The organism is Longimicrobium terrae, from assembly GCF_014202995.1.
In the GTDB taxonomy this organism is placed as follows: domain Bacteria; phylum Gemmatimonadota; class Gemmatimonadetes; order Longimicrobiales; family Longimicrobiaceae; genus Longimicrobium; species Longimicrobium terrae.
In genome coordinates this window covers 1-55,771 of record NZ_JACHIA010000023.1, presented here as the reverse complement: position 1 = coordinate 55,771, position 55,771 = coordinate 1, and the positions used below count along the sequence as shown (strand labels likewise).

The 55,771-nt window shown below is 69.6% G+C and carries 55 protein-coding genes (1 of these 55 cut by a window edge); 25 read left to right on the top strand and 30 right to left on the bottom strand.

Annotated features, from left to right (window positions below; genetic code table 11):
* Positions 1–346, bottom strand: partial view of an NmrA family NAD(P)-binding protein gene (locus HNQ61_RS24300; protein ID WP_170032977.1) — the 5' portion only. Its footprint begins 551 nt before the window's first position; the window shows 346 of its 897 coding nt (coding positions 1–346); it begins with the start codon at positions 344–346; its stop codon lies off the left edge, out of view.
* A 107-nt stretch (positions 347–453) separates the two neighbouring features.
* Here HNQ61_RS24300 and HNQ61_RS24295 point away from each other — a divergent pair, with 107 nt between their 5' ends.
* The 5 genes from HNQ61_RS24295 to HNQ61_RS24275 all read left to right on the top strand — a co-directional run bounded on the left by HNQ61_RS24295 (position 454) and on the right by HNQ61_RS24275 (position 6,019).
* A complete protein-coding gene (locus tag HNQ61_RS24295) occupies positions 454–1,170 on the top strand; it encodes a TetR/AcrR family transcriptional regulator (RefSeq protein WP_205761295.1) in 717 nt (238 codons plus the stop codon).
* Between the two features lie 344 nt (positions 1,171–1,514).
* Positions 1,515–2,975, top strand: a complete 1,461-nt coding sequence (locus HNQ61_RS24290) for a pyridoxal phosphate-dependent decarboxylase family protein (RefSeq protein ID WP_170032975.1) — start codon at positions 1,515–1,517, stop codon at positions 2,973–2,975.
* Positions 2,976–3,052: 77 nt separating this feature from the next.
* Positions 3,053–4,747 (top strand): methyl-accepting chemotaxis protein, encoded by a 1,695-nt coding sequence (locus tag HNQ61_RS24285; RefSeq protein WP_170032972.1) that lies wholly within the window; start codon positions 3,053–3,055, stop codon positions 4,745–4,747.
* 71 nt (positions 4,748–4,818) lie between these two features.
* Positions 4,819–5,484 carry a HAMP domain-containing histidine kinase gene (locus HNQ61_RS24280; protein ID WP_170032970.1) on the top strand — a complete coding sequence of 222 codons (666 nt, stop codon included), beginning with the start codon at positions 4,819–4,821 and terminating at the stop codon, positions 5,482–5,484.
* Positions 5,485–5,806: 322 nt separating this feature from the next.
* Positions 5,807–6,019 carry a cold shock domain-containing protein gene (locus HNQ61_RS24275; protein WP_170032968.1) on the top strand — a complete coding sequence of 71 codons (213 nt, stop codon included), beginning with the start codon at positions 5,807–5,809 and terminating at the stop codon, positions 6,017–6,019.
* Positions 6,020–6,411: 392 nt separating this feature from the next.
* Here HNQ61_RS24275 and HNQ61_RS24270 read toward each other — a convergent pair whose 3' ends face one another.
* The 10 genes from HNQ61_RS24270 to HNQ61_RS24225 form a co-directional block, all read right to left on the bottom strand.
* Positions 6,412–7,308, bottom strand: coding sequence for an RNA methyltransferase (locus HNQ61_RS24270; RefSeq protein WP_170032966.1), 897 nt, complete (start codon positions 7,306–7,308; stop codon positions 6,412–6,414).
* The gene (locus HNQ61_RS24265) at positions 7,305–7,676 is read right to left on the bottom strand and encodes a hypothetical protein (RefSeq protein WP_170032964.1); all 372 of its coding nucleotides are present in this window, start codon (positions 7,674–7,676) and stop codon (positions 7,305–7,307) included. Before HNQ61_RS24265 ends, HNQ61_RS24270 begins: the two co-directional genes overlap by 4 nt.
* A 90-nt stretch (positions 7,677–7,766) precedes the next feature.
* Positions 7,767–8,909, bottom strand: a complete 1,143-nt coding sequence (locus HNQ61_RS24260; RefSeq protein ID WP_170032962.1) for an ATP-binding protein — start codon at positions 8,907–8,909, stop codon at positions 7,767–7,769.
* Positions 8,906–10,249, bottom strand: a complete 1,344-nt coding sequence (locus HNQ61_RS24255) for an HD domain-containing protein (RefSeq protein ID WP_170032960.1) — start codon at positions 10,247–10,249, stop codon at positions 8,906–8,908. Before HNQ61_RS24255 ends, HNQ61_RS24260 begins: the two co-directional genes overlap by 4 nt.
* 787 nt (positions 10,250–11,036) lie before the next feature.
* Entirely contained in the window at positions 11,037–11,912 is an 876-nt protein-coding gene (locus HNQ61_RS24250; RefSeq protein WP_170032958.1) for a sulfurtransferase, read from the bottom strand.
* 274 nt (positions 11,913–12,186) lie between these two features.
* A complete protein-coding gene (locus HNQ61_RS24245) occupies positions 12,187–12,447 on the bottom strand; it encodes a CDGSH iron-sulfur domain-containing protein (protein ID WP_205761290.1) in 261 nt (86 codons plus the stop codon).
* A gap of 50 nt (positions 12,448–12,497) precedes the next feature.
* Positions 12,498–13,157, bottom strand: coding sequence for an urease accessory protein UreH domain-containing protein (locus HNQ61_RS24240; RefSeq protein ID WP_170032954.1), 660 nt, complete (start codon positions 13,155–13,157; stop codon positions 12,498–12,500).
* Between the two features lie 104 nt (positions 13,158–13,261).
* Entirely contained in the window at positions 13,262–13,876 is a 615-nt protein-coding gene (locus tag HNQ61_RS24235; RefSeq protein ID WP_170032952.1) for an outer membrane beta-barrel protein, read from the bottom strand.
* A 135-nt stretch (positions 13,877–14,011) separates the two neighbouring features.
* On the bottom strand, positions 14,012–14,713 hold the full coding sequence (locus HNQ61_RS29345; protein WP_170032950.1) for an energy transducer TonB family protein: 702 nt from the start codon (positions 14,711–14,713) through the stop codon (positions 14,012–14,014).
* Between the two features lie 357 nt (positions 14,714–15,070).
* Positions 15,071–16,675: a bifunctional metallophosphatase/5'-nucleotidase gene (locus tag HNQ61_RS24225; RefSeq protein ID WP_170032948.1), complete on the bottom strand. Its 1,605-nt coding sequence runs from the start codon at positions 16,673–16,675 to the stop codon at positions 15,071–15,073.
* Positions 16,676–16,854: 179 nt separating this feature from the next.
* On the opposite strand from HNQ61_RS24225, the gene HNQ61_RS24220 reads away from it, so the two are divergent.
* The 4 genes from HNQ61_RS24220 (at position 16,855) to HNQ61_RS24205 (ending at position 19,415) form a co-directional block, all read left to right on the top strand.
* Entirely contained in the window at positions 16,855–17,328 is a 474-nt protein-coding gene (locus tag HNQ61_RS24220) for a hypothetical protein (RefSeq protein ID WP_170032946.1), read from the top strand.
* Positions 17,325–18,107 (top strand): hypothetical protein, encoded by a 783-nt coding sequence (locus tag HNQ61_RS24215; RefSeq protein WP_170032944.1) that lies wholly within the window; start codon positions 17,325–17,327, stop codon positions 18,105–18,107. The genes HNQ61_RS24220 and HNQ61_RS24215 overlap by 4 nt, the downstream gene beginning before the upstream one ends.
* Before the next feature lie 117 nt (positions 18,108–18,224).
* Complete coding sequence (locus HNQ61_RS24210; RefSeq protein WP_170032942.1) at positions 18,225–18,632, top strand: hypothetical protein; 408 nt, start codon at positions 18,225–18,227, stop codon at positions 18,630–18,632.
* A gap of 12 nt (positions 18,633–18,644) precedes the next feature.
* Positions 18,645–19,415, top strand: coding sequence for a hypothetical protein (locus tag HNQ61_RS24205; RefSeq protein ID WP_170032940.1), 771 nt, complete (start codon positions 18,645–18,647; stop codon positions 19,413–19,415).
* Positions 19,416–19,809: 394 nt separating this feature from the next.
* Here HNQ61_RS24205 and HNQ61_RS24200 read toward each other — a convergent pair whose 3' ends face one another.
* Both HNQ61_RS24200 and HNQ61_RS24195 read right to left on the bottom strand, forming a co-directional pair.
* On the bottom strand, positions 19,810–20,529 hold the full coding sequence (locus HNQ61_RS24200; protein ID WP_170032938.1) for a hypothetical protein: 720 nt from the start codon (positions 20,527–20,529) through the stop codon (positions 19,810–19,812).
* Positions 20,526–21,461, bottom strand: coding sequence for an ABC transporter ATP-binding protein (locus tag HNQ61_RS24195; RefSeq protein WP_170032936.1), 936 nt, complete (start codon positions 21,459–21,461; stop codon positions 20,526–20,528). Before HNQ61_RS24195 ends, HNQ61_RS24200 begins: the two co-directional genes overlap by 4 nt.
* Before the next feature lie 95 nt (positions 21,462–21,556).
* Here HNQ61_RS24195 and HNQ61_RS24190 point away from each other — a divergent pair, with 95 nt between their 5' ends.
* Entirely contained in the window at positions 21,557–22,363 is an 807-nt protein-coding gene (locus HNQ61_RS24190) for a phosphatase PAP2 family protein (protein WP_170032934.1), read from the top strand.
* 91 nt (positions 22,364–22,454) lie between these two features.
* On the opposite strand, the gene can is transcribed toward HNQ61_RS24190, so the two are convergent.
* Positions 22,455–23,102: a carbonate dehydratase gene (gene can / locus HNQ61_RS24185; protein ID WP_170032932.1), complete on the bottom strand. Its 648-nt coding sequence runs from the start codon at positions 23,100–23,102 to the stop codon at positions 22,455–22,457.
* A 427-nt stretch (positions 23,103–23,529) separates the two neighbouring features.
* Between can and HNQ61_RS24180 the strand changes: the two genes are divergently transcribed.
* Both HNQ61_RS24180 and HNQ61_RS24175 read left to right on the top strand, forming a co-directional pair.
* Complete coding sequence (locus HNQ61_RS24180) at positions 23,530–24,354, top strand: amidohydrolase family protein (RefSeq protein WP_170032930.1); 825 nt, start codon at positions 23,530–23,532, stop codon at positions 24,352–24,354.
* On the top strand, positions 24,338–25,066 hold the full coding sequence (locus HNQ61_RS24175) for a GNAT family N-acetyltransferase (RefSeq protein WP_170032928.1): 729 nt from the start codon (positions 24,338–24,340) through the stop codon (positions 25,064–25,066). Before HNQ61_RS24180 ends, HNQ61_RS24175 begins: the two co-directional genes overlap by 17 nt.
* 250 nt (positions 25,067–25,316) lie before the next feature.
* Here HNQ61_RS24175 and HNQ61_RS24170 read toward each other — a convergent pair whose 3' ends face one another.
* The 5 genes from HNQ61_RS24170 to HNQ61_RS24150 all read right to left on the bottom strand — a co-directional run bounded on the left by HNQ61_RS24170 (position 25,317) and on the right by HNQ61_RS24150 (position 29,203).
* Positions 25,317–25,862, bottom strand: coding sequence for a DUF4142 domain-containing protein (locus tag HNQ61_RS24170; RefSeq protein WP_170032926.1), 546 nt, complete (start codon positions 25,860–25,862; stop codon positions 25,317–25,319).
* Positions 25,863–26,088: 226 nt separating this feature from the next.
* Entirely contained in the window at positions 26,089–26,748 is a 660-nt protein-coding gene (locus HNQ61_RS24165; RefSeq protein ID WP_170035883.1) for an alpha/beta hydrolase, read from the bottom strand.
* A gap of 255 nt (positions 26,749–27,003) precedes the next feature.
* Positions 27,004–27,981, bottom strand: coding sequence for a VOC family protein (locus HNQ61_RS24160; RefSeq protein ID WP_205761279.1), 978 nt, complete (start codon positions 27,979–27,981; stop codon positions 27,004–27,006).
* A 78-nt stretch (positions 27,982–28,059) separates the two neighbouring features.
* Positions 28,060–28,611, bottom strand: a complete 552-nt coding sequence (locus tag HNQ61_RS24155; protein WP_170032924.1) for a YceI family protein — start codon at positions 28,609–28,611, stop codon at positions 28,060–28,062.
* Positions 28,612–28,738: 127 nt separating this feature from the next.
* Positions 28,739–29,203, bottom strand: coding sequence for a MarR family winged helix-turn-helix transcriptional regulator (locus tag HNQ61_RS24150; protein ID WP_170032922.1), 465 nt, complete (start codon positions 29,201–29,203; stop codon positions 28,739–28,741).
* A gap of 278 nt (positions 29,204–29,481) precedes the next feature.
* On the opposite strand from HNQ61_RS24150, the gene HNQ61_RS24145 reads away from it, so the two are divergent.
* The 3 genes from HNQ61_RS24145 to HNQ61_RS24135 all read left to right on the top strand — a co-directional run bounded on the left by HNQ61_RS24145 (position 29,482) and on the right by HNQ61_RS24135 (position 32,389).
* On the top strand, positions 29,482–30,312 hold the full coding sequence (locus HNQ61_RS24145) for an alpha/beta fold hydrolase (protein ID WP_170032920.1): 831 nt from the start codon (positions 29,482–29,484) through the stop codon (positions 30,310–30,312).
* 620 nt (positions 30,313–30,932) lie between these two features.
* A complete protein-coding gene (locus tag HNQ61_RS24140) occupies positions 30,933–31,832 on the top strand; it encodes a pseudouridine-5'-phosphate glycosidase (RefSeq protein WP_170032918.1) in 900 nt (299 codons plus the stop codon).
* Positions 31,829–32,389, top strand: a complete 561-nt coding sequence (locus HNQ61_RS24135) for a 5-formyltetrahydrofolate cyclo-ligase (protein WP_170032916.1) — start codon at positions 31,829–31,831, stop codon at positions 32,387–32,389. The genes HNQ61_RS24140 and HNQ61_RS24135 overlap by 4 nt, the downstream gene beginning before the upstream one ends.
* A 180-nt stretch (positions 32,390–32,569) precedes the next feature.
* Here the strand turns inward: HNQ61_RS24135 and HNQ61_RS24130 are convergent, their stop codons facing one another.
* Positions 32,570–34,201, bottom strand: a complete 1,632-nt coding sequence (locus tag HNQ61_RS24130) for an ATP-dependent DNA ligase (RefSeq protein WP_170032914.1) — start codon at positions 34,199–34,201, stop codon at positions 32,570–32,572.
* Between the two features lie 178 nt (positions 34,202–34,379).
* Positions 34,380–35,036 (bottom strand): hypothetical protein, encoded by a 657-nt coding sequence (locus HNQ61_RS24125; protein ID WP_170032912.1) that lies wholly within the window; start codon positions 35,034–35,036, stop codon positions 34,380–34,382.
* 309 nt (positions 35,037–35,345) lie between these two features.
* On the opposite strand from HNQ61_RS24125, the gene HNQ61_RS24120 reads away from it, so the two are divergent.
* Positions 35,346–36,011, top strand: a complete 666-nt coding sequence (locus HNQ61_RS24120; protein ID WP_170032910.1) for a hypothetical protein — start codon at positions 35,346–35,348, stop codon at positions 36,009–36,011.
* Positions 36,012–36,228: 217 nt separating this feature from the next.
* Here the strand turns inward: HNQ61_RS24120 and HNQ61_RS24115 are convergent, their stop codons facing one another.
* The 3 genes from HNQ61_RS24115 to HNQ61_RS24105 form a co-directional block, all read right to left on the bottom strand.
* Positions 36,229–36,927: a TetR/AcrR family transcriptional regulator gene (locus HNQ61_RS24115; protein ID WP_170032908.1), complete on the bottom strand. Its 699-nt coding sequence runs from the start codon at positions 36,925–36,927 to the stop codon at positions 36,229–36,231.
* Between the two features lie 156 nt (positions 36,928–37,083).
* Entirely contained in the window at positions 37,084–37,587 is a 504-nt protein-coding gene (locus tag HNQ61_RS24110; RefSeq protein WP_170032906.1) for a hypothetical protein, read from the bottom strand.
* The gene (locus HNQ61_RS24105; protein ID WP_170032903.1) at positions 37,584–37,952 is read right to left on the bottom strand and encodes a hypothetical protein; all 369 of its coding nucleotides are present in this window, start codon (positions 37,950–37,952) and stop codon (positions 37,584–37,586) included. Before HNQ61_RS24105 ends, HNQ61_RS24110 begins: the two co-directional genes overlap by 4 nt.
* 481 nt (positions 37,953–38,433) lie before the next feature.
* Between HNQ61_RS24105 and HNQ61_RS24100 the strand changes: the two genes are divergently transcribed.
* The 4 genes from HNQ61_RS24100 to HNQ61_RS24085 all read left to right on the top strand — a co-directional run bounded on the left by HNQ61_RS24100 (position 38,434) and on the right by HNQ61_RS24085 (position 43,112).
* Positions 38,434–39,303 (top strand): serine hydrolase, encoded by an 870-nt coding sequence (locus HNQ61_RS24100; RefSeq protein WP_170032901.1) that lies wholly within the window; start codon positions 38,434–38,436, stop codon positions 39,301–39,303.
* Positions 39,303–39,983 (top strand): hypothetical protein, encoded by a 681-nt coding sequence (locus tag HNQ61_RS24095; protein WP_170032899.1) that lies wholly within the window; start codon positions 39,303–39,305, stop codon positions 39,981–39,983. The genes HNQ61_RS24100 and HNQ61_RS24095 overlap by 1 nt, the downstream gene beginning before the upstream one ends.
* 6 nt (positions 39,984–39,989) lie before the next feature.
* Complete coding sequence (locus HNQ61_RS24090) at positions 39,990–41,228, top strand: hypothetical protein (RefSeq protein WP_170032897.1); 1,239 nt, start codon at positions 39,990–39,992, stop codon at positions 41,226–41,228.
* 180 nt (positions 41,229–41,408) lie between these two features.
* Positions 41,409–43,112, top strand: a complete 1,704-nt coding sequence (locus HNQ61_RS24085; protein ID WP_170032895.1) for a M14 family metallopeptidase — start codon at positions 41,409–41,411, stop codon at positions 43,110–43,112.
* 633 nt (positions 43,113–43,745) lie between these two features.
* Here the strand turns inward: HNQ61_RS24085 and HNQ61_RS24080 are convergent.
* Entirely contained in the window at positions 43,746–45,347 is a 1,602-nt protein-coding gene (locus tag HNQ61_RS24080; protein ID WP_170032893.1) for a peptide MFS transporter, read from the bottom strand.
* A gap of 199 nt (positions 45,348–45,546) precedes the next feature.
* On the opposite strand from HNQ61_RS24080, the gene HNQ61_RS24075 reads away from it, so the two are divergent.
* Both HNQ61_RS24075 and HNQ61_RS24070 read left to right on the top strand, forming a co-directional pair.
* Positions 45,547–46,362 (top strand): inositol monophosphatase family protein, encoded by an 816-nt coding sequence (locus HNQ61_RS24075; RefSeq protein ID WP_170032891.1) that lies wholly within the window; start codon positions 45,547–45,549, stop codon positions 46,360–46,362.
* A complete protein-coding gene (locus HNQ61_RS24070; RefSeq protein ID WP_170032889.1) occupies positions 46,359–47,225 on the top strand; it encodes an SDR family NAD(P)-dependent oxidoreductase in 867 nt (288 codons plus the stop codon). Before HNQ61_RS24075 ends, HNQ61_RS24070 begins: the two co-directional genes overlap by 4 nt.
* A gap of 436 nt (positions 47,226–47,661) precedes the next feature.
* Here the strand turns inward: HNQ61_RS24070 and HNQ61_RS29730 are convergent, their stop codons facing one another.
* From HNQ61_RS29730 to HNQ61_RS24045, 5 genes are all read right to left on the bottom strand, one after another.
* Positions 47,662–48,294, bottom strand: a complete 633-nt coding sequence (locus tag HNQ61_RS29730; RefSeq protein WP_170032887.1) for a nucleotidyltransferase domain-containing protein — start codon at positions 48,292–48,294, stop codon at positions 47,662–47,664.
* 489 nt (positions 48,295–48,783) lie between these two features.
* Complete coding sequence (locus HNQ61_RS24060; RefSeq protein ID WP_170032885.1) at positions 48,784–50,193, bottom strand: amidase; 1,410 nt, start codon at positions 50,191–50,193, stop codon at positions 48,784–48,786.
* Positions 50,190–50,579, bottom strand: a complete 390-nt coding sequence (locus HNQ61_RS24055; RefSeq protein WP_170030546.1) for a hypothetical protein — start codon at positions 50,577–50,579, stop codon at positions 50,190–50,192. Before HNQ61_RS24055 ends, HNQ61_RS24060 begins: the two co-directional genes overlap by 4 nt.
* 135 nt (positions 50,580–50,714) lie before the next feature.
* Complete coding sequence (locus HNQ61_RS24050) at positions 50,715–52,088, bottom strand: sigma-54-dependent transcriptional regulator (protein ID WP_170032883.1); 1,374 nt, start codon at positions 52,086–52,088, stop codon at positions 50,715–50,717.
* A gap of 198 nt (positions 52,089–52,286) precedes the next feature.
* Positions 52,287–54,047, bottom strand: coding sequence for a sensor histidine kinase (locus HNQ61_RS24045; protein ID WP_170032881.1), 1,761 nt, complete (start codon positions 54,045–54,047; stop codon positions 52,287–52,289).
* Between the two features lie 276 nt (positions 54,048–54,323).
* On the opposite strand from HNQ61_RS24045, the gene HNQ61_RS24040 reads away from it, so the two are divergent.
* From HNQ61_RS24040 to HNQ61_RS24030, 3 genes are all read left to right on the top strand, one after another.
* Complete coding sequence (locus HNQ61_RS24040) at positions 54,324–54,605, top strand: hypothetical protein (protein WP_170032879.1); 282 nt, start codon at positions 54,324–54,326, stop codon at positions 54,603–54,605.
* A gap of 74 nt (positions 54,606–54,679) precedes the next feature.
* A complete protein-coding gene (locus HNQ61_RS24035; RefSeq protein WP_170032877.1) occupies positions 54,680–54,946 on the top strand; it encodes a hypothetical protein in 267 nt (88 codons plus the stop codon).
* A gap of 73 nt (positions 54,947–55,019) precedes the next feature.
* Entirely contained in the window at positions 55,020–55,277 is a 258-nt protein-coding gene (locus HNQ61_RS24030; protein ID WP_170032875.1) for a hypothetical protein, read from the top strand.
* Positions 55,278–55,771: the final 494 nt, after the last annotated feature.

Below are 55,771 nucleotides of genomic sequence, written 5' to 3'. Positions count from 1 at the left end.
CAGGCTGGTGCGAGCCGATGGACGAGAGCGCCACCACGCGCGGCGGGGGCACGTGCTCCAGCGCCTCCCGGAACGCGCGGATGATGGCGCGCGCCTCCGGAAAGCCGGGCCCGGGGACAAAGAAGGGCGGCAGCATGAGATACGCCCCGTCCACCCCCTGCAGCCCCGCGCTGACGGCGCCCGCGTCGTTCATGTCGCCCTGCAGGATTTCCACGCCGCTCCGCAGCCATCCCTCTGCCTTGAACGGATCGCGGACCAGGGCGCGCACCCCGTGCCCCTCGTCCAGCAGCCGCCGTGCGGCCGCCCCGCCCACCTTGCCGGTGATTCCCGTGATGAAGAACGTCATCGCCTGCTCTTGGTCTGGATTCGCCCGCCGCTGTTAACGTCGCTAACAATACACCGCTAACGCCGATTGTGCAACACCGATAACAGGATCGTGTTATATTGGCTTTCATGAGCGAGAAGATGATGGAGCCACGGGAGCGCATCGTGCGGGCGGCGGCGGAACTGCTGGCGCGCGGCGGGCGGGAGGCGGTGTCCACGCGGGCGGTGGGTGCCGCGGCCGGCGTGCAGGCGCCCACCATCTACCGACAGTTCGGCGACATGCGCGGGCTGCTGGCGGAAGTCGCCCGCGAGACGCTTGCCGCCTACGTGCGCGAAAAAGCCGGCCGCGTACCCACCGACGATCCGGTGGAGGACCTGCGGAAGGGGTGGGAGATGCACGTGGCGTTCGGCCTGGCGAACCCGGCCGCCTACGCCCTGCTGTACGTGGACCCGGTGACCGCGGCGGATGCGCCGGCGGTGCGGGACGGGCACGAGATTCTGCATGCGCAGATCGAGCGGATCGCGCGGGCGGGGCGGCTGCGGGTGAGCGTACCGCTGGCGGCGCGAATGGTGTCGGCCGCGGGCCACGGGTTGACGCTGTCGCTGATCGCCACGCCGCCCGAGGCACGCGACCCGCGGCTGCCGGACGCGGTGCGCGACGCTGTCCTTGCCGCCATCCTCGTCCCCGCGGCGGAGGCGGACGAGGCCGCCGGTGGCGGAGTGGCCGCCCGCGCCGTCGCGCTCCGCGCCGTGCTCCCCGAGGCGCCCGGCGTGCTTTCCCCCGCCGAACAGCACCTGATGTCCGAGTGGCTCGACCGGCTGGCCGGCGCCCCCGCGTCCACCTGACAAACAAGCCTCACGCAGAGCAGCAGAGCAGCAGAGAAAAACAGAAGAGAAAACTGCCGTTTCACACGGAGGACACGGAGGATGCACGGAGGTCACGGAGGAACGGACTTGACGCAGGTGCGGCGACCACGGAAGCCCGCGCAGCTGCTGAAGTCTGGTGACGATCTCGTTCCCTGACCACTAGATCCATGGAATGTTGAGAAGCACGGAAGGCACGGGAAAGCCCCTCCGTGACCTCCGTGCTCCCTCCGTGACCTCCGTGTGAAACGGCAGTTTTCTTTCTCTGCGCCTCTGCTGCTCTGCGTGAGATTTCAGTTCATCATCATTGCCGACCGCCCCCACACATGAGTGACACCCTAGAGATGCCGTCCGGCGACATGCCGCCCGAGGAGTTCCGCCGCCACGCACACCAGGTGGTGGACTGGATGGCGGACTATCTGGCCGGCGTGGGCGACTATCCGGTGATGGCGCAGGTGCGTCCCGGCGAGGTGGCCGCGCGCCTTCCCGCCTCCGCGCCGGACGCGGGAGAGCCGGTTGACGACATCCTGCGGGATTTCCGGGACGTCATCATCCCGGGAATCACGCACTGGAATCATCCGGACTTCTTTGCGTACTTCAGCATCACCGGCAGCGGCCCGGGCATCCTGGGCGAAATGCTGGCAGCCGCGCTGAACACCAACGCCATGCTGTGGCGCACCGGCCCCGCGCCCACGGAACTGGAAGCGCGCACGCTGGACTGGCTGCGGCAGATGATGGGGCTGCCGGAGGGATTCCACGGCACCATTCAGGACACCGCCAGCATGAGCACGCTCATCGCCATCGCCGCGGCGCGTGAGGCCGCCGGGCTGGACGTGCGCGAGCAGGGGATGAGCGGGCGCGAGCTTCCCAAGATGCGCGTCTACGCGTCGGAAGAAGTACACTCGTCCATCGACAAGGCGGGAATCACCCTGGGCCTGGGGCGCACGGGAACGCGCAAGATCGCCACGGATGACCGGTTCCGGATGGATCCCGCGGCGCTGGAGCAGGCCATCGTCGAAGACCGCGCGGCGGGCATCCTCCCCCTGTGCGTCGTCGCCACGACGGGGACCACGTCGACGAGCAGCATCGATCCGGTTGCCGCCATCGCCGTTGTGTGCGAGCGGCACGGCGTGTGGCTGCACGTGGACGCCGCGTACGGTGGATCGGCCGCGCTGGTGCCGGAACTCCGCGGCGTGCTGGACGGGGCGGAGCGCGCGGACTCTCTGGTCGTCAATCCGCACAAGTGGATGTTCGTTCCCATCGACTGCTCCGTCCTCTTCACCCGCCGTCCGGAGATCGTCCGTCGCGCGTTCTCCCTGGTCCCCGAGTACCTGGTGACGCCGGAGGGCGAGGGTGTCACCAACCTGATGGACTACGGCCCCGCGCTGGGCAAGCGCTTCCGCTCGCTGAAGCTGTGGATGACGCTGCGCTACTTCGGCGCGGAGGGGATGGCGTCGCGCATTCGCGAGCACTGCCGCCTGGCCACTCTTCTGGCGTCATGGATCGACGGGGAAAACGAGTGGGAGATGATGGCGCCCGTCCCGCTCAGCCTGGTCGTTTTCCGCCACGCGCCGCGCGGGATGGATGACGCCCGGACGGACGCGCACAACGAGCGCCTCCTGGCGGCGGTGAACGCCGGGGGACGCGCCTATCTGAGCCACACGCGGGTGCGCGGCCGGCTGGCGCTGCGCCTGGCCATCGGCAACCTGCGCACGACGGAAGAGCACGTGCGCGACGCATGGGCACTGCTTCGCCAGATGGCCGCAGAGGTGCGCGCGGACGCTTGACATCGTCCCTGCGCCCGCGCGAGAATGACGCTGCCCACCCTCCCCCGCCTCTCCGCCCGCCCCGCAGGATCGCACTCGTGCCCAGTTCATCCACCGACTTCGATCAGCTCTTTGCCCGCGAGCGCTGGACGGTCATGCGCGAGCGGCACCGGCAGGCCATCCGCATGCGCTGGATGCTCATCATCCTGGCCATGGGGATGGGCGCGGTGGGGCAGGCGACCGGCGTGCTTCCCATCACCCTCGCGGAAGCCGCCATCCTGGCGGGGGTGAACGCGGTCTTCAACGCGGCCGCCGCGTGGCTGGAACGGAGTGGACGGTTCGCGCCGTGGCAGTTCTGGACGGTGCAGGGGATGGACACGGTGATCCTGTCCATCTTTGCCGCGCTGCTGGGCGAACGGGGGTACCTGATCCTCCCCTACCTGGTCTTTGCCGTGGGGGGCTACGCGCTGGGAATGCCGCTGGCCGCCCGCGCGCAGCTGGCGGAGGGCGCGGTGGGCTACGGGATCGGGCGGTGGATGGGGCTGATGGGGACGGCGGGGTTCTCGCCGTGGATCATCGTGCTGGAACTGGTTTTTCTGGTGGGGACGGGATGGCTGGCTCTGCAGGGCCCCATCGCCTACACGCGGCGGCTGCGGCGCGTGCGGCAGGCGCTGGCCCTGGCGCAGGACGGCGACTTCACCACGCGCCTGCCCGACCGCCACCTGGACGACATCGGCTTTCTTTCCGTCTCCGTGAACGCCATGTCGCAGACCGTGGGCGAGATGGTGCGGCAGATTCAGGAGAACGCGCGCGCGGTGTCGGCCCTCAGCGAAGTGCTTGCGGGAACGGTGGATGAGGTGCAGTCCGCCGCCCGCGTCATCGGCGACAGCACCAGCGCCGTGGCCGACGACGCCGCGCGGCAGATGGAGCTGCTGGGCGGCAGCGAGCGCGCGGTGGACGCACTGGCCGCGGAAAGCGCCGCGCTGCGCCGGGAAGCCACGCAGTCCACCGAGGTCGCCCGCGGCCTGCGCGTGGAGGCGGAGACGCACGCCGCGCGGGTGGAGCGAGCGGGTTCGCTCCTTGTCGGCTTCGGGGAGGATTACCGGCGGCTGGAGCTGGCCGTGGACGCGCTGGACGCCGCGGGGACGCGGGTGAGCGGATTCGTTTCCGCCATCCAGGAGATCGCGGAGCAGACCAACCTGCTGGCGCTGAACGCCGCCATCGAGGCCGCGCGCGCGGGAGAGCAGGGGCGCGGCTTCGCGGTGGTGGCGGGAGAGGTGCGGCAGCTGGCCGCGCAGTCCGCCGGCTCGGCGACGGAGGTGTCGGCCGTCGTGCAGCAGACGGCCGCGGCGCTGGCGGAGGTGCGCCAGCGGCTGCACGCGGGCGGCGCGCGCATCGGCGGGGTGGGCGAGGTGGCGGGCGCGGGGCGCGACTCGCTGGGCTCCATCGTGGCGGGATTGAGCCGCACGGTGGACTTCATCGAGCGGATCACCGTGGACGTGGACCGGCAGGCGGAGTCCATGACGGCGCTGCGCACGGACGTGGCGCGGGTAAGGGCCATCGCCGGAACCTCGCTGGAGCGCGCCCGGCGCGGCGCCGCGGCCGCGGACGAGCAGCGGCGGGCCATGGAGCACCTGGCGCAGACCACGCAGCGCACCGCGGGGACGGCGGGAACGCTGGATGCGCTGGCCGCCCGCTTCCGCGCCGCGGAGGCGGGGCCGCCCCGCGAGCCGCGCATGGTTCCCGCCCTGAACGACGCGGCGGCAGTGTCCGCGGCGGGTGCATCCTCCTGATCTGACTGGCGAAGAAGACTTTCATGGTCCCCGATCCCATTCCCGCCGGCGACGGCGGTTCCGGAGCCGCCGTGCGCGACAGACTCGAGCAGCTGGGCCAGCTCTCCGCCGAACTGCTGCACGACCTTGCGGACGTGGCGTACGCGCTGGAGCAGCGCAGCCGGCTGGCCATGGCCGAGGCGCGCCGCGGCCGCCCGCCGCTGGCGGAACTGGAGCGCACGGTGGAGGCGAGCGCGGAACTGGGCGCCATGCTTCGCGACACCATCGACACGCTGCGCGGCGCCGCGGTCTCGCCCGAGGTGGCGTGGGACCCGCGCGCCACGGTGGAGCGGGCGGTGCGGCGCTTTGTCTCGGTCAGCGGCCCGGCGGAGGTGCGGATGGTGTGCGATCTGCCGCCGGGGACGCGGATGGGCGGGCGCGAAAGCTTTCTTTCGCGCCTGACGACGCACCTGCTGCTGGGCGCGGCGCGGCGGTCGCGCGGCAACGTGCTGGTGGAGCTGATCGTGGATCCGGAGGACGAGGCGGGGACGGGCGTCCTGCTTTCCGTGTGCGACGACGGCGCCGTGGGGGAGGGCGGCGTGCCCGCGCCGCACCCGCGTCCGTCGGCGAGCGACGGGTGGCGTCCGGGGATCGTGTCGTGGCTGGTGGCGCAGCTGGGCGGCGAGGTGCGCATGCGCCCGCAGCGGGCACCGGGCGGGTCGGGACTGGAGATCCGGCTCCCGGCGCATGTCCCCTGAGGAGCGTTCCGGGCCGTTCTGAGCGATTTTTCTTGACAAACGGCCGGCCGCCTCTTATCTAGGCGCAGCAATACGGCAGCAACCTCCGCACGTGGCCCCGCTGGCAGCCCTTTACGTCCCCGGTACGTCCCGCACCATCCGGTTTCCTGAAGGACAACTCCAGCATTTCGCAGAGTGGATTCCGGCCATCCCCGAGATGCGCCGAGCCGACATAACGTTTCCCGTCCGGGAAACGCTCGCCGCGCGCCGGGACGGTCCGGCGCCGGCACCGGCGCGAAGAACCGCGCCTTGTACATGCTCACCGCAGCAGCAGGAGTAGGAGATGGATCGTTCGACCGGGAAGGTCAAGTGGTTCAACGACGCCAAGGGTTTCGGCTTCATTGAGCGCGATGGTGGCAGGGACCTGTTCGTGCACTTTTCCGCCATCAAGGCGGAAGGCTTCAAGTCGCTGACCGAGGGCGAGACGGTGGAGTTCGACATCGTCGATGGCCCGAAGGGTCCGGCTGCCGAGAACGTGACCCGCGTCGGCGCCTGATTGCTGCGGTTGACGCCGCGGTTCTCGTGGCTGATGCCGTTGTCTGAGGGATGAATGAAAAGGCCGGAGCGGCGACGCTCCGGCCTTTTCGTGTTCTCGGAATCCGCCAACAGAAGGGCATCACACAGAGCCGCAGAGACGCAGAGAACAGAAAAACTGCCGTTTCACACGGAGTACACGGAGGATGCACGGAGGGCACGGAGGAAAGAAAGAATACAGGTGCGGCGATTATTCCTGAGTTGTTGGTCAATTATCAAAATCAGATCAGCGAATTGCAGAAAAGCTCGGAGGCCACGGAAAACTCCTCCGTGACCTCCGTGCATCCTCCGTGACCTCCGTGTGAAACGGCAGTTCTCTCTTCCTCTGCGCCTCTGCTGCTCTGCGTGAGGCCTTCAGTTTTCGTCCGGCGGAGTCTCGCCCAGCCCGGTGCGGAAGTCGCGCGGCTCGCCCTCGGGAGGGAGGCCGCCGACGCGGCGCACGTACTTGACGACTTCGATGGCCATCGCGCGGAGGAAGCCGGCTTCGCGCTGGTCCGGGTCCGCGCGGCGCACCAGCTCGCGAAAGGTGCGCATCACGCTTTCCGTCTGCCGGCTCTTGAAGAAGTCCACGGCCCACAGCGCGCGCTCCGCGTCCCCGAACAGCCGCTCCAGCATGGCGATGTCCGCCGGCGGCGCGTCACGGCGCGGCGCGCGGAACTCCAGCGACTCGCCCTCCGCCGCCATCCACATCTCATACGCCATCACCAGAACGGCCTGCGCCAGGTTCAGCGACGCGTGATGGGAGGTGGGGATGATGCACGTGCGGTGGCACAGGTCCAGCGCCTCGTTGCTCAGCCCGTGGTCCTCGCGGCCGAAAAGGAGAGCCACGGGGCCGGACTCGCCCGCCACCGCCGCCGCGCCGCGCGCCAGCAGCTCCGGCGCGATCCCGCGCGGGCGGGCGACGGCGCGCTTGGCCCGGCGGGCGCGCGCCGTCATTCCCACGACGTAGCTGCAGTCGCCCAGCGCGCTCTGCAGCGAATCGTGGATCTCCGCGCGCGCCACCACGTCCTGCGTGCCGTGCGCGATCCCCTCGATGCGGTACGGGTCCCACAACTCCGGCTGGATCAACCGGATGCGCGACAGGCCGAAGTTCTTCATCGCGCGGATCGTCCCCGCGATGTTCACGTAGTCCTGTGTCTGCCACAGCACCACCACGATCCCCTCCAGCGCCGCGCGTCCCGCGGCCTGGACGGCGTCGTCCGCCTCCTGCTCGTCGTCCGGGCCGATGCCCGCCCCTTCCATTTCCGTCATCGCTGTTCCATTCCAGGAGCCGTCCAGTTCACCACTGCGCTGTCCAGCGGGATGGGGATCACCCACTGCCGCGTGCCGTCGTAGTCTGACAGGTACGCGAAGATGGTGGTGCTGTCGGTGTGCCCCACGTCCACCTCGAAGCTGAACTCGCCATTCGTTACCGGGAACGCCTCGGCACCCCACAGCACGTTCCTCTTGTCCTCGATGACGACTTCCACTCCGCGGGCCAGCCGGGTCCGGCCCTTGAACGCGTAGCGGTTCCGCTCCACTCTGCGCACCACCACCGAGAGCCCGCTGTCCGACACGGTGGCCGCGGCGTGCTCCGCCCGGGGAACGGTGTCGTCGAATTCATCCCCTGTCAGCCACACGGTGTCGCGCGGGGTGCCTGGCCGGGCGGGTTCCCGGATTCACATGCCGCGAGCACGAGCGCGACAGGGATCATCGGCCGGATGCGCATGTCAGGCGCGGACGGGCGGGGCGGGGGGATGCGCGGGGATGCAGACCGTGAACGCCGTCCCCTGCGCGTCGCTGCGCACGGTGATGGTCCCGCCGTGCTCGCGGATGATGCGGCGGCAGATGAACAATCCCAGCCCCGTTCCCTCGCCCTCCGTCTTGGTGGTGAAGAGCGGATCGAAGATGCGCGGCAGCAGCTCCGCCGGAATCCGCGGCCCGTCGTTCCAGAACTCCACCACCACGTCGCAGTCGTCCGCCGACGCCGGGCGCGCCTGCGCGGTGACGCGAACCGTCCCGCTGTCGCCCACCGCCTGCTCGGCGTTCACCAAGACGTTCAGGAACACCTGCTGAAGCTGGTGGCCGTCCGCGATGATCAGCGGCATGTCGTCGTCTACCTCCACCCGCAGCTCCACGCCGCCGCTGGCCAGCTTGCGCTCGCGCATCCCCAGCGTGGTCCGCAGCACCTGCGCCACGTCCACCGGAATGCGCTCCGCGGGATGCCGCCGCGCGAAGTTGAGCATGTCGGAAACGATGTGCGCGCAGCGGTCCACCGCGGCCATGATCTCGGCCAGGTGCTCCGCCACCTGCGGATCGTGCAGACGGCGCTGCAGCACCTGCGCGTGCCCGCTGATGACGGCAAGCGGATTGTTCAGGTCGTGCGCCACCCCGCCGGCCAGCAGCCCGAGGGTGAAGATCTTGTCGCGCTCGGCCAGGTGCTCTTCCATCTGCTGCCGTTCCGCCCACAGCCGCTGCGTGCGCAGGTGCGACTCGATGCGCGCCCGCAGCTCCGCGCCGCGAAACGGCTTGCCCACGTAGTCGCTGGCCCCCGCGTCGAACGCGGCGTAGATGCTTTCCGGGTCCGTGCGCGCCGTCACCATCAGGATGGGCAGGCGCAGCGCGTCCCACCGCTGGCGCGCGGAGTGGCAGACCTCCAGCCCGCTGATGCCGGGGAGCATCCAGTCCAGCAGCAGCAGATCCGGCGGGCCCTGCTCATCCAGCAGCCGCAGCGCCGTTTCGCCGTCCGCCGCGTGCGTGACGCGGTAGCCGGAATGCTCCAGAATCATCCGCAGCACCCGCGCGGCGGACGGATCATCTTCCGCCAGCAGCAGGTGCGCGCCGGCCCCGGCCAGCTGTTCCGCGTCGCTCACAGCAGCGGCTCCGCGTCCGCCAGCCGGTCCGCCGCGTCCGCCTCGCTCAGCGCGAGGAGCGCGAAGAGGCGGTCGGGGCTGATCTCGCGCCGCTCGGTGGTGAACACGCGAAAGGCGCGGGCGCTCAGGTACAGGTCGTCCGACACGCGCGGCAGGTGCAGCCCGGCGCGCCCGGCGTCGTCCGCCAGCCGCTGCACGGGCCCGGCGCGGCGCAAAAGGAGAAGGTTGAGCCCCAGCATCCGCGGCTTTTCGGGATAATCGATCAGGACGCACCCCTCCTCCAGCCCCAGCTCCGCAGCCAGCCGCGCCTCCAGCCGGTCGCGCAGCGCGGGATCGGCGATCCACCCGTCGCCGGGCAGGCCGCGCAGGTCGTCCGCCGGCACTTCCATCGCGCGCTTGGGCAGGCGGCGGCGGCGCACGGCGGGAATCCACCGCTCCGCCACGCGGCGGCTGGCGGCATCGGTGCGCCCCTCCGCGCGGAGTTCCAGAATAGTCATCAGCCGCTCATCCGACTGTCCCACCAGCTCCTCCGCCGTCACCACGCCGCCCAGCAGCGCATCGTGCACCAGCCGCTTGTACAGCGCCGTCGCGGATCGCACCGCGTGGTGCCAGTACACGTTGCGGAACATCTGGTACTTGCTGAAGAGGAGCGATTCCAGCGCCGACAGCCCCTTTTCGTGGATGCCGATCTCCACCCGCCCCGTCCGCGGATCGGGGAGGAGGGTGATGGCGTTCAGCAGGCGGTCGACGTCCACCTCGCCGTACGGAACGCCGCAGAAGCGGGCGTCGCGGCGCAGGTACTCCAGCTTGTCCAGGTCCAGCGAGCCGGAGATGAGCCCCTGGAGAGGGGATGACGAGCGGCCGCGGATCAGTTCGGCGATGCGGGCGGGCGCGTCGGGGGACAGTTCCTGGAGCGCGGCGCGGATGCCGTCCGCGGCCAGGAAGCGGCCGGCGAGCTCCTCGTGGTCGGCGCTCACCAGTTCCTCGCCCAGTTCCTCCAGCGCGTGCGAGAACGGGTAGTGCCCGATGTCGTGCAGCAGCGCGGCGTAGGGGACGAGGCGGCAGTCCACGGGATCCACGCCGCGCAGTTCGCCGCGTTCGCCCAGCACGCCCAGCGCCATGCGGGCTAGGTGGTAGACGCCCAGCGCGTGGTCAAAGCGCGTGTGCGTGGCGCCGGGATACACCAGATACGCCAGTCCCAGCTGCCGGATCTGGCGTAGCCGCTGGAATTCGGGCGTGTCGATGATCCGGAGCGCCGTGGCGTCCAGACGGATGGTGTTCCAGAGCGGGTCGCGAACGACCTCGAACTCGCGCGGGGACTCGGTTTCGGGTAGGCTCATGCGGGGGCGGAGTGTACCCGCGCGGACAGGGCGCGTCAAGCGATTGCGGGCATCCGCGCTCCAACACGGCCACAGGCGCGATGGATCGGGTCGAAGGGGACGATCAAGGATGGCGATCCTGATGGTCCCGGCGCGATGGGCGCAGTCCAGGGCGGGCCCCACCCGGGCCGGCACCACTTCACTGCACGTGGCGGACGGGTTCGAGCCGGGTGGGCGGGCATCACGGCGGCCCCCACTCGGGCCGGCACCACCGGCCCACCCTCCCCCAAAAAAGAGTGGGGGAGGGTTTTCGGGGCGGAAAGTTCGGCGTCCAGTGCGGAGCGCCCGGCGCGCCGAAGGTGAGTTGAGCGAATAAATCCGCCGCTCAAACAGCGGGAACCCTCGACTCATGGCCGCTGTCGCGTCCATGATCGAGGCTTCAACTGCACCAAGGCGACGGACGCGCACTGAACCATCCTCCACACCGAACGGCTCCCCCTCCCCCGCTTGCGGGGCGAGGGGGCTGGGGGGAGGGGGGTGCCCGCCGCCGCGCCGAACCTTCCGACCCACACGGCACTGGGGTGTGCTCCCTCTCCCACATCCGTTCGTGGGAGAGGGTTCGTCGTACGCAGCACGCGGGGTGAGGGCCCCAGCCGGCCGCCGCACGACCGTCCGCACCCCCCCCCGCTCTTCATCATCCCCCCCAACATCCCAAGATTCGGGACGAAAAAAAGGGCGGCACCCACCCGGATGCCGCCCCAGCTCCCTGCCGCGCGTCGATCCCGCGAGTCCCTTTCCGCACGTCCGACTACCGCTCGATCGGCAGCCGAACGGCGTTGCCCCACTCCGTCCACGAGCCGTCGTAGTTGCGCACGTTCTCGTACCCCAGCAGGTAGCTGAGCGCGAACCACGTGTGCGACGAGCGCTCGCCGATGCGGCAGTACGCGATGGTGTCCTGGCCCGGCTTCAGGCCGGCGCCCTCCTCGTACAGCGCGCGGAGCTTGTCGGCGGGAAGGAACTCGCCGGTGTCGGGGTTCACCGCGCGCGCCCACGGCACGTTGCGCGCGCCGGGAATGTGCCCGCCGCGCATGGCGCCTTCCTGCGGGTAGTCCGGCATGTGCAGCCGCTCGCCGCTGAACTCCTCCGGCGAGCGCACGTCGATCATCTGCCCCTTGGCCTTCACGTGCTCCAGCACGTCCTCGCGGAACGCGCGGATGGCCGCGTCATCACGCACCGGCACCGGGTACTCCGTGGCGGGATACGAGGGCACCTCGTCCGTCATGGGGCGATTCTCATCCGACCACTTCTTGCGCCCGCCGTCCATCACCCGCACGCGCTCGTGCCCGAACAGGCGGAACACCCACAGCGCGTAGGTGGCCCACCAGTTGTTCTTGTCACCGTAGAAGATGACCGTCGTCTCCGGCGTAATCCCCTTCTCCGACATCAGCCGCGCAAACGACTCCGCGTCCAGATAATCGCGCATGAAGGGGTCCTGCAGGTCCACGTGCCAGTCCAGGCGCACAGCGCCGGGACTGTGGCCCATGTCGTACAGCAGCACGTCCTCGTTGCTTTCCACCATCCGCACGTCCGCGTCGGACAGGTGCGAGGCGACCCACTCGGTGGAAACGAGCGCCTCGGGGTGCGCGTATCCGCGCGCTTCAATCGGCAGCGATCCGGTCGCCATGGGTTCTCCTGTAGGGGCTCGGGAGCGCCGCGTGGGGGGCGCCGCCGTCATTCGTCTTCCGCCGCCGGCCGCCCCGTTCGGGGCATCACGCCGGGACGCGGATGCTACCCGCGGGGGCGGGCAGTGTCAAGCAACGCGGTGGATGACGGGCCACAGAAACCGCCCGGTGCCGTGCGGCCCCGGGCGGTCGATGCCTGCGTGAAAACCCGGTTACCGCCGTCCATGAGACGGAGGCGAACGTCGAGTTTCCTCCTTTCCCGATCCAGCGCGCGCGTCAGACCGCGGTTTCGCCCTCGGCCTCGCGCACGGCGCGCTCGGCGGCGGCAAAGCCGATCTTGCTGTGCGTTCCGTCACAGAACGGCTTCTTGATGGAGGCGCCGCAGCGGCACAGGTTGTACTTCTTTCCCGCCTCCAGCGCGTACTCCTGCCCGTCGGCGTCGATCAGCCGGAAGGGGCCTTCCACCAGGAACGGGCCGTTGTTCTTGGCCTTGATGATCACCGCCGGCTGCGCCGCGGCTTCGTTCGTTTCCGACATGCTCATCATATCGCCGATCCCCATGTGATTCCGCCTCCGCGCAGTCCGGATCAGGCCGGAAAGGCGGCGTTCACCATCCACAGAACGCCGATGCCGGCGCTTCCCACCGCGGTAAGGGCCCGCAGCGCGCCGGACAGCGCCGGCCCGCGGTGCCCCGCCTGGTCAAACACCAGGCCGGCGACCACCGCGTACAGCGCCATCGCCGCCGTGGTCCCCACGCCGAACAGAAACAGGTAGCCCGCGGCCTGCAGCGGCGATCCCGCGGCCGTGGCCGACACCGCGGCCACCAGCGGCGCCGTCCCCGACAGGCCGTGCGCCATCCCCACCCACAGCGAGCCGTGCCGGTGCGAGTGCCCGTGCCCGTGCGCCTCCGCGGGCGGGGCCGCGTGCACCATGCGGTGCGCGCGCTCGTGCAGCACGCTCCACAGCAGCCACGCGCCCAGCCCCAGCAGCATGGCGCCCACGCCGAACTCCAGCCCGCGCGCCAGCAGGTCCGGCAGGCGGATGTCCAGCGCGATCAGGATGCAGCCCACCACCAGGATGGCGGCGGAGTGGCCGATCCCCCAGCGCACCCCGAAGCCGATGGCCTGCAGCGGGCGCGGGCGGCGCGACACGAAGGTGGTGACGGCGGCCATGTGGTCCGGCTCCAGCGCGTGCGCGAAGCCGGCGACCAGCGCCGTGAGCGGGGCAAGAACCTGCAGCGAATCCATGATAACGACGGAAAGAAACAAAGGACGCGCCGCGGTCCGCGCGGCGCGTCAGTGTACCGGCCCGGCCTCTTCGGGTCAACCGGGGGAAGGGGCCGGGCGACGGGTTACGGGCGGAAGGTGACGCCGACCGCCAGGCGGATGGTGGTGAAGTCCAGATCCTCCACCTCGTCGAACGTGTCGCCGTCGATCTCCGCCGTGGTGAAGCGTCCCTTGCCCAGAATCAGCCCCGCGTCCAGCGCCGCCTTGGGCTGAAAAAAGTACTCCACGCCGCCGCCGATGAAGAGGCCCGGGCCGGAGAAGGTGACGTTGTAGGTTTCTCCCTCCAGCGCGATGTCCTCCGAGATGGCGGTTCCGGCCAGGCCGCCCTCCACGTAGGGGCGCAGCGCGGCGCCCAGCGTGCCGAAGCTGTAGCGGGCGCCCAGGTCAAAGAGCCCCATCGCGTAGCTCCCCTCGTCCACGTCGTCGTCGTAGTTGATGCTGGCGCCGCCCAGACGCGCAAAGGCGGAGACGCGGTCGCTGAAGCCGTAGCCCAGCATGACGCCCGCGCCAAAGCCGCGTTCGGCGTTGGAGCCGCCGTCTTCGTCAATCTGCAGGGCGGCGGTGTTCACGTGCGCGCCCAGGACGACTCCGCGGGTGGAAAAGAGGTCCTGCGCGGCGGAGGGCGTGGCGCAGGCCAGCAGCGCCGCGGTGATCGCGGCGCCCAGCGTGGTGCGGTTCATGGGGTGTGATGGTGTGGATCGAGGGAAGGGACCGGACGGTGGGTCCGGGGCCGGCGCGGTCTCATCGCCGGAGCGAGCACAGGATTGCGCGGGCGGCGCCAAAGGTCAAGAACTTCGTGCCGCGCTCGTCATCCGTCAGGGGACGGTGAAGGTGAGCGGGTAGGTGACGAACGAGTCGAACGCGGTTCCGTCCAGCGTGGCGGGAAGGAACTGCATGCGCGCGGCGATCTCTTCCACGTTCGCGTCCACGTAGGCGTCGCCGGACGGGCGGAGGACGGACAGCCACGACACGCCGCCGTCACGGTTCACCACCATCCGCACCAGTGCCGTCACCCGCCGTCCCGGCCCCGCCGAGGCGCGCAGCGGGTGGGAAAGAATCATCCGCGTCTTGAGGTCGTTGATGTCGGAGACGTTGTCCAGTTCGGGGGTGCAGTGCGCCTTTCGCGCGGCCAGCACGGGCGTTTCCATCCCCGGCCGCAGCAGCGTCTGGAAAGGGCGGTTCCGCGGCACCGTGGCCAGGTACCGCTCCACCCGCGTCTGCACCGCGCGCACCGTCGCGGAGTCCACCACGGCGTCCAGAACGTGGATGTCGCGCCGCGCGCTGTCTTGGTCCACCATCACCAGCACCGGGTCCGTCTGCCCGCTCCGGCGGATGAGCGTGTCCAGCTGCATTCCCAGCCGGCGCCGGTCGCGCACCTGCTGCGGAGTGAGCACGCGCGCCGTGTCGGAAACCGTCCCGCAGCGCTGCGAATCCGCCGCGGCGGGTGCGGTCTGGGCGAACGCGGTGGATGCGGAAAGGAGGGTCGCCAGCAGTGCGGCCGTGCGGAGCGGATGCATCAGGAACTCAGCGGATGGAAACGTGCCAGGAACGACGGATTCCGCCAATCTATCCCGCCTCCGCCCATCCGCCAAGCGCCAATTCGTGGACGGGCTAGGCTGGCGGTGGAGCGATGGAAAGTATGTAAAAACCGTTTCACGCGGAGGACGCGGGGGTGGCGGAGGGACGCGGAGGAACAGCAACGGCATCTCACGCAGAGCAGCAGAGGAGCAGAGAAAGATCAGAAGATGAACCGTCGTCATTCATCTCCTTCATCTTTTTCTCTGCGTCTCTGTGTGAGGCTTTTCTGTTGCTGTTCCTCCGTGCCCTCCGTGCATCCTCCGTGGCCTCCGTGTGAAACGGCAGTTCCGTGAGGACTACCGAACCCTGCGCCACCGTCCGGTCTGCGGCGCGGCCACGGGCTGCGGCAGAGACTGGAGGTACGCGATCAGCGCGTCCAGATCCACCAGCGCCGTCCGCGTGGTCCTGCCCTGCGCGAGCGAGGTGTACCGGTCGCCGCCCGTCGCAAGGAACTCGGAAAGGCCGAGCGTGACGGTATCCGTGTCGCGCACCACGCGCCCGGAGGCCAGGCGGACTTCGCGGATGCGCGAGCCGGCCGCCGCGGACGGATCCCACGTCACCGTCATCCCCGACACGTGCGCGTCCGGGTGCTCGCCGCCCGCCACCGCGTTCTCCAGCGCGGCGCGAAGCTGCGCGCCGGTCACTTCCGTCTTCACCAGAACGTTGGCGAACGGCTGCAGTTCGAACGCGTTGCCCCACGTGACCGTCCCCGCCGGCAGCTCCGCGCGGATCGATCCGTTGTTGATGATGGACGCCTCCGTGCCGGTCTGCACCCGGAACGCGTCCGCCATCAGGTTGCCCAGCGCGCCCTCGTCCCCGCCGGGGCCGGCCGCGCGGGTGAGCGCCGACGTCAGCCGCGCGATGGGCCGTGCCGTCAGCGGCGTGACCTCACGCTCCCACGTGGCCACGACGCGCGCCACCTGCGTGTCGGGTGTCACCTCGTCCGCGTACGGCGTGCGGATGGATCGCGCGACCGCCGTCGTCCGCCCGTCCACCTTCTCCAGGTCGGTGATGCTGTACGCCCGCGCGTACGACGACGCTTCCACGATGGGGATGCCGTTTTCCGTCGTCATCACGCGGGTGTGGCTGTGCCCGCCCACGATCAGGTCCACCGGAGCGGCCAGCGCGCGGGCCAGGTCCAGCAGTTCGCCCCGGCAGCCGGTGGAAAGCTCCTCCGGCGCGCGGCCGGGCGTTTCGCAGTACGCCCCCACGTGCGCGTCCACGATCACGAAGTCCGCCCCCGCCGCGCGCGCCTCCCGCGCCGCCGCGTCCACAGCCGGCGCCTCGGGGCCGAACTCCAGCCCCGCCGTGCGTCCCGCCAGCACCACCTCCGGCGTGGTCCGCAGCGCCACGCCGATCACCGCGATGCGCGCCCCGCCGCGCTCGATCATGGTCCACGGGCGCACCCACGACGGATGCGTGCGCGTGCCCGCCACGAACAGGTTGGCCGCCAGCCAGGCGTAGCGGCTGTCGCGCACCCGGGCCGCCAGCGTGTCCTGCCCCCAGTCGAACTCGTGGTTGCCGATGGCGGCGGCGTCGTACCCCGCGGCGTTGTTGGCCTGGATGGTGGCGCGGCCCCAGGTAAGGTTGCTGACGGCCGTCCCCTGCATCTCGTCCCCCGCGGACAGGATGATGGTGGGGCCCCGGAAGCGCGCGGCCGCGCTGTCGAAGTGCGCCGCCATCACCGCCGCCCCGCCGAACACCCGGCCGTCCGCCCCCGTCTGGGGAAGCAGGCGGCCGTGCACGTCGTTGGTGTGCACCACGCGCAGCCGCATGGGCGCGGCCGAGGGCGCGGATGCCGGAGCCGGCCCGGCGGCGGGCGTGTCGGGCGCGCACGCGGCGGCCAGCGCGAGGAGCAGCAGGTGCGCCGCGCGGGCGGGCGCGGGGGTCCGGATGGTCATGGGCGCTTCCTTGGATGGACGGTCGGCCGAGTGCGTTTCAATCGGCGGGCCAGCCGCACGGGGCGCAAGTCCCCGCCTGCGGCGGCAGACGGTTGCAGAAGGTTCTTGCGCGGGGCGCCGTTCCCCGCGATCATGCGTTCCCGGACACACGGGACACACCTTCGATGGGAGACCGGTTGATGAGCGACGCTGATTCGCAGGAAAAGCCCGACCCCGGCTACGTGCAGAAGAACCCTCCCTCTCCCTCCCGGAAAAAGAAGGAAAAAGACGGATACGCCGCCGACTTCTACCCCGGCTTCGTGGCCGGCGTCGTGGTGCGGCGCGAAGGGCAGGAGGACGTGGTGGTGTACCGGCAGGCCGAAGACGACCCCTTCATCCTTCCCGCCGGCAGCGACCGGCCCTTTGAAACGAGCGAATTCGACTTCACGGGCGGAAAGCTGGCGCGGCACTTTCGCCTGACCATCACGGATCCGCACCGGGAAATTGACAGCATCACCGTGCGGCTCAAGGCCCGGTCCGAGCGCCTGGGCGACGCGGAGGGCGAGTTTGAGGAGGTGATGATCCAGGACGGCTCCGTGCTGTGCCCGCCCATGTGCCCGCCCATCATCCCCGGCGGAGGGGGAGACCCCGGCGGAAGCGGCGGCGCCGGATGATGCTGCTGCTGCAGGCGGCCGCCACCCTGCTCATTCTCCCCTTCGGCCTGCTCGCCCTGGCGGCGTGGCGGCGGATGGAGGGCATGCGCTGGGGCCGGCCCGGCGCGGCGTGGTTCCCCACCGGCGTATGCTTCACGGCGGTGGGGGCGTACAGCGGCGCGCAGGCCCTGCTGGCGCCGGTGCTTCAGCGGATGGAGCATGGATCGGCCGCGTACACGGAGGCGGTGCGCTGGTTTCAGGCCGCCAACGTGGGGCGCGGGTGCGGCGTGCTGGTGACCGCGGCGGTGCTCGCCGCGGTCCTCGCCGTTCCCGCCGGGCAGGCGGGGCGGGTGGCGCGCGGGGGCACCGCGCCCATCCTGCTCTCCATCGTGGCGGGAACGGCCGCCGCCGCGCGCTACGCGGACTTCGAGCTGAAGCCGTACATCACCCTGCTGTCGGTCATCGCCGGCGCTACGGTGGTGGTGCTGCTGGCCGTTCTCTTCGTCGGCGTGGCGAGGGACGGCATGGACCAGCTGCTGTGGATGGCGCTGGCCGCGTACTCGGTCAAGGAAGCCCTTTCCGTCTGCCTCTTTCTGCTGCTGGCCTGGTGGTCGGTGGAAATGCAGGCCGCCGCGTGGGTGGCCTTCTACTGGGTCAACGGGCTGGCGATGGCGGGAATGGTGCTGCTGGCGATCCGGCGGCTGCAGCATGCCCGCGCGGGTGCCGTGGTGCCCGCGCTGTTCGAGCGGCTGCACGCCACGCGGACGCGCGCGCCGGGGGAAATGTTCTCCGGCGACTGACCCGGCCCGCCGTATCAGCTCCGGGCGGGAACACTTGCTCGTCCGGGACAATCTGTGCAGATTTACGGCGTCCGCAGCACCCCCTCCCGTTCGTTTCAGAATTCCCGGAGATCCATCATGGCGCAGGACAAAGCTTCCGCGGATCACGTCACCGTGACCGCCGACGCCGACTACGACGTTTCCTTTCACCCCGCGTTCGCCAGCCGCGCCACCGTGCACCGCAAGGACGACGGGTCCGTCAAGGAACTGTACAAGCAGGACCGCAGCAAGCCGGTGAACACGCGCGGCAAGGGACACCCCAAGCGCCACGTGATCACGCTGCGCGGCAAGGGCAACAACCGCGACGTCACCATCACCGTGGACGACCCCAACCACAGCCTGCACAGCCTGTCGTTCGAGCTCTACGACCAGAACCGCACTCCGCTGCAGACCGGAGACTGGAAGGCCACGGAGACGTTCACCATCGAGAACAACGCCAAGACCTGCCCGCCCGACTGCACCGAGCCGGACATCCCCCCGGCCTGACGCGTTCCGCACATGCTGGTTCTGAGCGCCCAGGTCGCGATTTCGCTCTGTCTGCTGCTGTTCGCGGTGCAGGCGCGCCTCATTGCGCGCGACCTGCCCGTGGGCGCGCGCGAGTTCCGCCAGGGCTGGGCGCTGACCGGTCTCGCGTTCCTCATCCAGGGGCTCAACTCCCTGTTCCACGACGGGTTTTCCATCTTTGCCTGGCTTTCCGGGCCCGCGAGCGGCGCGTGGAAGGCCATCCTGTTCTGGCACCCCATCCTGAACCACAGCCGCACCTTTCTGCTCACCACGTTCTGCGTTCTGCTCTGCGCGGCCATGCTCCGCGCGGGCAGGGACGGGGGGCGCGCCCGGCGCGTTCCCGTGTTCGCCATCCTGATGGCGGGAATGGTGGCGGGCGGGCTGGTGGGATGGCAGGAGAACGGCTTCATCAGCGTCACGCACTACAAGTCCGTGGCGCTGTGGGACATCATGGAACTGGGCGCCATGCTGGTGACCCTGTACGTGGGGGTGGCCACCAACCGCATGGACCGCGGGCTGTGGGTGGCGCTGGGCATCAACGCCTTCGTGCTGGCGCTCAGCGTTCTTCTGTTCGCGGCGCTCACCAGCCTTCACCTGTCGGGGCAGTGGTCGCCGCGGCCCAGCCAGGTGCAGATGGCCAAGGCGCTGCTGTACATCATGATGGTGGCCTCCGCCTCCTTTCGCCTGCGGCAGATGCGGCGCGGCGCACCGGTGCGCGGCTTCTTTCGATCCACGGACCGGGCGGTGGCGTCGTTCGAACTGTGACGGCGCTGGACGGAAACGCGAAACGGGCACTCGGTCGAGTGCCCGTTTTTCGTCATCCCGGGAACGCGGATGTCTGGTTACGGTTGTGGAGAGCGGGCCGCGCCGGGTCGCGTGGTGATGTGATGGGTTTCGTTCGGTCGCCGGGCCGGGAGGCCCCTCCCCCGGCCCCTCCCCGTGCAAACTGCCGCACGGAGAGGGGAGGCCTCACGCCGGGATTGGAGGGTGTCGCGAAGGGGAAAGCTCCATCTCCCCGTGAGGCTTGATGGGGGATCCGCTCACGCGGCCAGGGCTCGCGGGTCAGCCGGTGCGCGCGGGGGACCTCCGGACCGGCAGGAGCTGGTGGGACGCGTATCTCGAGTGCGCGCGCTGGCGGATGACGAGGGTTCGCGTCCGGCTACGGCCACTCGCGCATGCGGAGCAGAACGCCGGCCACGATCAGCCAGAACAGGCCGTAGCCCGCGGCCCATATGCTGGGCCCTACAGCGATCATCCCCGCCGCCAGCCCGTCGAACACGTCCGAAAGCGCCAGCTGCGGCGGAAGCAGCAGCGCCACGATCTGGCCCGGCACGCCGGGAAAGGGATTCACGCCCAGGCTCACCGCCTGAAGCAGCACGTAGTTCACCACGTACAGCCCCAGCGCGATCCAGGCGTCGCCGCGCGTCAGCACCGTCAGGGCCGCGATCATTCCGCCATACGCGATCGCGGAGAGCAGCGCCAGGTACAGCCCCATCCATCCCCCCTGAAATTCGCCCCACGCCACCAGCTGCCCCACCACCAGAAAGATGGCGGCGGTGCCCACCGACAGCACCAGCGCCAGCAGCCACTGCACGCCGTAGTAGGCAGTGGGCCGCGTGGGATGCGCAAAGTACATGCGATACCAGCCGCTTGCGCGGTCGCCGGACACCGAGCCGCCCAGCAGAATGATCATGCACAGGCCGGACAGGTTCGACAGGCTGGCCGCGATCCCCATGTAGCCCAGGTCCAGCGTCAGCTCCTCGCCCGCGAGTTCGCCAGCGTGATTGTGAAAGCCGGGTTCCAGCAGGTAGAACATCCACGCCGCCAGGGCCACCAGCGCCAGCCGCGGCAGCATGCCGCGCAGCATGACCGGGATCATGCCGGCCCCCGGCGCTGCGTGCCCGAACTGCGGTAGCGCTCGCGCAGCGATCCGCGCCCGGGCGTCAGCGCGCGCACCACGCCGCCGCGCTCCAGCAGCGTCTGCATGCGCCGGCCCAGGTCGCGCGCGCTCCCCGCCTCCACGCGGAATGCATGGGCTTGGCCGGGAAGGGGAAGCGCGCCGGGAAAGGCCTGCGCCACCAGCCGCGCGCTTTCCGTCCCCTCCACCTCCAGCGTCCACGAGGGCACCGGTCCATCTCCCGCCATGTCGAGCACCTCGTGTACGCGGCCGGCCTGAAGCACGACCACCTGGTCGGCCACGCGCTCCACCTCGTCCAGGTCGTGGGAAGCGAATAGGAGGACGCGCTCGGGGTCCGCCGCGCGCCATTCCGCCAGGATCTCGCGGACGCGCGCCACCCACTCCGGGTCCAGCCCGTCCGTCGGTTCATCCAGAATCATCACCTTGCGGTCCGCCAGCAGCGCCTGCGCCAGCGCCACCCGCTGCAGGTTGCCCTTGGAAAGCGCGCGGATGCGGCGGTCCGCCACGGGGCCCAGCTCCAGCCGCGCGATCTCGCGCTCCACCCTGGGCTCCCAGTCGTCCAGCTCGGCCAGGGCGGCAAAGGTGCGCAGGGCGCCGCGCACCGTCCACCAGGGCGGAATGGTGACGCGGTCGGGGACGTAGGAGACGCCGTGGCGCTCCACGTAGTCGCGGGGGAGCATGCCGCCGATCTCCACGCCCCCGCGCGACGGATGCAGGTATCCCAGCAGCAGCTTGATGACGGTGCTCTTGCCGGCGCCGTTGGGGCCCACCAGGCCCACGGCGCTTCCGGCGGGAACGTGGATGGACACGCCGTCCAGCGCGCGTACCCGTTCCCGCCGCAGACGGGCCAGGGGCCCGCCGAAGTCCTTGCCCACCTCGGTAAGACGAATCATGGGGGGAGCGTACGGCCCGCGCCCCGCATCGCGCAACCCCGGTATGGATCGTGCGCCCGGCGTGCGCCATGAGCCCGTCTTCCGAACCCCCGCTGATGGAACGGCGCACCGAGCCGCGGGGCGGACCCGCGCGCACCGGGCGCAACGTGCTGTTCGCCCTGCTGCGGTGGATCGGCGGGCACGTGCAGGGCTTCTACGCCGCCGTCGGCGCGTTTCTCATCATCGGGCTGGTCATCGTCCTGGTGGGGTCCATCACCTTTGCCGCGCTGGCGGGATGGGTGATGGCGGGCGAGACGCAGCACATCGACGACGCCATCCTGCGGTGGATGGGGGCGCACGGCTCCGAGTCGCTGAACTTCGCCGCGCTGGAGGTGACGGCGCTGGGGGCGCGGCTGGTGGTGTGGATGGTGGTGCTGGTGGCCAGCGCGTTTCTGTGGATCAGCCGGCACCGGTGGTCGGCGGCGCTGCTGTGGATCAGCATGCTGGGGTCCGGGCTGGTGAACATGACGCTCAAGAGCGCGTTCAACCGGCCGCGCCCGGACGTGTTCGAGTGGCGCACGCCGCATGCGGGCACGGCGTCGTTTCCGTCCGGGCACGCCATGACGTCCATGGTCGTGTACGGCACGCTGGGATTTCTGATCGGGCGGCTGATGCCCACGCGGACGCTGCGGTGGCTCACGTGGCTGGTGGCGGGGCTGGTGATCGCGATGGTGAGCCTGTCGCGGCTGTACCTGGGCGTGCACTACCCGTCGGACGTGCTGGGCGGGCTGATGACGGGAACGGCGTGGGCGGTCACCTGCGGGCTGGGCGTGGAGGCGGTGCGCTACTTCCGCTACCGCCGTCCCCAGGTCGCGGCGGAGGAAGCCGACCTGAACGGCGCGCCGCGCAAGCCCGCCGGCTGACGTTCATCTTCTTGGAAACAGCACACCCTCCGCCCGGACCGGGACGGAGGGTGTCGTGTTTCAGGCAGCGGGATTTCCGTCGCCCGGCCTCTTACTTGGGGCGGGGCGCGGCGACCGCCTGCCGCAGCACGGCGGAGGGGTCGTCGTCGGCGGCCACCGCCACCTGCAGATTGCGAAGCAGCCCGTCCTGCAGCCGGTAGATCCACCCGTGGATGGTGACGTCCGCCCCGCGCGCCCACGCGTCCTGCACCACGGTGGTCTGGGCCACGTTCACCACCTGCTCCATCACGTTCAGCTCGCACAGCCGGTCCACGCGGTCCGCCTCGGGCAGTTCGAGCAGTTCGCTCATGTGCTTGTCGCGCACGTCCTTTACGTGGCGCAGCCAGTTGTCGATCAGCCCCAGCCGGTCGTCGCGCAGCGCCGCCGCCACGCCGCCGCAGCCGTAGTGCCCCACCACGAACACGTGCTTCACCTTGAGCACGTCGATGGCGAACTGCAGCACCGACAGGCAGTTGAGGTCCGTGTGCACCACCACGTTTGCCACGTTGCGGTGCACGAACATCTCGCCCGGCAGCATGCCCAGGATCTCGTTGGCGGGCACGCGGCTGTCGGAGCAGCCGATCCACAGAAACTCGGGGCTCTGCGTGGCGACCAGGCGCGCAAAGAAGTCCGGGTCGCGCTCCGTCATGGAGGCGGCCCAGCGCTGGTTCCTGTCCAGGATCGTTTCTTTGAGATTCACGGCGTCTGCGGGGTGCGGGCGTCGGCGGTCAGCGCCCGTCCGCGCTCGCGGCGGGCACGGCGAAATAGCGCGCCGGGTCCCGTTTGTCCAGTCAGACTTCGTGGGTGGGCGGACGATGAACCCCGTTTCACGCGGAGGCCGCGGGGGTTCGCGGAGGTCGCGGGGGAACTGCAGAAGAAGAGCATCACACAGAGTCAGCAGAGTCAACAGAGTACAGATCAACGGAATCGGTTCAGCGCCAAGCCGCCTTCCGTTCTTCTACCGTTAACTCTGTTGACTCTGTGTGATCCCTGTCTGTTGCCGTTACCGCGACCTCCGCGAACCCCCGCGACCCCCGCGTGAGAAGCAGTTCCACAGCGTGGAGCCACGCGGAGCCGTGGTACGCTCTCTGCCGTTCCAGTGGCCTTACCTCAAACCGAACGGACCGTTGATCATCGACTGCCACACGCACCTGAACCGCTACTCCCTGAGCGACCCGCCCACGCTGCGCGAGCGGTACGCGCGGCTGCAGGGGGAGATGGACGAAAACGGTGTCGGCTACGCGCTAGTGCTTTCGTCGTACGTCGTGAACGACGACCGTCCGTCCGCGGATGAACTGCTGGAGCTGGTGGATGGAAACCCGCGCCTGGGCATCGTGGCGGGGGTGGATGTGCCGCGGCTGGGGGCAGACCAGATCGGCCGGCTGAGCGGTCTGCTGCGCTCCGGCCGCATCCGCGCGCTCAAGCTGTACCCGGGGTACCAGCCGTTCTTTCTGACCGACAGCGAAGTGCATCCCGTGTATCGCCTTGCGGCCGAGTTCGGCGTTCCGGTGATGATCCACACGGGCGACACCTACAACCCGTCCGCCCGCATCAAGCACGCGCATCCGCTGCAGGTGGACGATCTGGCCGTGGACTTCCGCGACGTAACGTTCATCATCTGCCACCTGGGAAATCCCTGGTTCACGGATGCCATGCAGGTCATCTACAAGAACGAGAACGTTTTCGGCGACATTTCCGGATTCACGCTCGGCGAGTTTCAGCCGCGGTACGAGCGGCTGGCGCTGGGCAAGGTGAACGAGACGGCGGCGTTCATCAACGATCCCTGCAAGCTGATGTTCGGCACCGACTGGCCCATCAGCGACATCGGCAGCTACGTGCGCTTCGCCGAGCGGCTGGAGATCACGACCGAGGAGCGCGAGGGGTTGATGTGGCGCAATGCCGCGCGGGTGTTCGGCCTGGGCGTGGAGGGAGCGGATGGCCGGCGAGTCTGAACTGCGCACCGTGACGGTGGATGACGAGCGGCTCCCCCTCGCCACGCTGGCGATCGAGCTGATCACGCATTCCATCGGCGACGTGCAGCCGGTGGAGGACCTGCTGACGGAGATCGAGGAGCGGCGGCACAACATGCCCTCCGGCGGCAACTATCACATGCTCGCGATGGTGGATGAGTCCAACCATCCGGTTGCCGCCGCCGCTGGTGTGTATCTGCAGGGGGTGAACGCGGGGTTCATCACCTATCTGGCCGTGCGGCAGGACCAGCGCGGGCGGGAACTGGGACGCACGCTGCGCACGGACCTGGTGAACGCCATGCGCGCCGAGGCACGGGAACGCACCGGGAGCGACCTGGACTGGGTGGTGGGCGAGGTGCGGCGCGAGAGCCCGTGGCTGCGCACGCTGGTGAGCGTGGGCGAGGCGATTCCGTTCGACATGCCGTACTTTCATCCGTGGCAGTCGCGGCGCACGGAGGGAAAGTACGTGCTGTACCGCGAGCCCGTGGCGGATACGCGGCCGGAGCTTCCGCCGGACGAGGTGGCGCGGCTGCTGTACAACATCTACCGCCGCGCGTACCGCATCCGGTTTCCGCTGCAGAGCGACACGTTCGGCTACATGCTCAAGAAGCTGGAAGGGCGCGCGTCGGTTGGCGTCCACCCCGACTTCGTGACCATCGACGGCGCCGACCCGGACGCCGGTCCCGAATCCTGATTCTCGGTCGATCTATGAACGCCCGCGCCGCCTTTCCGCGGCGCGGGCGTCTGATTTATCCACCCCTTCACATCGAGAGCCGGGGAACCGCGCAGAGCCTCGTCGCTCGATGAGAACTCCCCGCGCACCCCCGCCACCCCCGCGTCCTCCGCGTGAAACGGTGTCTGCACAGCCGCGGCCGGCGCTCAACCGGGAAAACAGAAGGGCGGCGCGTGTGCGCCGCCCTTTGTTTGCCGCCTGGAGGCGGGTGTTACATGCCGGCCAGGATCTGCCGGGCGCGCTGCAGGTGCTGCACAACCGCCGGCCGCACGCGGTTCTGCAGCATTTCGCGCATCTGCGGGTCGCGCGTGTTGGGCAGCAGCGTGGTGTCGATGGTGTTCAGCGTCATCTCGTGCCCGCCCACCTGGTGCGTCATGTACGCCATGTCGAACTGGGCGCCGTTCATGGCGCGCAGCATCTCCAGCGTGCGCGGCAGGTTGCGCTTCCAGGTGCCGCTGTGCGCGTTGTCCACCGGGGCCATCCCCTTCTGCTGCAGCAGGGTCTGCATCTCGCGCTCGAACGTGCCGTGCTCGTTCACCATCATCTGCGCGAACTCGCGGACGGCCGCGTTCTGCGTCTTCTGCAGCGCCAGCTGGCTGGTCTGGATCTCGTCCATGTTGGACGCGCTGGCCGAGGCCGCCACGTTGGGGTCGGCGAACGCATCCACGCTGCCGATCATGGCTCCGTTCATCCCCGCGGAACACGCCGCCATCGACAGCGTCAGCCCCAGCGCGGCAAGTGTCTTTCCAGCCTTCATCCCATCCTCCCAGGTCCACGATTCCGGTTCATGATCCAGCCCGCCCGGACGGGCGGCGGATCCAGAGCGGCGCGGACGTTTGGCAAACCTTGCACCGGCTTCCGGAGCAGCGCCCCGCAAACCCGTGCATCTGATCCAGCGGCGGATGTGCAGCGCACGACTGGCTGAAAACGAGAAAGGGCGCCCGCTGCGGGCGCCCTTTCCGTTATCGGTACAAGCCCGGTGCTCACGCGCGAGTGGCGGCGTCCATGATGGCGCGCACCGCTTCCACCTCGTCCAGGTTGATGGTGTGCCCCATCCCCGGATACAGCCGCAGATCCACCTCACCGCCCAGCCGCCGCATGATCTCCGCCGATTCACGGACGCGCGCGGCGGGGATGTGGCCGTCCACGTCGCTGCAGCCCAGGAACACCGGCGTGCCATCGAACGAGCCCGCGTAGTCGCGCGGCGTGCTGTCCGGCCCAATGACGCCGCCGCTGAGCGCCGCCACCCCGCCGTACCGCCGCGCGTGCCGGGCCGCGAACTCCGTCGCCAGGCACGCGCCCTGGCTGAAGCCGAGAAGGACGATGCGCTCCGCCGGGATCCCGGCATCTTCCGCCTCGGCGATGGCGCGCGAAATGGCGTTCATCCCCGACGTGATCCCCGGCTCGTTCTGGGCGATGGGCGACATGAATCCGTACGGGTACCACGTGTTTCCCGCCGCCTGCGGAGCAAGGTACGCCCACTCCGCGCGGTCCAGTTCGCGGGCCAGCCCCATCATTCCCGCCGCGTCGCCGCCGCGCCCGTGCACCATGATCATCGCGCCGCGCGCCGATTCCAGCGGCGCGCCGCCGCGGAGCATCGGCCGCCCCGCGTGCGGATCGGCCGGATTCATTGTCGTCGTCATCATTTCACCCTCATCCCGAATCCGGAAAAAGATCAATCTCACACAGAGCCGCAGAGAAGGAGAGAAGAACGAGCGCGGTCCCCGATCATTCTTCTTTCTCTTCTCTGCGGCTCTGTGTCTCTGTGTGATGCCCTTCTCTGCCGGGCTGGATTCCCGGACGCCGGTTCACGCGATGGGCGTGAGCGCGCCGTCGATCTGCGCGCGTTCCGCTTCCAGCCACGCCGGGAGCATCAATCCGCTCCCCAGCGCGCCCGGCTACTCGTCAACCGCGAAGCCGGGGCCGTCCGTGGCGATCTCCAGCAGCAGCCCGTCCGGCGCGCGGAAGTAGATGCTGCGAAAGTACGTGCGCTCCATGATGGGCGACGGTTCCACGCCCATGGCGCGCAGGTGATCCACCCACGCCGCCTGCTCGTCATCGTCCTTCGCCCGGAACGCCACGTGGTGCGTCTGCCCCACGCCGCCGCGCGCCTTGTTCCAGCTTCCCGGCCAGCCGAAGAGCGTCCACGAACTGTGCGGCGCCACCCGCGTTCCGTCGTACGCGCCCCAGAAGTAGTGCAGCTGATTCGGGTCGTCGCGGTTGACGGTCTTCTTGACCATCGACAATCCCAGCGCCTGCTCGTAGAACTCGCCCGCGCGCACCAGATCGTCGGTGATGCCGCTGATGTGGTGAATGCCGTGCAGCGCCATGTCGGGCGTAATGGACGGCACCGGTTCCGGATGCGTGAGCGCCGCGATGGCCGCCTCGTCGCGGTGGCCGACGACGATGCGCTCCGGCGGCAGCAGCAGCTTCTGGCCCAGCGCCTCCACCGGCTCGTCGATGTCGTAGCCCGGCCCGGCGGTGGCGATCTCCACGATCTGCCCGTCCGGGTCCCGGAAGTACAGGCTGGTGAAGTAGCCGCGGTCGTACGGCCCGCTGGTGTGCACGCCGGCGTCCGTCAGCCGCCGCTTCCACTTGAGCAGCGCCTCGTCCGTCGCCACGCCCAGCGCCACGTGGTGCACCCCGCCAATCCCCGGACGGCCGTGCGGCGCGTCGCCCCACTCAAAGAAGGTGAGGATGGTGCCGGGCGCGCCCGTCTCGTCGCCAAAGTACAGGTGGTACGCGCCGGGATCGTCGAAGTTGACGGTCTTCTTCACCAGCCCCAGCCCCAGCACGTTGCGGTAGAAGCGCGCGGTTCGCTGGGCGTCGGCAGACACCATGGTGATGTGGTGGATGCCCGCGGTGGAAAGCTTCATCGTCCGTCTCCTCGTGTGTCCCGGCCCGTGGGCCCCGCCCGCCGCGGGCGGGGCCGTATTCGATCGATCCGCGGTGGATCAGGCCTTTACGGCCTGGATCTCCAGCGAAATCTTGATGTCCGTGCCCACCATCACACCGCCCGTTTCCAGCACCTGATTGTACGTCAGGCCGAAGTCGCGGCGGTCCACCTTGGTGGTGGCGCTGAACGCGGCGCGCTGTCCGCCCCACGGATCGCCGGCGCGGCCCTCGTCGCTGGTGTGCAGGACGACTTCCTTGGTCACGTCGCGGATCGTCAGGTTGCCGATCACGTCGTAGTGGTCGCCGTCACGCTCCACGCGCGTGCTGGTGAACTTGATGGACGGAAACTGCGCCACGTCAAAGAAGTCCGCCGAGCGAAGGTGCTCGTCGCGCTGCGCCTGCCGCGTGTCGATGCTGGTGACGTCGATCTCCGCCGTGACGGTGGAGTTCAGCGGGTTGGCCTCGTCCAGCGCGATGGTGCCCGTCACCGCGCCGAAGTGGCCGCGCACGGTGCTGATCATCAGGTGCTTGACCGAGAATTCGACCGTGGTGTGCGCCGGGTCGATGTTCCAGGTGGTGACGCCGCTGGTGGCTTCCGTCGAGTTGCTCATGTCGCGATCTCCAGATTTGTGATGTGGGGCCCGGTCCTTCAGGTTCGCTCCGCCGTGGGCCGTTCAGGCGTCGCGATGCTACAGTGCTCTGATTCTTACTTCTAAGATATATGGACGGCGGAAAGATCTATTCTTCCCCCAGGCACGCCTCCGCGGCGTGCCTGCCCAGCGTACGGAGGAGGCTGATGGCCTGCTCCTGCTGCTCCGCCGTCAAACCGTTCAGCGCGTGGGTCAGGGCGCGTGCGTGAACGGGAAAGATCTCGTCCATCCTCGCCTGGCCGTCGGGCGTGAGCGCGGCATAGATGGCGCGCCGGTCCTTGCCGCAGTTGCGGCGCTCCACCAGCCCCTTCTGCGCCAGCCGGTCGATCAGGTACGTCACGCCGCCGCTGGTCACCAGGATCTTGCGCTGCACCTCGCCCAGCATCAGCGGCCGGCCGCCATGGTACAGGGCCTCCAGCACCGCGAATTCGGCCATGGTCAGCCCGTGGCGCGCCGCATCTGCCTGCGCATGCCGCGCGACCGACGACGCGGCCCGGGAAAGCACCACCGACAGCTTGAGCGCCCGATCGATCCCTTCCCTGCTTTCGTCCATCGGTCACCTCTGCGCTAAGAATCACAGAGCTAAGATAATTGAATCCGGCGGATGGTCAACCCCCCCCGGCTCCACGGCGGCCCCCACCCGGGCCGGCACCACCGGCCCACCCTCCCCCAAAACAGACTGGGGGAGGGTTGCGGCGGCCTCTGGTTTCTCCTGAAGGCGGACTGCGGGACGGGGAAGGGCCGGCGGATTGCACTGCCGGTCGCGCGCAAGCGGCGGGGCGGGTAGTTTGTGGGCGTTCCGCGCGATTCCCGTTTTGATGGACCAGGCCGATGACTGACGCGACCACCGCTCCCATTCTGCACCACGCCCGCGTCGTGGGCGCCGGCGCCACGCCCGAGCGGTGGCTGCTGGTGCTGCACGGCATTTACGGAAGCGGCCGCAACTGGGGCACCATCGCGCGGCGGCTGGTGGAGGCGCGGCCGGAGTGGGGCGTGCTGCTGGTGGACCTGCGCAACCACGGCGGCTCTCACGGGTTCAGCGGCCCCCACACCCTTGCCGCCGCCGCCGGTGACGTGGACCGCATGGTGGAAAGCCTGAACTTTCACGCCGCGGCGGTCATGGGCCACTCGTTCGGCGGCAAGGTGGCGCTGATGTACGCGCAGCACCACGCGGACGGCGGGCTCAGGCAGGTGTGGGTGATGGATTCCACTCCCGCCGTGCGCGAGCCCGAGGGGAGCGCGTGGAAGATGATCAACGTCATCCGCGCGCTGCCGCCGGAGTTCGCGTCGCGCGCGGAGGCGGTGGCGGGGCTGGTGGCGGCGGGGTATCCGGAGGGGCTGGGGCAGTGGATGGCCATCAACCTGGAGCCCGTGGACGGCAAGTACCGCTGGCGCGTGGATTTCGACGTGCTCGAGGAGATGCTGCGCGACTTCTTTCGCACGGATCTGTGGGAGACGGTGGTGCGCCCGCCGGCGGGAACGGAGATCCACTTCGTCAAGGCGACGCAGAGCAGCACGCTGGATGACGAGTCGATGCACCGCGTGCAGGCCGCGGGCACGGCGAACGGCCGCGTGCACCTGCACCTGGTGGAGGGCGGGCACTGGATCAACACCGACAACCCCGAGGCGGTTCTGGCGCTGCTGCGCGACAATCTCCCGTGACGGGAAGTGCGTGAGTGCGGGGTGCTGGGTGCGTGAGTGCGAGGGAACGGACGTGCGCGGGGCGGAGTTCGCGGGCGGCCCCCACCCGGGCCGGCACCACCGGCCCACCCTCCCCCAAAAAAGACTGGGGGAGGGTTATTCGGGGCGGAGAGTTTATCTCGATGGGCGGAGTCTCTGCCCGGCGGGACGGTTTCCGGAGCGGATGAATCCGCCGCTCAAACAGCGCCAACCCCCGACACCGGCCGCTGGCGCGTCCGGTTCGGGGCTTCAACCACGATTGGCGTTCCGCGCCCGGCTGGGGTGTGCTCCCTCTCCCACATCTGTGCGTGGGAGAGGGTCGTCGCGCGGAGCGCGCGGGGTGAGGGCGTCACACGGGGACGCGCGCCGAAGCCGGCCTTCGCGCTGAGGTCTCCCCCTCTCCCGCTTGCGGGAGAGGGGGCCGGGGGGAGAGGGGTACCCGCGGCCGCGCCACACCCTCCGAAACGAGATGAGTTGTCCTTCTCCCCTCTCCGTGCGGCAGTTTGCACGGGGAGGGGCCGGGGGAGGGGGGTCAGCCCGCGGACGCGCACCAATCTCGATCTACGCCTGATCTGAAGTATTTTTCTCTGGATGAACGACTGATGATTCTGACCTCGCTGGAAGTCACCACGGCGCTCGCGGAGCGGCGGCCGGTGGTCGCGCTGGAAAGCACTGTTCTGGCGCACGGCCTCCCTCGCCCGCGCAACCTGGAACTCGGCCTGGCCATGGAGCAGGCGGTCCGCGACGGCGGCGCCGTTCCCGCCACGGTCGGCGTCATCGCCGGCGTGCCGCAGGTGGGGCTGTCCGGCGCGGAGATCGACCGCATGGCCAACAGCGACGGCGTGCTGAAGCTTTCCACCCGCGATCTGGCCATCCCCATCGCCCGCCAGTCGGACGGCGCGACGACGGTAGCGTCAACCATGTGGCTGGCGTGCCGCGCCGGGGTGCAGGTGTTTGCCACCGGCGGAATCGGCGGCGTGCACCGCGGCGAGGACCACGACATCTCCGCCGACCTCACCGAACTCGGCCGCACGCAGATGCTGGTGGTCTGCGCGGGCGCCAAGAGCATTCTGGACCTGCCCGCCACGCGCGAGGCGCTGGAAACCGCCGGCGTGCTCGTCGTGGGATACGGGACGGACGAGTTCCCCGCGTTCTACGCGCGCCGCAGCGGCCTTCCCGTGGACGCGCGCGTGGACACGGCGGAGGAAGCGGCCGCGATCTGGCGTGCGCACTGCAACCTGGGAGTGCCCGGCGCCATGCTGCTCTGCGTTCCCCCGCCGGAGGAGCACGCGCTGTCGTCAGAGGATGTGGATTCCGCAATCGCCGCGGCGCTGGAATCCGCGCGTACGGAGGGCGTGCGCGGCAAGGAAGTCACGCCGTACCTGCTGCGCGCCGTCGCCGGGCACACGGGCGGGCGCTCGCTGGAGACCAACGTGGCGCTGCTGCTGAACAACGCGCGCGTCGCTACGGAAGTCGCCGTCGCGCTGGCCGCGGTGCGGTGACCAAGCAGCAGATCCGCGCGGCGGCAAAGGCGGCGCTCGCCGCCATCCCCGCGGAGGAGCGTGCTCGCGCGGAAGCCGACATCGCCGCGCGGGTGTGGACGGTGCCGGAGATCGCCGCCGCGCGCACACTGCTGCTGTACGCCGCGCTCCCCGGTGAAGTATCGACCGATGTGATCGCGGACGAGGCGCGGCGCCGCGGCATCCTCCTCGTCTATCCGCGCTGCCTGGATGACCGGCGGCTCGCGCTGCACGTCGTCGACCGTCACGACGCACTGGTCCCCGGCCGCTACGGCATCCGCGAGCCGGACGTGGACGCGTGCCCCATTCACGAAGTGTCCGCCGTGGACGCGGCGCTGATCCCCGGCTTGGCGTGGGACCGTGGCCGGCAGCGCCTGGGCCGCGGCGCGGGCTACTACGATCGTCTGCTGGCGGATCCCGAGTGGCGCGGCTTCCGCTGCGGCCTCTTCTTCGCCGCGCAGGAAGTCGCGGCCATCCCCGCCGACCCGTGGGATCGACCGATGGACGCCATCGCAACCGATAGCGACCTCATCCGCTGATCGTGTTCGGTGGATGACGCAAAAAGGCCCGGCTCTCATCGGCCGGGCCTTCGTGCATCCCCCACCTCCGCAAACCGCCCTCACGCGGAGGCCGCGGGGGTCGCGGAGGTCGCGGGGGAACAGAAAAAGGGCAGGGGATTCGGTGATCGAAGCTCGTCATCCCCTGTCTTTTCCTATTCCCTATTCCCCATTCCCTATTCCCTGCTGTTCCCGCTGCTCCGCCTCCCGCCCCTCGATCAACCCCCAGATCGTCTCCAGCGAATCCGCGTCTTCGGGGCGCTTGTCCGTGCGCCAGCGCAGCATGCGCGGAAAGCGGACGGCCACGCCGCTCTTGTGACGCGGCGAGCGCTGGATCCCCTCGAACGCCAGCTCGAAGACCAACTCCGGCTTTACCGTCCGCACCGGGCCGAAGCGCTGCGTGGTGTTGCGGCGTACGAAGCTGTCGACTTTGCGGATTTCCTCGTCCGTCAGCCCGGAGTACGCCTTGGCGAAGGGGACCAGTTCGCCCTCCTTCCACACGCCGAACGTGTAGTCGGAATACAGCGACGCGCGCCGTCCGTGGCCGCGCTGCGCGTAGATCAGCACGGCGTCCAGCGTAAACGGCTCCACCTTCCACTTCCACCATCCGCCCTTGCGCCGGCCCACCCCGTACGGCGCGTCCAGCTTCTTGAGCATCAGCCCCTCCGCCGCCCGGCCGCGCGCGTCCGCATAGGCGCGCATCACGTCGTCCCACGACTCCGCCGCGGCAATGGGAGAGAGGAGAAAGCGTCCGGCGGATGGCGTGTTCCGAATCATCTCCTCCAGCCGCGCGCGCCGCTCGGACAACGGGCGTTCGCGGATGTCGATCCCCCCATCCTCCAGCAGATCGTAGGTGAGGAGGACGACGGGGACTTCGGCCAGGATCTTGGCGCCCAGCACCTTGCGCCCGATGCGCCGCTGCAGTTGCGCGAACGGAAGCGGTCCGTCGCGCCACGGCATGATCTCGCCGTCCAGCACGGTGCCGTCCGGCAGCAGCGCGGCGGCCTGCGCCAGTTCGGGAAAGCGCTCCGTAATCAGCTCCTCGCCGCGCGACCAGATGAACGTGGCGCCCGCGCGGCGGATGACCTGCGCGCGGATGCCGTCCCACTTCCACTCCGCCTGCCACTCCGCCGCCTCGCCCAGCGTTTCCGGCTCCGCCTCCAGCGCGTACGCCAGAAAGAACGGGTACGGGCGGCTGAGGTCCGCGTCCCGCGTATCCGCATGAAGCAGGCGCAGGTAGAACTCCGGCGTGGGATCCCACGCGCCCATCATCCGGTGCGCGACGGCGGCTTCCTCCACTCCGCCCAGGCGGGAAAGGGACCGTACCACCAGGCTCTGCGACACGCCGACGCGAAAGCTGCCGGTGATCAGCTTGTTCCACACGTACGCCTGCGCGCCGTCCATCTCCGCCCACGCGCGCTCCACCACGCGCCGCTGCGACTCCTCATCCTCGCCGCGCAGGGGCAGCAGGCGCTCTTCCACCCAGTGGCGCAGCGGCAGATCGCTTGACGCGCCGCTGGCGGGAAGCAGCAGGCTGATGGTTTCCGCCAAGTCGCCCACGGACTCGTAGCATTCCGCGAACAGCCACTCCGGCACGTCCGCCGCCTCCATGGCCCACGCCGCCAGCTTGCGCGCGCCGATCAGCCGCTTGGGCCGGCGGCCGCTCAGGAAATGGACGGCCCACGCCGCGTCCGCGGGATCAGCGGCGGCAAAGTACCGGGCGAGCGCATCCACCTTTTCGCCCGTCTTGGTGGTCTCATCCAGTTCGGCGTACAGCGCGGCGAATGCCTTCACGGGTCCGGTGGATGGCGGGAACGGGATTGCGGACGAATCCGCCTGCCGTGCGTGGAGGTAAGTTGCGTGCCGCGCCGTCGGGGGCGCGGCGGATGAGGCCGGTAGATACGAGGAAGATCGGGGAGAGCTCGATCGGGGATGCAAAACGGCGGGTGCGTTTCCGCACCCGCCGCTCCAGCTACTGTCCCGCGATCACCGGCTCCGCCGGTGGCGCTTCATCCGCCCAGATCCGCTCGCGCACGCGCTCCATCATGTTGACCGTGACGTACGCCACCGCGGCGGCGACCAGGCCGTACTTGCTCAGCACGTACACCGGCCAGATGGATGCCCACACGGCGTTCAGGATGGAATCGGCGCTGAAGCCCCATACCCACTGCAGAAAGCTGTCGCGCACCAGGTCCTCTACGCCGGCGGCCTTCTGCACGCTGTCCATCAGCGACTTCGCCTCGAACGTCAGCCAGAAGCCCAGCCCCACGATGCCGTACGCGCCCTTGCCGAACGAGGCCGCGCGGGCGCGCAGGCTGTCACCGGCGCGGGCGCGGCGGCCGGGCGTGCGCATCCACTGCCACGCCGCGCGCACCGTCCACGCGGCCGCGATCCCCATCAGCCCCGCGCGAAAGCCGAATCCCGGGCTCCACCCGCTGCCCAGCACGCCGCCCGTCACGGTTCCCGCCGCCACAATCACGCCCAGCGCCATCCACCCGCGCCGGTCCATCGACCGCACTACGCGCAGCATGGGCGACCCGTGCACCTGCGCCGCCACCGCGCTCCGCGGCGCGGTGTGCAGCTGGTCCTGGATGGAGGTGGGGCGCGTGCGGGTGGTGGTATCGTTCATCGGACGTTTCCGTTTGCGGCGTGAGCCAGAGTTCCCGGACGACAGCGAAACATAACGGATCAAAGAGCTTCCGTGCAGCGCGCCGCCCCCATGCGGCGGGAATCGTGCTCCCGCCGGTGGCCGGCCACCCTACGCCGCTGCGGACAGAAAGGTTGCAGCGGGCGGACTTGTGCCTCCGCGTCGCGATTCATATCGTGACGGTGAGTATCTGCTACTCTCTGCTACGCCCGTCCGTACTCCCGCTCCATCGAACGCGGCGCGACCGCCGCCGTTCATCCGTGATCCACTCCCTGTCCGGAGACGACCGCCGTGTCCCACGCCAGCACCGCAACCGCCACCGCCCTCACCTTTGCACCCAGCGAGCTCGTTCTGCTGAACGGAGAGCGCTTTGCTCCCGAAGCCGGCATGCTGACGGGAAAGGAAGAACTGCTCACCACCGGCGCCAAGGTACACTCGGAAAAGCTGATGGATGCCGCCGTGCACGCGGCGGTGTGGGCGCTGGTGGAGGCGGGCACCGTGCGGCTGGAGACGCGAAAGGGAAAAGCGCTCTTCGGGCTGATCAAGACGGAAAAGACGCACCTGGTGCGGGGCGCGGGCGGCAACCCGTTCCCGCCACGGACGCTGGAGTCGTTCCTGGCGGAGCAGGCCGGGACGGAGCCGGAGCTGGATGCCGCGCTGGCCGCCTACATCGGCGCGGAGACCACGGATGTGCCCGGGCGCGTGCTGGGGATCATCAAGGCGGGAATGGGCGAGCGCAACCTGCTGGACGTGGAGCAGAAGAAGGTGCTGATGGTGTTCTCCTCCGTGGGCTACTCCCTTCCCGCCGGCACGCGCGACCTCGCTGCGCGCGAGCCCGTGGAGCCGATCATTCAGCGCGCGGCGCGGGCGGAGCAGACGCAGTCGGAACTGTACCGGGCGGTACACAAGGCCATCGACTCCGCGACCGTGCAGATGACGCCCAGCCAGAACGACTGATCAACGAGCGGGCGGGTCATCGTTCTGGCCAGCGTCTGCGCCCGTCTTTCCTCGGAGAGGCGGGCGCTCTTTCGAAAGCATGGAACAAGCGAGGCAGGTCGCCCGGGCGTACCGGGACCTCAGCCCCAAGCCGCGTCCCATTGCAGCGCAGAGGGAAGTCCCCGTCGCACTCTCGTACTCTCGTACTTCCGCACTAACGCACTAACGCACCCAGCACTCACGCACTTCCGTTCTCCACCGGCTCCCGCAGCTCCGCCACCAGCCGCAGCACCGCCTTCCGGATCGGCCCCATCAGCGGCAGCGTGCTCAGCGAGATCACGCGGGCGATCAGGTCCACCGTGCGCTCCATCAGCCGCCACGTGCGCACGCGGCCCGGCGAGCGGTCGTGGATCCAGAAGAGCACGATCCCCATGTGGTACAGCCAGAGCAGCTCCGGCAGCTCCGCCTCCAGGTCCTTGGGCATCTTGCGGTCTTCCGCGCCGCGCAGCACCTCGGCGAAGAGGCAGGTGGCCTCCTCCCGCGTCGGCCCCGACTCCTCGCTGAACGGGTTGAGCGGACTTTCCGGGTCCGCCGCCGTCCGGAAAAGGACGCCGGCGAAGCGGTGGTACGGCTCAATGGTCTGCAGCTTGGTGCGCATTACCCCGCGCAGCCGCTCGCGCAGCGTGGTTTCCGTCCGCAGCACCTCTTCCGTCACCGCCAGGTGCTCTACGTGCGTTCGATGGTAGAACGCCTGAACGAGCTGTTCCTTGCTGCGGAAATAGTAGTACGTGCTCCCCAGCGACATCCCCGCCTGCTCGGCGATGGCGCGCATGGTGGTGTCCTCGTACCCCCGCTCGCGGAACAGCTGCAGCGCCGTCTCCAGGATCAGCGCCCGCGTCTGCTCGCCCTTGGCCGTCTTTCCCGCCGGCTCCGCCATCTCCGCTCCCGCGCTGGTGTGCGCCCAAGCTGCGGTCCCGGCGGAACGGTGCGCAATCCCCATCACCCTCTCTGCTCCCGGAAGCCGGCGGCCGCGAACCCGCAGCGGACGGGGCCGGTATCCGCCGCCGCATCGACGAGGAAGGCGCTCATCATCTCACCGCGCGTACATCGCCGTCGTGACGGCCAGCAGCACGCCGGGCGCGGCGGCAACGATCCACTCCGTTTCCGTCGGACGCGCGTGCTCGACCAGGTGAACCGCGGCCGCCCAGCCGCCCAAGGCGGCGCCAAGCACGATCCATCCCGGCAGGGAGTCGCGCGTCAGCGGACCCGCGAAGGAGAGCGGCACGGCTGCGCACAATCCCGCTCCACAGAGGGCGATCTCACGCTTCCACTCCGGATGGAGGGCCGCCAGCGGCGTTACGACCGCGAGGAACATCGCCCCGAACAGCGCGAAGGGGATGATCCACAGCAGGTACGTGAGTCCCAGTCCCCACAGCCCGTCGTGCAGATCCGGCACCTTATCCTGCATCCACAGCACGCCCAGCATGGCGGCGCCGCTCACCGGCAGCACGCACCCCACCAGCAGGGCCACGTTGTACCCGAACCGCCCCATCCCCCCGGCCGCGCGGCGCGGACGGGGGTGCGCCTGCGTGCTCATGCGTAGCGCTCGGCGGGGGCGGTCCTGTGCGCCCGGCGCAGGCGGCTGAACACGTACAGGTTGAAGAAGTGCATTCCGCCCAAGACGAACAGCACCACGCCGATCTTGCCCGCCAGCATCTCGATGGCGCCCTGCGCCCCGATCACCTCGCCCTTCTGCCGCAGCGCCATGCACACGAACGAGAAGTTGACCAGGTAGAAGCCGACGACCAGCAGGTGATTCACCGACATGGCCAGCTCCGTGTCGCCGTGAAACACGTCCACCAGAAAGCGCTGCCCGTTCTGAAACAGCGTGCGGGCCACCCACATGGTGAGCGCGATGCTGACGGCCAGGTACACGGCGTACGCGATGACGATCGTATTCATCCGTCCCTCCTCTTTGCTGATTTGAACGCGTTCAACTTCCGTGAGACAAGGATATGCGCCGGACGATCCAGAGTCAAGAGTTTTATTGAACGCGTTCAACATCCGCAGAAAATGCAGGATTCTTCTCTCGATTTTCCAGGCGAGGTCCTCAACAACGAAGAGCCGCCCGCACGGTTCCTGTGCGGGCGGCTCTCGGGTTCGTGGATGCGGATCGTCTGTCACACGGCTGCGGCGAGGTCCGGCCACACACCCGCCGCGGCGCCGCGATCGTGACGGGATGGTGCCGGCACGATTGCGGATCTGACGAACGCGGTGGCGATGATCCGGGCCGGAGAAACGCGCGGCTGGGGCGGAGTGCGCGCGGCGGCGGCGATTCCATGCTGGAACGAGGGTGGCGTGCATCGTGCATTCGCCCCGCCTTTCGCCTCCGGGCGCCAATTCGCGAACGCACTCATTTCAGCCGGCCCGCCACCCTGCCCCCATGGCATCCAGGAAAGAGCGGAAGGAAGACGACGACCCGTTGCGGACCACCGTAAGCAGGATCGCCGACGAGGCGGGCGCGCGCTCCGTCGCCGTGGCGTACCACGACTACGAAACGCGCACCGCCTGGAGCTTCCGCGGCGACGAGTGGTTCCACGCGGCCAGCACCATCAAGGTTCCCGTGCTGCTGGGCGTGTTTCGCGCCGTGCAACAGGGCGACCTGAACCTCAATGCGCGGGTGCACGTCCGCAACCGCTTTCTGAGTGTGGCGGATGGCTCGTCGTTTCGTCTTCAAGCCGGGCGCGACGCCAACAGCGAGGTGCAGTCGGCCATCGGCAGGACCATGAAGGTGGATGAACTCGCCTTCCACATGATTACCACCAGCAGCAACCTGGCGACCAACCTGCTCATCGAGATCGTGGGCGTCGACCGGATCCGCGAGACGCTCAAGGATCTGAACTTGGACGACGGCGTGGAGTTTCGGCGCGGGGTGGAGGACGAGCGGGCGTACGAGGCGGGGATCAGCAACCGGTGCACGGCGGATGGCATGCTGCGGGTGCTGCGCGCCATTGAAGAGCGCAAGTCGTTCAGCGCGCAGGCGTCGGAGCGCATGCTTGAGATTCTGCACGCGCAGGTGTTTCGCAGCGGCATTCCCGCCGGGCTGCCGGACGACGCCCGCGTGGCGCACAAGACGGGGGAAATCAGCACCGTGGCCCACGACGTGGGGATCGTCTACCTGCCCAAGCGCAAGCCGTTCGCGCTGGTGGTGCTGACGGAATGGGACGCGCAGAAGACCTCGGGCCGCAGCGACACCATCGCCCGCATCACCGCCGCGGTGTACGAGCGGCTGACGGGAAAGGGGGGCGCCTGATGTCCAACCTGCGCGTGGTGGATGCCACCCGTCTGCCCAAGGTGTACCGCGATGTCCTTCGCCCGGGCGAGCTGATGCACGACCGCGAGGGGCGCGCGCGCCGGCTGCCGCGGTGGTTCTTCGAGGTGCCGTCGTGGGAGGCCGCGCTGGAAACGGACCTGGCCCCGCACTTCAAGGTGTGGGAGTTCCTGAACGTGGACGTGCGCGAGCACGAGGTACAGCGCCTGCGCTGGCCGCGCTACCTGCCGCTGGGCGTGTCCATGCTGGCCGCCGCGCTCGAAATGCTGCGCGCGCACGTGGGCACCTACGTGCACGTGGCCGCCAACGGCGGATACCGGTCGCCCGCGCACCGGCTCACCCATCACGCGTCCACGCACCTGTGGGGCACCGGGGTGAACCTATACCGCATCGGTGACGACTGGCTGGACGACGAAAAGACGATCAACCGGTACAGCCGCATGGCGCGCAGCCTGTCGCCCGGCATCTTCGCCCTGCCGTACGGGCACGGCGTGGGGGAAACGGATGACCAGCTGCACCTGGACCTGGGGTACGTGGCGGTGGTGCCGCACGGCGCCCGCAGCGAGGTGGATTCCGCGGACATCCGCGTGGATGAAGACGAAGGACCCGTCGCGGAGCCGCTGCGGGGCACGGATGAGGACGAGACTGAAACCGATCGATAACGCCTGATGTCAGACACCACCAAGAAGCGCTCGGGAGCCAAGGGCGAATCGCGCCCCGAAGGCCGGCTGGAACTGGCGGCCGTGGGCATGGAAGCCGAGTTCCAGGTGGAAGTCGACGGCCAGCCCGCCCGCCCCGAGGACGTGTTCGGCAGCCCGCGCAACTTCATGCGCGGGGCGCTCATGCACCGCGTGGGCACGTCCTACCACCTGCCCACGGGCGGCGCGGTGTACTTCGACACCGGGGTCATCGAGGTCGCCACCCCCGTCATCGAGATCGACCGGGGATGCGCGGCGCGCGCCGGACGCTCGCTGTGGGAAAGCATCCTCGTCCTGCGCGACGAGCTGGACGGCTGGGAGCAGCGCACCGGCCACCACGTGCGCCTGTCCGGCTTCAGCACGCACTACAACGTCTCGTTCGAGCTGCCGGAGCACGAGCAGGGGCGCAGCCGCACCGTCAGGAAGCTGGCGCTGCTGCTGTCCTACATCCTCCCCGTGCCCGTCATGCTGCTGGCGACCAACCCGCGCAGCACCGGCGTGGGCGTGCGTCCCCGCGGCGACCGCATCGAGGTCACGGTGGACTTCACCCCCAGCGCGTCGCTGATGATCGCCACGGGAACGCTCATCGTGGGGATCGTGCGCGAGGTCATGACGTGGCCCTCGTTCGAGTTGGACATGCTGGACCGCATGGGGCTGCCGGTGATCGCCGGCTACAAGCCCATGAAGCACACGTCGCGCAAGGGATGGCTGGCGCGCAACGACTGCTACGAGCGCGATCCCTTTCAGACGCCGGTGGACGATTCCGTCTGGGACACCACGGACGGGCGCACGCTCAGCCTGCGCAGCATCGCGGGGCTGCTCACCAAGCACTTCTGGCACCCCATCCGCCGCATCAGCGATCCGTGGACCTTTCGCCTGATCGGTTCGGTGATGCGGGGGCGCGCGCCGTCGCTGCTGGAGCTGGACGACCGGCCGCCGGAGTACGACGACGTGGGCCGCCTGTGCACCTGGGACAATCTGTTTCCCGAGGATGAACTCAGCCGCAGCCGCTACGAGCGCGTGCTCATCCGCGCCATCTCGGGGCAGAAGCTGTGGATGCACGGCCGGCGCTACCGCCCCACGGGCATGCGCGGATGGTCCGCCGTCGTCTTTCGCGCGGAGGACGACGGATCGCGCCACGTGTTCAGCATCGATTACCTGCTGGGCCATCTGCCGGACTGGGAGCAGACGGCGGGGCGGGGCGGGTGAACGGCAGGGAATAGGGAATATGGAATAGGGAATAGGTGGATGTGAAGCGGCCCCGTCTTCCGGTGTGGAAGACGGGGCCGTTTCGTATCCACACTTTCGTACTCTCGTACTCTCGTACTCTTCCGCTTGCCGTGGGCGGTGGCGGATGTAGCTTGCGGCGGACCTTCAACCGATCTCGCCATGCCGACTCGTACGTTCGCGCTTTCCGCGGTTGCCGCGGCGCTGCTCTCCGCCTGCGGAACGGCGTCGCCCGGGAACCAGGCCCTCGTCGTTCCCCCGCTGGATACGCTCGCCACCCGTGCGGAAGTGTCTCAGTACGCGGAAACCAGCCGCTACGACGACGTCATGCGGTTCATGGCCGAGGTGGACCGCGCCTCCCCGCTCATCCACCTCACCACGTTCGGCGCGACGGTGGAGGGGCGGCGGCTTCCGCTCGCCGTGGTGGGCCGGGTGGCGGACGCGAGCGCGGCGGCGGTGCGGGCCAGCGGCAAGACGGTCGTCTACCTGCAGGGCAACATCCACGCGGGCGAGGTGGAGGGCAAGGAATCGCTGCAGGAACTGCTGCGCGAATTCGCCCAGGGGCAGCACGCGCGGATGCTGGATTCTCTCGTCCTCCTCATCGCCCCCATCTACAACGCGGACGGCAACGAGCGGATCTCGCTGACGTCGCGGCCGCATCAGCTTGGGCCGGTGGGCGGGCAGGGGCAGCGGCCCAACGCGCAGAACCTGGATCTGAACCGCGACCACACCAAGCTGGATTCGCCCGAGGCGCAGGCGCTGATGGACATGGCCCGCGCCTACGATCCGCACGTGTGGGTGGACCTGCACACGACGAACGGGACGTTTCACGCCTACCATCTGACCTACGCGCCGCCGCTCCATCCCAACACGGACGCGCTCGTCACCGGGCCGCTGAATGGGGAGTGGCTGCCGACCGTCGTCGCGGAGATGAAGCGGAAGCACGGCCGCAACCTGCACGACTACGGCAACGTTCCTACGCCGGAAAGCCCGTGGGCGGCCGAGCGGGGCGCGGAGCGCGGGTGGTACTCGTTCGATCACCGGCCGCGCTTCAGCAACAACTACGCGGGGCTGCGCAACCGCTTCGGCATTCTGAGCGAGGCGTTCGCCTACCTCCCGTTCCAGGACCGCATCGCCGTCACGAGCGAGTTCGTGGATGAGGTGCTGAACTGGGCGCAGGCCAACGCCACCCGCATCCGCCGCGCGACCCAGGCGGCGGACGCGCGCACGCTGGCGGGCGAGCGCCTGGCCGTCACCGCACGCCTGCACCGGGGCGCGCAGCCCATCGAAATCCTGATGGGCGCGGTGGATACGCTGCGCCACCCCGTCACCGGCGAGCCCATGATGCGCCGCCGCGACGTGGCGCGCCCGGAGCGCATGGCGGACTGGTCCACCTTCGAGGCTGCGGAAACGGAAGTCGTACCCACGGAATGGTTCGTCCCCGCCGAACTCACGGACGCGGTGCAGCGGCTGACGGCGCACGGCGTCCGCTTCGAGCGTCTCGCCGCGCCTATGCGCATGCGGGTGGAGGAGTTTCGCATCGACAGCACCCGCGCGGCGGAGCAGCCGTTTCAGAACCATCGCGAGCGGCGCGTGTGGGGCCGCTACGTTTCCGTGGAGCGGACGGTTCCCGCGGGCACGCTGCGCGTCGTTTCCGCCCAGCCGCTGGGGCGGCTTGCCTTTACGCTGCTGGAGCCGCGCTCGGACGACGGTTTCCTGAACTGGAATCTGCTGGACGCCGCGCTGGAGCGGACGCCGGGCACGTACCCCATCCTGCGCACCCCGGCGCCGGAGCGCACCGCCGGCCGCCGCTGCCCCGCCGGAACCTGCGCCGTCGCGGGCACCTGGACGCGCTCGCCGGAGTAGGCCGCGCGCTGCGCGAGGAGGAAAAACGGAAACGCGAGCGCTGGTGTGCGCTCGCGTTTCTCATTTTCGGTGTGGCGAGGGAGGGCGGGGAACTCAGGTTGGGAGATGATCTTCGGCCCCCGCGCGGGGGGCCCTCACCCCGCGTGCTGCGCACGACGACCCTCTCCCACGAACGGATGTGGGAGAGGGAGCACACACCAGTGCCGTGTGCTGCGTATGGTTCGGCGCGGCGGCGGGCTCCCCCCTCTCCCCAGCCCCCTCGCCCCGCAAGCGGTGGAGGGGGAGCCGTTCGGCGCCGCGGAGAGTTTGGTACAACACGCGACGCGTGAGCAGTTGAAGCCCCGAACCGGACGCGCCAGCGGCCGGTGTCGGGGCTTGCCGCTGTTTGAGCGGCGGATTCATTCGCTCAACGGGCTTCGCGCACGCCCGGCGCTCCGGTTCCGGCGCCGAACCATCCGCCTCCAACAACCCTCCCCCAGTCTTTTTTGGGGGAGGGTGGGCGAGTAGTACGAGCCCGGGTGGGAGCCGCCCGGGGCCTCGCCCGTCACGCCAGCGCCGTCGATGACGCCAAACGAAAGAGGCGCCGCGTGCAGTCTGCACGCGGCGCCTCTCCCTATCGGCCAGTGACGGGCCTTATCGGACCGTCTCGTTCGCCGGAACCTCGCGCATCATCCGCCGGATGGGGATGATCAGCGCCGCCAGCACCGCGGCCGCGATCAGCAGCGAAAGCGTGGTCCGCGTGAACAGCGCCGGCATGTCCTGCGGGTTCTCGGGGTTCACGTGCCCGCCCACGATCCCCGCGATCAGGTTGCCCAGCGCGGCGGCCATGAACCACACGCCCATCATCTGCCCGGAAAACTTGCGCGGCGCCAGCTTCGTCATCGACGAAAGCCCCACCGGGCTCAGGCACAGCTCGCCCACCGTCTGCAGGAAGTAGCTGCCGATCAGCCACCACACCGCCACCTTGGTGCCGGGGCCGCCCGCGAGCACGGTGTTGGCCGCCAGAATCATCAGGCCGAAGCCCATGGCCGCGAACACCAGGCCCAGCGTGAACTTGGCCGGGCTGCTCAGGTCGCCGCGGCGCCGCGCCAGCCCCACCCAGATCGCGGCGAACACCGGCGCCAGCGCGATCACGAAGAACGAGTTGGCGGCCTGCAGCCACGTCACCGGCATCTCCCACCCGCCGATGGTGCGGTCGGTGAAGTCCGCCGCGAACAGCGTCAGCGAGGTGGGCGCCTGCTCGAACGCCGCCCAGAAGATCACGGCGAAGACGAAGAGCACGATGATCACCGCCACCCGCTTCATCTCGTCGCGCGTAAGCCCGCCCGCCAGGAACAGGTACGCAAAGTACACCACCGCCATCGTGAGCATCACGTAGCTCATGTTCTCGGCGACGGTCACGGGGTTGAAGTTCAGCATCCCCGACATCCCCATCACCACCACCAGCGCCAGGATGCCCAGAAAGATCCCCAGCCCGATGGTCATGTTGCGGCGCTGGCGCGCATCCACGGCGGGATCCGGGTGCCGCGTGGGCTCGGTGCCGATGTTGCCCAGCGTCTTCTGCGCCGTGAGCGAATAGTAGATCAGGCCGATGACCATCCCCACGCCCGCCGCGCCAAAGCCGTAGTGCCAGCCGAAGCGCTCCTGGTCCTCGCCCAGAAAGCCGGTGATGAGCGGCGCCACCAGCGCGCCGATGTTGATGCCCATGTAGAAGATGCTGAAGCCCGCGTCACGCCGCGCGCCGCCCTCGGGGTACAGGTCGCCCACGATGGCGGAGATGTTCGGCTTGAGCAGCCCGGTGCCCAGCACGATCAGAATCAGCCCCACGAAGAAGGCGCCCCGGCCCAGAAACGCCGAAAAGCCGATGGACAGGTGGCCCAGCGCGATCAGCACGCCGCCCCAGAAGATTGCCCGCCGAAGCCCCAGCAGCCGGTCCGCCACCCATCCGCCGGGGAGCGACGCCAGGTACACGCTGGCCGCGTAGATGCCCACGATAGCCGATGCCTGCTCGCGCGGGAGCGCAAACCCGCCCGTGGTCACCGCCGCGGTCATGAACAGCACCAGCAGCGGCCGGATGCCGTAGTATGAGAAGCGCTCCCACAGTTCGGTAAAGAACAGCGTCGAGAGACCGAGCGGATGCCCGAAGAAACGGGTGTCTTGCGACGCGTGGCCGCGCAGCGGGTCGCCGGCGGCGGTTCCTCCGCCCGCGTACTGCGCCGAGGGATGCTTGCTCATGCCGATTCTGGTGATGGGGAAGGGCCGGACCGGGCCGGTCAGGGCTCATGGCGCCGCGCACGGGATGCGCGGAACTGCGGGTGCTGCTTGCGTGGAAACGTGCCAATGTACAGAATCCCGAACGGACGCGCCACGGGCGCCTCCGTTTCCTGCCGGTGCATACCGGTTCTCCCGCCCGCATGTTCCGGAGCCGCGCACCGTGACCGCACCGAATCCGCCCTCCCCTTTCGCCGCGGAGCTCGCGGCGGCGCTCCATGCCGCCGCCGGCGCCGCGGAGCTGATCCTTGCCCGGGGGGGCGCCGCCAACGTGCGCCACAAGGGCCGCGCCGACCTCGTCACCGAGGTGGACGAGGCTGCCGAGCGCCTGATCACGGAGCGCCTTCTGGCCGCGTTCCCCGCGGACCGCGTGGTGGGCGAGGAATTCTCATCGTCGCAGATCCATTCGGGCCGCCGCTGGTACGTGGACCCGGTGGATGGCACCACCAACTTCGTTCACGGCCACCCGTTCGTCTGCGTCAGCATCGCGCTCTGGGATGATGACGGGCCCGCCGCCGCCGTCATCCACGCGCCGCTGCTGGGCGAGGTGTACCACGCGGTGCGCGGCGGCGGCGCGTTCCGGAACGGCGAGCCGATCGGCGTTTCCGCCGTGGATGCGCCGTCCGGCGCGCTGCTGGCGACCGGCTTTCCCTTCAAGGCGGGCAAGGGCGACCTGGACGCCTACATGCGGCTGGTGGCCGACGCCATCCGCGCCACGCACGACATCCGCCGCGACGGCAGCGCCGCGCTGGACCTGGCGATGGTCGCGTCCGGGCGCGTGGACGGGTACTTCGAGATCGGCCTGGCGCCGTGGGACTGCGCGGCGGGGATGCTTCTGGTCACCGAGGCGGGCGGGCGCGTGTCCGGCTGGCCCGGCGACGAGGGGCTGCCGCTGCACACCGGCCGCGTGCTGGCCACCAACGGCCGCATTCACGACTGGCTGGCGGAGTTGACGGGTGCGCACGTGGGCGGCCTGTGAGCGGGCCTGCGTCGGGATCGCGCGCGGGACAGCCGTCGTCTGCCTGGCCCTGTCCCGCGCCCGCTGGCCCGGAGCCCGGCTTTATCTACCGCGGCCGGTGGGCGCTGGTCACCGGCGCCAGCATGGGCATCGGCGAGGCGTTCGCGCGGGCGCTGGCGGCGCGCGGCATGAACGTGGTCCTATGCGCCCGCTCGGCGGACCGGCTGCGGTTGTTGGCCGGGGAGATTGAGGAGGCGCACGGCGTCCGTGCGCACGCCGTCGCGGCGGACCTGTCGCGTCCGAGCGAGGCCGCGCGCGCGTGGCGGGAAGCGTCCGCCATCGGCCCCATCCACCTGCTGGTGAACAACGCCGGCTTCGGCCTGCGCGGCGTCTTTCACGAACTCGCCATGGAGCGGCAGTTGGAGATGGTGGCGCTCAACTGCGGCGCCGTGCTGGAGTTGGCGCACCTGGCTCTCGGCGAGATGCGGCCGCGCGCAACGGGCGGCGTCATCAACGTGGCCTCGATCGTCGCGTTCCAGCCCGTGCCGCTGATGGCGGCATACGCGGCTACCAAGGCGTTCGTCCTTTCGCTGACGGAGGCGCTGGCGGAGGAGAACCGCGAGTCCGGCGTTCGCATCCTGGCCCTCTGCCCCGGCCCCACGCCGAGCGGCTTCCAGGCAGTGGCGGGGACGAACGTAAAGCAGGGGCAGCCCGGCTACCTGCTTCCGGAGCAGGTGGTGGATGCCGCGCTCCACGCGCTGGACGCGGGCGACGTGCGCGTGGTTCCCGGTGCCGTCAACCGCGCCGCCGCCGTCTTCGGACGCCTGCTCCCGCTCGGCCTCGCCGCCCGCATCGCGCGGCGGATCAACGAGAAGCACGGCTGACCAGTGTCGCGGAGCGGCGTCAGGGCTTCGCGCGGAGCACTCCGCCCGCCCACTCCGCATAGATCCGCGTCTCGTTGAGCACACGGATTTCCGTCATCGACCGTGTAGAATGTTCCGCTGTACGGGGCGGTGCTCTTGGCGTTCAGAATCGCGCGAAGGCGGCGCACCTGGGTGTCGTCCGCCCGGTGCCCGAGGGCATGCACCAGCAGGTCCGCGGCGCGGGAGTGATCGCCTTCGGTCGACTTCACGTGCCGGTACGCGACCGTGAGTGCATCGGTAAGCGCGATGGCGGCGTGAATGGATACGATGGCGATCCCGTTGCCGTACCGCTGATCCTGCAGTTCAGACAAATCCTGCGCGGTCTTGAGCAGCGCCCGCCCGATCGCCTCGTATCGCACGAACCGCGAGGGATCTTCCGCCTTGGTCCGCCCGACGCTCACCATGCCCCCGCCACCTCGCCGAACGGATCGCCCAGCACGGAGCGGCCTTCATCGAGGATGTTCTTCATCAACGGATCACCGTCGCGCATGCGCTCCGCTGCCCGCTCCGCCGTCATCACCAGCGGAGAAACCCTGAGTCCCAACTGCATCGCGAGTTCATCCGCCACGCCCAGCACCGCCGCTTCCACCCCGCCGATAATGTCCCGGCCGGAGGTGAGCAGCAGCAGATCCAGATCGCTGTCCGGACGGGCATCCCCACGGGCCTGGCTGCCGAAAACGACAGCCGATCGCACGGCGCTCCGCACGCCGGCTCCATCCAGGGCGCGGTCCAGGATCTCTGCCAGCCGACCCATCCGCTCACCCTCGGCCCGGAACAATGCATCCAGCGGAGCGATCAGGTAGTGATCGCGGTTGACGTGGTACTGGTGGATGGCGGGGCTGCCGCTGCGGACCAGAACGCACGCCGCGGTCAGTTCGTCCAGCGCCTGACGAACGCCTGCCGTGGAGCGGATGTGAGCAAGCCGCTGCACTTCGCGCCCGGTCACGGGCGTGCGTAGCGGCAGCAGCGCGCGGAGCAGCTGCACCTTGGAGGCGGTGCCGAGAATTCCATCCAGCGAAGCTCCAAGCACATCCGCTCCAATTCTGGTACGACTGCACCAAAATTGGTGCGGTCGTACCATATTTGGTGCGGATGGGCGCATTCGCAAGCACCATCGCCTCGGGCATTCTGTCGATTGCGTTCCGCGAGCTGTTGGATCCTTGAACTCATGCGCGCCGCTTCTCCGCCGTACGTGGCGTAAAGGGAAAGAAATGCGGGTAGCGACTCCCCCTGTCGCTACCCGCGCCTGCTTGTGAGCTGGATGCCCGATCAGCTGCCCGTTCGAATCGCCACTTGCTCAACCTCCGTCAGATTTGTTGGGCGAGATTGAGATGTCACAACTCCCCGGACGCGCTAGTTCACACCGTCCATTCTGATCGACGATAATCGCCTCTGCGTTCGGCGTCAAGGCTGTCCATGAGCACACAAATCGGCGGCATGAATGCAGGAAAGCCGCCCCGGATGGGACGGCTCTCCTTCCACGCCACAGGCGTGACGATCGGTGGTGCGGTGCGGGCGATCAGTAGCCCGGCGGAATGCGGCGGTGCCAGTCCGTCCGGCGCTGCATCTCGCGCCCGATGGCAACGAGCGTCGGCTCGCTCCACGCGCGGCCGGTAAGCGCCACGGACGTCGGCAGGTTCTGCCGCCCGAAGCCGTTGGGCATGGCGATTCCCGGCAGCCCCAGCAGGTTGGACGCGCCGCTGATGGGCTCGCCCCCGTACGTCAGGTCGCTGTACGCTTGGTCGAACGGGCCGGTCGCGGGGAACGAGACGGTGTTCCACGTGGGATGCACGAGCGCGTCGAACCGCCCCTGCACAAAGAAGCGGTCCACCGCCTCGCCCGCGGGGCGCCGCACACGCATGGCTCGCAGGTAGTCCTTGGCCAGCACCACCTGCCCCGGGTATCCGCCGATCTGGTCTTCCGGCGCGGTCAGTTCCCGCACGCGGCCGCTGGACACCAGTTCCTCGAAGATGCTCGCCGCCTCCGCATCGATGATGATGGAGGCCGCCGCGTTGTACGGGTACTCCGGCAGTTCCACATCCCGCACCAGGTCGGCGAACTGCCCCAGCACGGCGAGCGACGCCTCGAAGTTCTGCCGCACCTCCGCCTGCGAGCCCTCCGCGTTCCCCTTGAGCACGCCGATGCGCGGGCGGGCCGGGAGCCGCGCATCCGCCGCGCGGTACGGCCGGTCCTGCGTGCTGTCGTCCATCGCATCCAGCCCGGCGATGGCGGCAAGTACCAGCCCGCAGTCCTCCGCCGTGCGGCACATCGGCCCGATCTTGTCCATCGTCCACGACAGCGCCATGGCTCCGCGGCGTGGGACGCGCCCGTACGTGGGCCGCAGTCCCGTCACGCCGGAAAGCGCCGCGGGCGCGAAGATCGACCCCCACGTCTCGCTGCCGATGGCGAACGGAACCAGCGCCGCGCCCACCGCCGAGCCCGGCCCGCTGGACGATCCGCCGCTCCAGTAGTCGCGGTTCCACGGGGTGCGCCCCGGCCCGGTGATGGAGGCGTTGGCCTGCTCGTAGCCGAAGCCGCCGGCCAGTTCCACGCTGGACAGCTTGGCCACCAGCACCGCGCCCGCCGCCGTCAGCCGCTCGATGACGGCGGCATCCGGAAGGCGCTGCTCGCGGTACGGCTGCGCGCCCCACGTCGTGGGATAGCCTTCCGCGCCCAGCAGGTCCTTGGCGCCGTACGGCATGCCGTGCAGCGGCCCGCGGTAGCGCCCGGCGCGGATCTCGTCGCGCGCGCGGGTGGCCTCGCGGATCGCGCGCTCGCGGGTGAGCGTCACCAGAGCGCCCAGGCCGGGACCGTGGCGCTCCAGCCGCTCCATGTACGCCTCCGCCAACTCCACGGGGTCCAGCCGCCGCGCGCGGATTCCCGCCGCGATCTCCGCCAGCGGCAGATACAGCGTTCCGTCCGGGATCATCGCGGCACCCCTCCCGCCACGCGGAACACGAACGCCGGCTCGGTGGCGATGGGGAGCGGAAAGGCGCGCAGCCGTTCCGCCGTCTGCAGGTTGCCGCTGATGGCGCGCTGCACCTTGGCCATCTGCTCGTCCGTCATGCGGTCGCCGTACTGGGCGCGCACGGCATCCGCCAGCGCGCGGGCCAGCGGCGTGGGCTCGTTCTCCGCCGGGGCGGGCGGGGCGGCGGTGGCGGCGGCCTGCGGTGCGGGGGCGGACGCGACCGGTGCCGGCGCCTCGGCCGGGCCGGAGGGGGCGCACGAGGCCAGCGGCGCCAGCACGGGAACGATGGCCGCGGCCACCGCCACCCGGGCGAAGTCGCGCCGGGACAGGTCCTTGGGTTGCTCCATCGGATGCTGCGTCAGGTTCGGGACGACGGGGCCGGCGCGGATCGGGGCGTCCGTGCGGCGGAGCGGATCTACAGTATACGGAACGGCCCCCGCCGGGGCGACGACGGGGGCCGCCCATCCATCGGAACAGACGTGTCAGAGACCGTATTCCTTGAGTTTCTGCCACAGCGTCGTGCGTCCCATCCCCAGCGCGGCGGCGGCGCGGGTGCGGTTGCCGTCCGCATCCTCCAGCGCCTTGACGATCTTTTCGCGTTCCGATTCCGCGTCCGGCGCCACGTAGCGGCGCACGGCTTCCGGCGCGCGTGCCTCGGCCCGGCGCGCCTCGCCGCTTCCATTGCCGGACGAGATGGAGGACGCCCCGTCGCGCACCTCTTCCGGAAGGTGATGCGCCATGATGCGCCCGCCCTCGCTGACGATGCAGGCGTACTCCAGCGACGCCATCAGCTCGCGCACGTTGCCGGGCCAGTCGTACGCGCTCAGCAGTTCCATGGCGTCTTCCGATACGCCCTGCACGCGGCGCGTGGGCTCCACCCGCTCGTTCCACCGCGCCAGCGCCGCGCCCACGAGCGAGGGAATGTCCTCCGGACGGTCGCGCAGTTCGGGGACGCGGATCTGAAAGACCTTGAGGCGAAAGTACAGGTCCTTCCGGAACGCGCCTTCCTCTACCATCGACTCCAGGTCGCGGTGCGTGGCGGCCACGACGCGCACGTCCACCTGCAGCGTGCGCGACGTGCCCACGCGAACGACCTCGCGCTCCTGCAGCACGCGCAGCAGCTTGGCCTGCATCCCCGGAGAGACGTCGCCGATTTCATCGAGGAAGATGGTGCCGCCGTTGGCCTCCTCGAACATCCCCTTGCGCTCGTTCACGGCGCCGGTGAACGCCCCGCGCGCGTGGCCGAACAGCTCCGACTCCAGCAGCCCTTCCGCCAGCGCCGAGCAGTTGACCGTCAGGTAGGGGCGGCTGCGGCGCGGGCTTTCTTCGTGGATGGCGCGGGCGATGAGTTCCTTTCCCGTCCCCGTCGCGCCGCGCAGCAGCACGGTGGATTCCGTCGGCGCCACGCGGGAAATGGCGCGCAGCACCTCCTTCATCCGCGTGCCGGCGCCCACGATGCGCGCCGCGCCCGCGCCCAGCACGGGTTCGCGCCGGGCCAGGATCGCCTTGATCTTGGAGCGCAGCAGCGAGTTGTCGCACGGCTTGGTGAGATAGTCGTCCGCGCCCAGCTTGAGCGCGGCGACCGCGGAATCCACCGTGGCGAAGCCGGTGAGCATCACGACGGGGACGTCGTTGCCGGAGCCGCGCAGTTCCTCCAGAACGGACAGGCCGGTGCGCCCTTCCATCCGCAGGTCCAGCAGCACCATGTCGAAGTCTTCGGTGCGCAGGCGGTCCAGTCCGGCGTCGCCGCTGGGCGCGGCTTCCACCTGGTAGCCCTCGTCCGCCAGCAGGGCGCCCGTCCCCACGCGGAAGGCGCGGTCGTCGTCGATGATCAGGATGCGCGGAGTGTCGGGCATCTATGCGAGTGCGAAAGTGCGAAGTACGAGAGTACGAAAGTGCGAAGAACGGAAGTGCCCAGTGCCCGGGACCAAGTGCCCAGGTTCGACGTGCTCAGTGCCCAGAGTACAATGCCCAGGTGCAATGTTCCGGAACCGCGGGCGGGGCGGAAGCCGTTGGGCACTTGGCACTGAGCACTGGGCACTTCTTTTCCTATCCTAATCCGCCGCCAGAAGCTCTCGCGCATCCGAAGCCTCCGCGAGCGTTTCGTCCAGCGTTTCGCGCGGCAGGCGGATGGTGAAGCGGCTCCCGTTGCCGGGTGAGCTTTCCACGTCGATGCGCCCACGGTGGCCGCGAATGATGCCCTCGGAGACGAACAGGCCCAGCCCGGTTCCCGTCACGCCCGGCTTGGTCGTGTAGAACGCCTCGAAGATGTGCGGCAGATCGCGCTCGCTGATCCCCGCGCCGGTGTCTTCCACCACCACCTCCACCGTGTCGTCAACCGAACGGGTCGCCACACGCAGGCGCCCGCCGTCCGGCATGGCGTCGCCGGCGTTGGCGACGAGGTTGGCCAGCACCTGCTGGATGGCCTCCGGGTGCGCCACGACGGAGGGAACGTCCGGCCCCAGCTCCGCGGCGATCTCGATCCCCCGCGTGCGCAGTTCCGTTCCCGCCAGCGTGAGCACGCGGTGCACGAGCGCGTTCAGGTCCAGCAGCGCGGCCGCGTCGGACTGCGGGCGGCTCTGGTCCAGAAGCCGCCGCGTCAGGCTCGCCATCCGCGCCAGCTCCTCCTGCGCCAGAACGAGGAACTCGCGGTTGGGATCGTTGGGATCGCCGCGCCGCTCCAGCGCCTCCAGGCAGTTCTGGATGTTGTAGATGGGATTGTTGATCTCGTGCGAAAGCTGCGCGACCAGCCGCCCCATGGCCGCCAGCTTTTCACGATGGATCATCTCCGCCTGCGCGGACCGAAGCCGCCCCTCGCGGTCGGCGATGGCCCGCCGCATCTCGCCGAACGCGCGCGCCAGCTGGCCGATTTCGTCCGGGCCGATGCGCGGGAGCGGGGCGGAGAAGTCGCCCCGCGCCATGCGCACGGATGCCTCCGCCAGCGCCTGCGTGGGACGGGCGACGATGCGCGCCACCACGGCGGCAAGGACGAGCGCCAGGATGAGTGCCGCCACGCCGATGCCCCACAACGACGTCTTGATGGCGTTGGCCACCTGCAGCTCGTCCGCGATCGGCCGCATGAGGATGACGGTGGCCGGAAGACCGCGCGCCGCCACGTTCACCGGCACCGCCATGTAGTAGCGCTCGCCCGCCGTCACCTGCCGCGCGCCGGCGTTGGGCGCGTTGCGCAGCACGCGCAGGTCGGCGCGGCTCAGCTGCGCGCGGGCGGTGTCGGAAAGGGTGGTGCCGATGACCGAATCGCCCACCATCAGCACTACCAGCGTGTTGACGCGCTTGACGTCCTTGGCGATCCCCTTGGCGCTCACCCGCCGCCCCACGCCCACGCGTCCCAGCCGCACCGTGTCCGCCCACACGTCGGCCAGGGCGAACTGGATGGGCTCGGCGGCGCTGTCGGCGGGGAGGGCGATGGAACTGCCCCCGTTGGTGCCCGCCTCCATGGCCTGCGCGGGAAGGTGCGGTCCGGAGATGAACTTTCCGGTGCTGTCGATGACGAAGGGGATGTCCTTTTCCAGCCCCTGCCGCAGGATGCGCTGCACCCCCCTCAGGTTGCCCGCCAGCCACGCCTCCACGATGCGGTTGTCGTTGGCGTTGCCGCGCGCCGCCACCGACAGCAGGAGGTCGCGGTCGTCCCACTGGCTCTGAACGGAGGCGGCGGCAAGGTCCAGCTCGTCGCGCGCCCGCTCGTACACGCCGCGCTCCACCGCCCGGGCAATCAGCAGCAGCGCCGGCACCACGATCAGCAGCGCGGTGACGGCAAAGAGCAGAAAGACCTTGGCGCGAAGGGGCAGCCTCATGCGGCGTGCTTCTGCGGTTCGGGGGCGCGGTCCGCTGTTCACTGAACGCGGGCGCACTGTTCACTGAACACCCGGCGGGTGTTCCGCACGTGCCGCGAACAGTGCTGCGCACGGGTGCCTGACGGGATAAACCTAAGCAGTGGCGCGGTTTTTCGCCACCATGGCACGCGCGGCCCCGTTCGGCATACCCGTTGCCAATTGGGATGCCGACCACACGAGGTTCGTGTGGAGACGGACGGGCCGGTTCACGCCGGCACTCATGAAGGAGGCGGCACCATGGACAAGCGCATTCTTACGGTGGCCCTGGCCACCCTGCTGGCCGCCTGCGGAGGCGGAAACGCCGAAGAGGGCGGCGCGGCGCAGGACAGCGTTCCGGCCGGCGCCACCATCGAAGGCACGAGCGCTCCGGCCACCGCGCCGATGAGCACGGACAGCGCCGCCGTCATGGGCGGGGCCGACATGCCGGCCACGACGGCTCCGGCCGCCATGGACAGCGCGGCCGCCGGCACGATGACCGCTCCCGCGATGGGAACGGACAGCGCCGCCGCCGGGCACTGAGCACGAGCAGCAAGACGGGCAGTACCGCGAACCCGGATGGGTTCGATGAACACAACCACTCAAGGAGCACTCTCATGAAGAAGCTGATCGCGGTTTTCGGTCTTGCCGCCCTGGCCGCCTGCGGCGGTGGCGACGCCGCTGAAGGTGGTGAAGGCGCGACGGTGGACAGCACGGTTTCGACCGTGCCGGGCACCGACACGGTGAGCGCCCCGATGGTCGTGCCGACGCAGGACACCGTCGTGCAGACCACCACCACGCAGGTTGACACCGTCGCGGGCCAGGCTCCCGCGGGCGCGGCCGTTCCGGCCACCACGACGACCGACACGGCCGCCAAGATGTAATTCCGTTTTCGGGTGCCGCGCTCCGGCGCGGCACCCGGAAGCTGGACCTTTCCTTTTTTCTGGAGATACGGACATGAAGAAGCTGATCGCGATTTTCGGCCTGATGGCCCTTGCCGCCTGCGGCGGCGACGCCGAAGAGGGCGCCACCACCGAGGATACCACCACCGTCGTTCCGGCCGCCGAGCCGGCCCCGGTGACCCCGATGCCGTCGGACACCACGATGGCCCCCGCCACGACCGCCCCGATGACGGGCGACTCGATGGCCGCCGGCGCGACGACCGCTCCGATGGCTGGCGACACCATGAAGGGTGACACCGCCGCCAAGATGTAATCCAGGCCTCGCGCCTTGGTTGCACGACGGGTCCGGACCGCACAGCGGTCCGGACCCGCTTTCGTTTATCCCACAACACGTCATCGGGGGCGGAGTCCACGGCGGCCCCCACCCGGGCCGGCACCACCGGCCCACCCTCCCCCAAAAAAGACTGGGGGAGGGTTGTTGGCGGGCGGAGGGTTGGGTGCGGGAAGCGGAATGTGGGGCGTGCGCGGAGTCGGTTGAGCGAATGAATCCGCCGCTCCAACAGCGGAAAGCCCCGACACGTCGCCCACAGGCGCCGTTCGAGGCTTCAACTGCATTCGGGGATGCGGGACAAATCTGGAGCCGCAGTCCGCGCAGGCGTAATACCATTCACTTTGAGCTCCCGGAATGTTATCGTGAGATACAGATCTCAGTCCGGGAGAGCGGAATGGCGCGTACGAAGCAGCTTCGGCAGGAAGAGAACCGGCTGGCTGACCTGATGAATATCGGCGTGCTCACCACGCGGTTCC

Bases quoted from the DNA above. Each gene is read 5' to 3' on its own strand.
- HNQ61_RS24295 (WP_205761295.1), top strand. From the start codon at position 454: ATGAGCGAGAAGATGATGGAGCCACGGGAGCGCATCGTGCGGGCGGCG.
- HNQ61_RS24290 (WP_170032975.1), top strand. From the start codon at position 1,515: ATGAGTGACACCCTAGAGATGCCGTCCGGCGACATGCCGCCCGAGGAG.
- HNQ61_RS24275 (WP_170032968.1), top strand. From the start codon at position 5,807: ATGGATCGTTCGACCGGGAAGGTCAAGTGGTTCAACGACGCCAAGGGT.
- HNQ61_RS24270 (WP_170032966.1), bottom strand. From the start codon at position 7,308: ATGACGGAAATGGAAGGGGCGGGCATCGGCCCGGACGACGAGCAGGAG.
- HNQ61_RS24255 (WP_170032960.1), bottom strand. From the start codon at position 10,249: ATGAGCCTACCCGAAACCGAGTCCCCGCGCGAGTTCGAGGTCGTTCGC.
- HNQ61_RS24250 (WP_170032958.1), bottom strand. From the start codon at position 11,912: ATGGCGACCGGATCGCTGCCGATTGAAGCGCGCGGATACGCGCACCCC.
- HNQ61_RS24245 (WP_205761290.1), bottom strand. From the start codon at position 12,447: ATGTCGGAAACGAACGAAGCCGCGGCGCAGCCGGCGGTGATCATCAAG.
- HNQ61_RS24240 (WP_170032954.1), bottom strand. From the start codon at position 13,157: ATGGATTCGCTGCAGGTTCTTGCCCCGCTCACGGCGCTGGTCGCCGGC.
- HNQ61_RS24235 (WP_170032952.1), bottom strand. From the start codon at position 13,876: ATGAACCGCACCACGCTGGGCGCCGCGATCACCGCGGCGCTGCTGGCC.
- HNQ61_RS29345 (WP_170032950.1), bottom strand. From the start codon at position 14,713: ATGCATCCGCTCCGCACGGCCGCACTGCTGGCGACCCTCCTTTCCGCA.
- HNQ61_RS24225 (WP_170032948.1), bottom strand. From the start codon at position 16,675: ATGACCATCCGGACCCCCGCGCCCGCCCGCGCGGCGCACCTGCTGCTC.
- HNQ61_RS24220 (WP_170032946.1), top strand. From the start codon at position 16,855: ATGAGCGACGCTGATTCGCAGGAAAAGCCCGACCCCGGCTACGTGCAG.
- HNQ61_RS24215 (WP_170032944.1), top strand. From the start codon at position 17,325: ATGATGCTGCTGCTGCAGGCGGCCGCCACCCTGCTCATTCTCCCCTTC.
- HNQ61_RS24210 (WP_170032942.1), top strand. From the start codon at position 18,225: ATGGCGCAGGACAAAGCTTCCGCGGATCACGTCACCGTGACCGCCGAC.
- HNQ61_RS24205 (WP_170032940.1), top strand. From the start codon at position 18,645: ATGCTGGTTCTGAGCGCCCAGGTCGCGATTTCGCTCTGTCTGCTGCTG.
- HNQ61_RS24200 (WP_170032938.1), bottom strand. From the start codon at position 20,529: ATGATCCCGGTCATGCTGCGCGGCATGCTGCCGCGGCTGGCGCTGGTG.
- HNQ61_RS24195 (WP_170032936.1), bottom strand. From the start codon at position 21,461: ATGATTCGTCTTACCGAGGTGGGCAAGGACTTCGGCGGGCCCCTGGCC.
- HNQ61_RS24190 (WP_170032934.1), top strand. From the start codon at position 21,557: ATGGAACGGCGCACCGAGCCGCGGGGCGGACCCGCGCGCACCGGGCGC.
- HNQ61_RS24175 (WP_170032928.1), top strand. From the start codon at position 24,338: ATGGCCGGCGAGTCTGAACTGCGCACCGTGACGGTGGATGACGAGCGG.
- HNQ61_RS24170 (WP_170032926.1), bottom strand. From the start codon at position 25,862: ATGAAGGCTGGAAAGACACTTGCCGCGCTGGGGCTGACGCTGTCGATG.
- HNQ61_RS24165 (WP_170035883.1), bottom strand. From the start codon at position 26,748: ATGACGACGACAATGAATCCGGCCGATCCGCACGCGGGGCGGCCGATG.
- HNQ61_RS24160 (WP_205761279.1), bottom strand. From the start codon at position 27,981: ATGAAGCTTTCCACCGCGGGCATCCACCACATCACCATGGTGTCTGCC.
- HNQ61_RS24155 (WP_170032924.1), bottom strand. From the start codon at position 28,611: ATGAGCAACTCGACGGAAGCCACCAGCGGCGTCACCACCTGGAACATC.
- HNQ61_RS24150 (WP_170032922.1), bottom strand. From the start codon at position 29,203: ATGGACGAAAGCAGGGAAGGGATCGATCGGGCGCTCAAGCTGTCGGTG.
- HNQ61_RS24145 (WP_170032920.1), top strand. From the start codon at position 29,482: ATGACTGACGCGACCACCGCTCCCATTCTGCACCACGCCCGCGTCGTG.
- HNQ61_RS24140 (WP_170032918.1), top strand. From the start codon at position 30,933: ATGATTCTGACCTCGCTGGAAGTCACCACGGCGCTCGCGGAGCGGCGG.
- HNQ61_RS24125 (WP_170032912.1), bottom strand. From the start codon at position 35,036: ATGAACGATACCACCACCCGCACGCGCCCCACCTCCATCCAGGACCAG.
- HNQ61_RS24115 (WP_170032908.1), bottom strand. From the start codon at position 36,927: ATGGCGGAGCCGGCGGGAAAGACGGCCAAGGGCGAGCAGACGCGGGCG.
- HNQ61_RS24110 (WP_170032906.1), bottom strand. From the start codon at position 37,587: ATGAGCACGCAGGCGCACCCCCGTCCGCGCCGCGCGGCCGGGGGGATG.
- HNQ61_RS24105 (WP_170032903.1), bottom strand. From the start codon at position 37,952: ATGAATACGATCGTCATCGCGTACGCCGTGTACCTGGCCGTCAGCATC.
- HNQ61_RS24100 (WP_170032901.1), top strand. From the start codon at position 38,434: ATGGCATCCAGGAAAGAGCGGAAGGAAGACGACGACCCGTTGCGGACC.
- HNQ61_RS24095 (WP_170032899.1), top strand. From the start codon at position 39,303: ATGTCCAACCTGCGCGTGGTGGATGCCACCCGTCTGCCCAAGGTGTAC.
- HNQ61_RS24090 (WP_170032897.1), top strand. From the start codon at position 39,990: ATGTCAGACACCACCAAGAAGCGCTCGGGAGCCAAGGGCGAATCGCGC.
- HNQ61_RS24085 (WP_170032895.1), top strand. From the start codon at position 41,409: ATGCCGACTCGTACGTTCGCGCTTTCCGCGGTTGCCGCGGCGCTGCTC.
- HNQ61_RS24080 (WP_170032893.1), bottom strand. From the start codon at position 45,347: ATGAGCAAGCATCCCTCGGCGCAGTACGCGGGCGGAGGAACCGCCGCC.
- HNQ61_RS24060 (WP_170032885.1), bottom strand. From the start codon at position 50,193: ATGATCCCGGACGGAACGCTGTATCTGCCGCTGGCGGAGATCGCGGCG.
- HNQ61_RS24055 (WP_170030546.1), bottom strand. From the start codon at position 50,579: ATGGAGCAACCCAAGGACCTGTCCCGGCGCGACTTCGCCCGGGTGGCG.
- HNQ61_RS24050 (WP_170032883.1), bottom strand. From the start codon at position 52,088: ATGCCCGACACTCCGCGCATCCTGATCATCGACGACGACCGCGCCTTC.
- HNQ61_RS24045 (WP_170032881.1), bottom strand. From the start codon at position 54,047: ATGAGGCTGCCCCTTCGCGCCAAGGTCTTTCTGCTCTTTGCCGTCACC.
- HNQ61_RS24040 (WP_170032879.1), top strand. From the start codon at position 54,324: ATGGACAAGCGCATTCTTACGGTGGCCCTGGCCACCCTGCTGGCCGCC.
- HNQ61_RS24035 (WP_170032877.1), top strand. From the start codon at position 54,680: ATGAAGAAGCTGATCGCGGTTTTCGGTCTTGCCGCCCTGGCCGCCTGC.
- HNQ61_RS24030 (WP_170032875.1), top strand. From the start codon at position 55,020: ATGAAGAAGCTGATCGCGATTTTCGGCCTGATGGCCCTTGCCGCCTGC.